Below are 57671 nucleotides of genomic sequence, written 5' to 3'. Positions count from 1 at the left end.
GGAAAACGTCGACCACACCAGCCGACTCTGGCGCAACGAAGCCTTCGCGCCTGTGGTGGTGTTGCAGCCGTTCGAGACGTTTGATGAAGCCATCGCGTTGGCGAACGAACCGGAATACGCGCTTCACGCTGGGATTTTCACCAACGACCTCAACACCGCCATGAGCGCTGCACGACGGATCGAGGCGGGGGGCGTGATGATCAATGATTCGTCGGATTTCCGTTTTGATGCGATGCCGTTTGGCGGGTCGAAGTACGGGAGTTTGGGCAGGGAAGGGGTGCGGTTTGCATACGAGGAAATGACCCAGCCGAAGGTGGTTTGTTTGAATACGTTGGGGTGAGGGTGGCGAATCAGTCCTCGGACCATGATTCAAGGCGCAGGAACCGCTTACCTGTCATGTCGCTAAAACACCCTTTCGGCAACACGTTTCGTCCTCATGTCGTCACCAGCGACATGAGGACGAAGCGTGTCGCTGCTCAGGGCGATCTGCGCAACACCAGCCACACCAAAACAACTGACCCTCCGCCCTAACAGACATTCCACACCCCCCACTGTGGGAGCGAGCTTGCTCGCGATAGCGCCCCACCAGTCACCACCAGAACCGCTGACTCCCCACCTCGCATCGGCCTTTGCGCAAAACGCAAAGGCAGTTAACCCATCCCTCTATGCACTGCCTCCCCCCGTTGCCCAGTTACGTGCGCCTCCCACCGAATAACATTCAAAGCACCAAGCGTGCAGGCAACGTCGTCGATCTCTCCATGAACTAACTTCTTCAAACGTTCAAGGCTGAAACGTATCAGCGCTGCAAAAAATGCAAACTATGCACAAATGCATTTTTCCGCTTGACCTGCATGCATGACCCTCTATAAGGTGGTTTCACTGTATGCACATACAGTATTTCTAAAGCATCATTTATTTGAATCCATTCATGGACGAGGTATTACCTTATGAAAACCACCACTGAAAAATTCGGTGCAACCCCCCATCAACCCAGCCTCTGGACCCGCGCCGACGCGCTGAAAGTCCGGGCCGACGACCCCACCACCACCCAACCACTGGTCAGCCCGGATTTCCCGGTACTGAACAACGACGTGTTCATCTGGGACACCATGCCCCTGCGCGACCTGGACGGTAACGTGACGTCCGTCGATGGCTGGTCGGTGATCTTCACCCTGACCGCCGACCGTCATCCAAACGACCCGCAGTACCTCGACGAGGACGGCAACTACGACATCCTCCGCGATTGGAACGACCGCCACGGTCGGGCAAAGATGTACTACTGGTTTTCTCGTACCGGCAAGAACTGGGAATTCGGTGGCCGCGTGATGGCCGAAGGCGTTTCGCCCACCGCTCGCGAATGGGCCGGCACACCGATCCTGCTGAACGACCGAGGTGAAGTGGACCTGTATTACACCGCCGTCACCCCAGGCGCGACCATCGTCAAGGTGCGCGGCCGGGTAGTGACCACTGAACACGGTGTCAGCATGGTCGGCTTCGAGAAGGTCAAGCCGCTGTTCGAGGCCGACGGCAACCTGTACCAGACCGAAGCCCAAAACGCCTTCTGGGGTTTCCGCGACCCATGGCCTTTCCGCGACCCGAACGATGGCAAGCTGTACATGCTGTTCGAGGGCAACGTGGCCGGTGAGCGCGGCTCCCACAAAGTAGGCGAAGCAGAAATTGGCGACGTGCCGCCGGGTTATGAAGATGTCGGCAACTCGCGCTTCCAGACCGCCTGTGTCGGCATCGCCGTAGCCCGCGACGCCGACGGCGACGACTGGGAAATGTTGCCGCCACTGCTGACCGCCGTCGGGGTAAACGACCAGACCGAGCGCCCGCACTTCGTGTTCCAGGATGGCAAGTACTACCTGTTCACGATCAGCCATACCTTCACCTACGCCGACGGTGTCACCGGCCCGGACGGCGTGTACGGTTTCGTCGCGGACTCGCTGTTCGGCCCTTACGTGCCACTGAACGGCTCCGGCCTGGTGCTGGGCAACCCGTCCTCCCAGCCATTCCAGACCTACTCGCACTATGTCATGCCAAACGGCCTGGTGACCTCCTTCATCGACAGCGTACCGACCGACGAAACCGGCACGCAGATTCGTGTCGGTGGCACCGAGGCACCCACGGTGGGCATGAAGATAAAAGGGCAGCAGACGTTCGTGGTGGCCGAGTACGACTACGGTTACATCCCGCCGATGCTCGACGTCACGCTCAAGTAACAACGACACCGGGGTTTCAGGCAGCGGGTTTGCGGTCGATGGCAAAACCGTTGTGGATAGGATCGAGATATCCCGCCTGATTCATTGCGACGTTGCTCGCAAGCCCCATTGAACAACGCGTCGTAACCCTCTTCGTGACTGGCTGCAAGGATGCAGCCAGTCGCGTATGCATTCCCCTGCGATGTAGGTACACAAGCCCCTCTGTGGGCGCGAGCTTGCTCGCGATAGCGGTGTGTCAGCCAACATTCCAGCCAGCTGTTTATCGTGACGCCACGAGACCAGCCAGGACCGACATCGCCTTGCGCCATTGCCTACAACTACGCCAGAATCCGCCGGCTTGTGCGTCCTTGGCTTCGTCGGTAGTTTTGATCCTGTCACTGCCCATCAGTGATCGGGTTTAGCAGCCCGTCGAGTTGAGTCGCATCAAGCTTCATCAGTCAGGTATCCCCATCCCTGCATTTGATGGTGGCTGTGCGTGGGGCGCCCCCGGGCGCGCCGATTTCTTAACTCGTCGGTCTGCTAACCCGCGTACAGCTGCCACCCACTCGTTTAGCAGCGAGAGGGTTGTGGCCTCACCAAAGAGAGTTAAGGCTATGGTCAAAATTACACCGAACCCTCCGACCACAGATGAGCATGTGTCTCGCGCTCAGTCTGCTCGTAACAATAAGCTTGATGACGCTGCCACCCGGGCGTTGGATTACTACCTGAAGCCTAAGCCGAAGGAAGAAACGTCTGACAAGCCCAACACTATTTTCCGTATCGCACCTGATGTTGATTCGGAATGTCTGCTTGCCAATCTCAGTGAAAACCTGGCTTCTGCGAATGCCATGATCAGTGATTTGGCGTTTGGTCTTGAAGGATCACGACGGCATTTTGCGTTGGGGATTTTGCAGGTGATTGAGGTGAGTGAACTGTTGGCGAATCGGGCTTTGGATATTGTTGAGGTGAGGTAGCAAGGGGTCGCGCTTACCCCGGAAATGAAAAAAGGTCTTGCATGGCAAGACCTTTTTTGTAGGCGAGAGATTGGAATAAAAAGGCTGTCAGGTTTAGTGGCATCCAGAAATTCGTCGCTCCATTTGTGCAACAAGGTGCTGCACTAATCACGAATCAAAAGCACGTGGTGTTGTGTCCCCAGGGCTACAGCAATCAGAAAAATACAGATGTTTGATGCTCGAGGGCTACAAGTGACCACCCTGTTTGATGTGGCCGAAATGCTGAAACAGGCTCGAGGTGAGGCCCATTTGAGCCAGGAAGCCTTGGCCAGCCGCGCAGGCGTATCACGTTCCACGGTGGCGCGTATGGAAACAATGGCTAAAGGGGATATGAGCGTCTCGGCCCTTGTCCGGTTATTGGAAGCGGCCGGATACGACTTGAAACTGGTGAAGGCAGGTCATGAACGCACGGTTGAGGACATCCTGGCCGAGCAGCGTTCCGGGGCGATCGAGTCGTAGTCACGGACGGAGCGCTGACAGGGGAATTGTGCAAGTACCTCTTGCACAATTTTCCCAGCTGTAAAGTCGCGCCCTGCGAGCGTCCCTCCTCCATGTAGACGCCGTCTCAGGCCACTCCCTTGAATACCCTGTCATTTTTAAGCTGCTGCGCTGCGTTTAATTGCAGCGATCACCGAAATGATCGCGTTGGCGTCCGCGTCGCCAAACGCGCCGTCTAATCCCTCGTGGTGCAGCGCGGTAAAAGGCGGTTCATATAATTGACCCGCTTCCATTACCCCTTGGCGAGTTAGCCGTTCGATGATCATTTCCACGAAACGAATCTGCTGACTGCTGTAGCGGTTCTCGTCGAGGAATTGACCGAAAGCTTCTTTTGCTGCAATTCGATCCAAACCTATCAATGATCGGATCAACAGCGTCAGCGGTTGGTCAGTTCCGTAGCATTGTTCGAACTGCTCGCGACTTTGAACCGGTTCTGACTCGTAGACAAAATGCTCCAGCTCGCTCAGATCGCTCGGCGTCAGTGGTCGGTTAAACTTGAGCTTAGCGATGGCCACGTGGTTCTCATTGCCACGGATGTAAGCTTCGACCTTTTTCTTGTACTGCTCCAGGTTGATGCCGGTATTAAAATCTTTCAGATTGACTACAGTCGCTTCGCCAATCTCGTCGCTTAGCACGCTATAAACGGGGTTACTCGGGCGGCGTTCGATAAATTTGATCAACTCTCGCATCTTGCGCCGCATTTGCTCAAGCATCGGCAAGCGGATGTCCTGCCAGTACTCTTCGGTTTGCACGTCTTGAAGCAACACAAGTTCAGCATGCACTGCCGGAATGCTATCCATCACTTCTAACTGGCTGGCCAGCTCGACCACCTTGTCACGAAATGTCACGAAGTCGCTAGTCGAGCGAAGTAACGCTAGCTGCAAATTCAGGCATAGCAGATCAAACAACTTGGCAGTGATGTGCTCAGGAGCGCGCTCACTCGGCAAGCCGGCGACGTGACTGCGCAGATCACTCAGTGCAGCATCATCCAGCGCATTCCAAACTTCACGCTTGGCAAATCGGGTCACATGCTCCAGCTCGGTACGCACAATGAAGTTGTCTTTATTCATCGTCGCGACTTCATCGTGTAGCTCGTTGGTCAAATCTGTGCGCAGTTCGACAAAGGCATCGTACTGGCCTCTGCTTTCCGCCAGATCATAAGGCCTGCGAACGTCCTTCGGGGCTAACAACGACAGCAGATCTAGCCGCGCTTTGAATAACCGCTTACCCAATGGCTCGGCCATGCCGCCCAGTGCGCCCTTGGGGTTTTCGTTGAAGTATTCGAAGTTTGCGCAGAAATCGAAGATGGCGAACTCGCGTTTGTGCACGCCTGGCGCAAACAGGTCCGGACACAGACGCGTGCCGCGACCAATCATTTGCAAGAACTTAACCTTTGAGCGGACGGCCTTGAAGAACACCAAATTCAAAACCTGTGGCACATCGATGCCGGTATCGAGCATATCCACCGAAATGGCGATCTGCGGCAGCTTGTTGAGCTTGCTGCTGAACTCATCGATCAAAGTCTGCGCATAACTCACCGAATGGGTTATAACTCGTGCGAACTCGCCGTTGAAGTGCGGGTAATGGTGATTGAAGCGCCGGGCAATAAATTCGGCGTGTTTCTGATTTACCGCAAAAATAATGGTCTTGCCAAGCCTGTCGCCGCCCTCCACCGTCAGACCGTTTTGCATCAAGTGCTTAAGCATCAGGTCAACGGTTGGCTCGTTGAACAGCTGCTTGTTGACCTCAGATGCCAACACCTCGGTAGGTGCATCGCCTTCGGCACTGTAGTCCCCCCAATCCAGCGACTCCCAGTGCTCTTTCTCAACATCGCTGAGTTGGTCATAACGGATGCCCTCTCGGACAAACTTGATCGGCACCGAATATGCTTTGGGTGGCACCAGATAACCGTCATCCACAGCCTCATTCAGACCGTATGCATCGGTCGGTACGCCAGTTTCCAGGCCGAATAGGTGATAGGTATCGCGATCCACTTCGTCACGCGGGGTGGCGGTCAGACCCACCAAATAACTGTCGAAGTAACGGAAGATCGCGCCGTACTTCTGGTACACACTGCGATGCGCCTCGTCGATCACGATCAAGTCAAAGTGGCCGACGCCGTACTTGCGACGGTCACCCTCCATCTGCTCGATCAAACCCATCATGCTCGGATAGGTACACAGATACACCCGGCCCTGGCCGTTCTTGTCGGTGACCAGATTGACCGGGCTGGAGTCTGGCAGGAACTCCTTAAAGGCATTTGTGGCTTGTTTTACCAGGGCTACCCGGTCAGCTAGAAACAGCACGCGTTTGACCCAGTTGCCCCGCATCAACAACTCGATCAGGGCAATCGACATTCGCGTCTTGCCAGTGCCAGTGGCCATGGTTAGCAAACCGGCGCGACGGCCGAGATTCAGTGATTCACTCATCGCTCGAATCGCGCGGTGCTGATACGCCCGCTCAACAATCTCGCTATTGATCGGTAGTTCGCGTAAGTCGGTTTGCAGGCTGCGCCGCTGAATCGCTAATTCGAGTTCATCGCGGGTGTAAAAGCCCTGTACTTCGCGTGGCGGCGCACGTCGGTCGTCCCACAGCCAGGTGTGATTACCGTTGCTATAGAAAATCAGCGGCCGCTGGCCCTTCTCGGCCTCAAGACAATCGGCGTACAACTTAGCTTGCTGCTGCCCTACGTCCGGGTCTTTCAGGCTGCGCTTGGCTTCCACCACAGCCAACGGTTTGCCGTTGGCCCCCCACAGCACATAATCGACAAAGCCTTCACCGTGCCCATTGGGCATGCTGCTGACTGGCACTTCGGCGTCAGCGTTTTTGCCCAATTCCCAACCGGCCTCGCGCAGCAGCACATCGATAAACAGACGACGGGTGTCGGCCTCGTCGTAATCATGGTTATCTGGCACGGCGATATTCGTCGCCTTGGCCTGGGCCAGCGCCGCACGGGTGGCAACCAGTTCGGCATCCAGTCTCGCTAGCAGCGCCTCGCGCTCACTAAGGCTTGCGGCTTGCTCGGCAATCGCCGCCTCGCGGGCTTCAAGGGTGCCGTGTTGGGCTGCTATCTGTTCTTGGAATTTGGCTTCCTGCTTTTTCAGTTCCGCACGGGTAAAGGCAACTGCCTCATTCATGCTAACGAGCTGAGGCACACGTTTTTCGTTAAACGCAGCGTCGATACTTTTTGGGTCACTGGCGCGGGTATAAGTGCGTGCCAGCCAGAACAACACGTGAAACAGTTCGCGTACCAGCCTCATCGCATCGCTGTAGCCAATCGCTTGATTGGAATGCACCGCCTGATTGCCGAACCTCTGAATCAAGCGCGTCTTCTGATGAATTTGCGGGGGCAGCAGGCGAACGAACTCCACCTGCGTAAGCAGCAGATTGAGGCCGTTGTCGTAAGGCATGCGCAGGTCGCGATCATGCTCGTAAAGCCAATGCACCGTTTGCTCCAGCGCATGTCGAGTACGCATGCAACAGGCACGCGGGTCGGAGTACACCAGTTGTTCCGCGCCTTTGGCCGGCTCAAACAGCGCTTTAAATTCGGGGATGAGAAATTCAAAGTTGCTCATATCAACCGGCTACCTTCTGTGAGTCCATCTCGTCCAGTTGTTGGCGTACGCTGTCGATTGAGTCCTGAATTTTGCGGGTAAAGCGGGAAGGTTTGCGGTAGGTCATTACCAGCCGGTCGATCGCACGGGTCATAGCCACATACAGCAGGCGCGCCTCGTCGGCCTCGTCATCACCCTTTTTCGGCATGTCACCCAGACGGGGAGTCAGAACGAGGCCCTCGAACTGCTTGCGGGTAATCGCCGTCATTACCCTGCCCCAGCCGAAGGGGATGATCAAGTTGCCAGTATGGGGCGACCCGAGGGGCTGTTTTGGCGCAGGATCCTTTCGCAATATCATCACCACTTCCATCGTGTAGGCTCGCGCCTGCAGCATAAGGTTCTTTTGGGTTTTCAGCAGGCCGCCGGCAAAAATTTTTGCATGGCCGCGATCCATACTCTAGATGGTGTCGAGCTTCCAGCCCCTGACCTCCAGCAAAGGTAGTCGTCTGCGAGCTCCCTCCAAGCGCTCCGCTAAGCGGCGTTCGCCCCGCGTATCGAAGCGGCAAGTGGTGCAGGAGGGGAGGAATTGAGCCATATGGGTTGCCTGTCACTTGGCGTGCTGGGGGCACTTGTTTTGGGAGCTGGATAGAACTGTTACTGCGCCCGTCTCGCTGTAAATGCTCGATATATTCATGGTCCGGCAGAAAATGCACTTTTTTGAACTGAGAAAAACAAATCCTTCAATCTATTGGAGTGCGCCAGTGCCTGCTGACGAAGACTCCAGTTCATCGCGACTATTCCAGTGAATTTTTTTTGCAGCTCAACAGGAGGCAACATTAGATCCCAAGACCGGCAGTCTGGCACTGAAAGATGCTTTACCGTGCTGCCGGAGCTCTGCTTCTTGAACTGCTGCTGCATTCCTTCCCCCATGAAGGAGTAAAGAAGATACTCAGGCGTTGCACGCTGCTGATTCACCCGATAAAGCATTAACCGCTGACCGAGAAAAACCTGATCGTCTGAGTCTAAAACTCCGGCCTCGCCGGCAGGAGCTTCTCGGGTAAGAATAACGTCTCCTTTTTGCGGCAAAAGTCTCCGATTCCAGTCATCAAATATGACCTTCTCAACATATCTGACGCTATCCAAACTCACCTTAAAGTTTCGGACGTTAGTCGTTCGAATCATTTTGTAGTCAGTTACGTAATCCACCGTTGGAGCCGTTCGATTCACACAATCCACGATGGACTCACATGCCTCTTGGATACTTAATACTGGCCATCCCTTTGGATTCGTCACGGGGTCACCGAACATTTCCAGAAACACGGATTGCAGCAGCTGGTCGAGCTTGGCGACGGCTTCGCGACGCTTGGCGCGCAGCGCGTCGACCTTGTCCAGAATCGCCGCGATACGGCGTTGTTCGGAGAGCGGCGGAAGGGGTATCTCGATCTTTTTAAGGTTACCAGCAGCAATGCTGGCCTGATTCACGGACTTATTGGCTATTCGCAATAGTTTGCCCTTCGTTACCGGCGCTCGTAGGGCGCGCAGTAGGTAGTCGCAATCAACCTTGGATTTATCCGGGCGGAGGTTAAGCAGGTTCATGCCATGAACTAATTTCTCTGGGTAACCTTTATAAATTGCGGCCTTGCCTAGATGCTCAAGGCTGTTGATATGGCTAAACAAAATGTCGCCGACCTCAAGCAAGAAGTCTCCAGCGCTTTCAACTGACACCCCGGCATATCCGACCCGTGACGTATCAATTGACTGATTTGCAATAGTCTCAATACGAGTGATCGGAAGTCCGTTGATCTCTTTGGATTGCTGGATTGACTTGCCGTTTTTAATGAAATGGCAGAGGTCTTCTAGCTTAGATACGGGCCAGCTCATGCCAACATCCCCTCCAGCTCAACCATCCCCTGCATTATTTCCGCCTCCAGCTCCTTTAACTCAGCCAGAATTTTTTGCGGCGCTTCGTGCTGAGCTTCTTCGTACAGCACTTGCTTGTAGCGGTTGATCGACAGGTCGTAGCCGTTGCCGACAATTTCCGCCCTGGGTACCAGAAAGCTCTGCTCCGTGCGTGCGCGGCTGGTTTCGTCGACGCGGTTATGCCAGCGGGTGATGATGTCGGGTAGGTTGTTGGTCCCGTGTTTGCTCGCGTCCAGCTCGTTGCGTTTATCGTCCAGCGAGAAGCCATCGGCTTGCATATCGTAAAACCAGACGTGGTCAGTCCCGCCAGAGTTGGTTTTGGTAAACAGCAAAATAGCGGTGGACACCCCAGCATAGGGGCGGAATACGCCCGACGGCATGGAGACGATGCCGTCCAGCTTGTGCTCTTCCACCAGCATCTGCCGCAACGCTTTGTGCGCCTTGCTGGAACCGAATAGCACGCCATCCGGCACGACCACGGCGGCACGGCCACCGGCCTTGAGCAGGCGCAGAAACAAAGCGAGGAACAGCAGCTCGGTCTTTTTGGTTTTGACAATTTGCTGCAAGTCTTTGGCGCAGCTCTCGTAATCCAGGCTGCCAGCAAACGGCGGGTTGGCCAGGATCAGGCTGAACTGCCCTTCGACGCCGGCGTGGCCTTCGCTGAGGGAGTCGCGATTTTCAATCGCCGGGTTTTCCACGCCGTGCAGCAGCATGTTCATCGAGCCGACACGGAGCATGGTGCTGTCGAAGTCGAAGCCGTGGAAGGTGTCGTGATTGAAGCGTTTGGCGCTGGCCGCGTCCTGGTACAACTCGTGGCTGTGTTTGGCGTTGAGGTATTCGGCAGCCGTCACCAGAAAACCAGCGGTACCGCAGGCCGGATCACAAATGGTGTCCGACGGCTTAGGTGCCATCATCTCGACCATTAACTTGATGATGTGCCGGGGCGTGCGGAACTGACCGTTCTGTCCAGCACTGGCGATTTTGCCAAGCATATATTCGTAGAGGTCGCCCTTGGTGTCGCGGTCCTCCATGGGGATAGCGTCGAGCATGTCCACCACCTTGGCCAGCAAAGCGGGGTTGGGTATAGTAAAGCGCGCATCCTTCATATGCGCGGCGTAGGTGGACTCGCCATCTTCACCGCCCAGCGACTTGATAAAAGGGAACACCTTATCGGCAATCAGTGCGTACAAGCTGGCCGGATCACCCAGCGCCTTGAACGCCGCCCAACGCAAATGCGCTTGGTAGGGGCTGAAAATCGGCTTATCAATTGGTTGCCCGGTGCGCGCGGCCTTACGCTCTTTAACCGTCTGCAACTCGTCGAGGCGTTTGATAAACAGCAGATAGGTCATCTGCTCGATAACTTCCATGGGGTTGGAAATACCGCCGCTCCAGAATGCATTCCATATCTGGTCAACTTGAGATTTGATAGCGCCTGTGATCACTACGAATTACCTTGATTTGGGTTTACTGCCCGGCGCAGCAATGCTGCGGGCAACAGGCCAAACTGGGAAACTCCCGCTTGGCAAAGTGCGCGCAGTCTAACGATTCTCGAGTAAGGCTGTCAGGTGCAACCGCGCGGACCATGGCTGCCACCGGCGCCATCCGGTAAATGCTTAGCGTATCGCTACGGTGTCACGGTCTCGCGCTTCATTGCAGGCAGATTTAAGAGGCTGGCAGGAGCAGCCTACTGAATATGCTCAATTTTCCTGGCTTCGTCGGGTGGCATTTGATTATTAGCTGCGGCTAACCCAGCGTTTTGGTGTGGGTTAGGTCTGGATCAAAGAAGGTGTTCTGCATCAGCCCGCATTCTGTGTGGCTTCAGACGTTAAAAAGCCGGCTTATGGCCGGCTTCTCGTTGACTGATTCAGCTCGTTTTTGACAAACCTTACCAGCCTTCAAAACGTACATCCGGCTCTTGCGGCCGGCTGTGGGACTTGGTCAGAAAGTGATCTGCCTTGTCGGTGCGAGGCGTGGGCTCGCAAATGTGGGGCGGAGGATACGCGGGTTTGCTTTGGAATCCCAGTGCTAAGTGGTGTGGAATCATTGGGTTAGGGGGATTTAGGGGGAAAGCAGGGGGCTGCTGCGCAGCCCAGCGGGAGCAAGCTCCCTCGCCACAAAAGCTCCCTGCCACAAAAGCTCCTGCCACAGCTTCTACTGCAGTTCTTGCCACGGTTTCTGGTCTTGGGTGGGTTAGTCGAACACCGGCGGTCTCTGTTTGTTGAGGGTTGACCACCAGAACACCCAGCCGATCACGTGGATGTGTTGCTTGTCGATCTGTTCTGCGCTGAAGACCTCATCGGGATACGCAGCACTGTTATGACTACGCAGCCGCAGTCGGTTACCTGGGATTCTGTGGAGATATTTGATACGCAACATGCCGTCATGTTCGAGGGCATAGATTTGACCATCAACAATCTGCGTCAGGCCGCGGTCAATGGCGAGGGTGGAGCCGTCTTCGATGCGTTCGGCCATGCTGTCGCCGACCATGGTGATGCAGATGGCGTCGCTGGGGTCGATTTCCAGGGATTCGAGGTGGCTGCGGGGCAGGCGGATGGATTGGTCGGGGATTTCGACGATGTGGGTCTTGGTTTCGCCGGGGGCGATGGGGACTTCCTTGTAAAAGGGCAGTTCGATGTCCGTGGGTTCGGCCACGCTGTAGACGCCGTCGTTTTCGGCGGCTTCATAGGTGGTGCCGGGGCCGAGGCCCAATGGGGTTTGCGGGCCTTCGCCGCGGGCGAGCCATTGCGGGCTGACGGTCAGCAGGCTGGCGATGGAATGGATGCGCCCGGGCGGGATGCCACGGTTGAACCAGTTGTTCACGTGTTGGGATTTCACGCCATATAACTTCGCAAAGTCGGCGGAACGGATGTTCGCTTCTTTTAGAAGGGCTCGGAAGCGGTCGCCACTGGACTGTATTTTCATAAACGGGAAGTTTAGGGGCGACGGTGTTTTCGGCAATAAACAGGTTGTTCAAATATATAAGATGATCTTTCCGTTTGCAGGATTTGAAAGGCGCGGGCTAAACGGGTTTAAACGATGTTAATACGATGCTGTATTAAGCTCCATTAAGGCATAAAAAAACCCCGGTGCAAACCGGGGTTCTTTATTCAAGTACGGCTTAGCCTTTGTAGGCGGCAACCGACTGGGTGATCGCTTCGCGGGCGGCGTCTGCGCCGGCCCAGCCTTCGATCTTGACCCACTTGCCTTTTTCGAGGTCTTTGTAGTTCGCGAAGAAGTGCTCGATCTGCTGGATCAGCAGCGGTGGCAGGTCGGTGTATTCCTTCACGTCGACGTACAATTGCGACAGTTTGTCGTGTGGCACTGCGATGACTTTGGCATCGCCGCCGCCGTCGTCGGTCATGTTCAGGATGCCGACTGGACGGGCGCGGATGACCGAGCCTGGGGCCACTGGGTAAGGGGTCACGACCAGCACGTCGAGGGGGTCGCCGTCGTCGGCCAGGGTGTTGGGGATGTAACCGTAGTTGGCCGGGTAGAACATCGGGGTGGCCATGAAACGGTCAACGAACAGGCAATCGCTGTCTTTGTCGATTTCGTATTTGATCGGGGCGTGGTTGGCCGGGATTTCGATTGCGACGTAGATGTCGTTCGGCAGGTCTTTGCCAGCCGGAATCTTGCTGTAGCTCATTGGGCGGTGCCCCCGTTAGTTGACCAAATGACTGGTCGGATTGACCAAAAAGTGGCGGCGATTATAGGCATATTCGGCCGCTGTTGCCACGTTACCAGGGTCTTAGAGACCTTAGTATGACGCCTGATAGACCGGATCTTCGGCCTGAAGTTGCCGCAGCCGGGCCAATGGATCCTGGCGGTAGAACGCCTTGAGCTGTTCATACACCCTTGGATAGGCCTGGTGCAGGAGGTCTGGGGCGCTGAAGAAGTATTCGCTGGTGACGGCGAAGAACTCCGCTGGGTTTTCGGCGGCGTAGGGGTCGATGACGGTTTCTGCGTCTGGGTTGTGGTCGAGTTGGCGGTCGAGGTCGTCGAAGGCTTGTTGCATGGCCTTGGCCCAGTCGCTGACGCGCATGTCGGCGTGCAGCGGTGGCAGGCCGTTGGCGTCGCCGTTGAGCATGTCGAGTTTGTGCGCCAGTTCGTGGATCACCAGGTTGTAGCCGTCCCAGCCGCCGCTGGCCATGACGCCGTCCCAGGCCAGGATGATCGGGCCTTGGGGCCAGGCTTCGCCGCTGTGTTCGCCGTCCCATTCGTGCTCGATGCCGCTGGCGTCGCGGTAGCGCTGGGGGCTGAGGAAGTCGTCGGGGTAGAGGACGATTTCGTGGAAGCCCTGGTACCAGTTCAGGTCGCCGAGGTGCATCAGCGGCAATTGGGCTTGGGCGGCGAGCAGCAGGCGTTGTTCCTGGTGCAGTTCGACACCGGGCAGGGCGGTGAGGTGTTTGTCGTGGAGGAACAGCACGCAGGCTTCCCGCAGCCATTGGTCCTCGGCGGCGCTGATGCCGTCGAGGAAGCTCAATTGTTGGCGCACCCGCTGCCAGGTGTCCTCGGCCACGGGGTGTTTGGCGAGGGTGCGGCGGCGGCGCCAGTTGCTCAGGGACCACATGGCGATCAGCGCGGTTGGGCTTTCGAGGCGCGCTGGCTCAGTTTGCTGCGCACCAGGCTGATGATCATCGGCAGCAGCGACAGCAGGATGATGCCGACCACCAGCAGCGACAGGTTCTGCTTGATGAAGGGCACGTTGCCGAAGAAGTAGCCGAGGGTCACCAGGCCGCCGACCCAGAGGACGGTGCCGAGGACGCTGAAGCCGAAGAAGCGCAGGTAGTTCATTTTGCCGACGCCGGCGACGAAGGGGGCGAAGGTGCGGATGATCGGCAGGAAGCGCGCCAGGGTCACGGTTTTGCCGCCGTGTTTGGCGTAGAAGTCGTGGGTTTGTTGCAGGTAGTCGCGGCGGAAGATTTTCGAGTTGGGGTTGCTGAAGAGTTTTTCGCCGGCGGTGCGGCCGATGAGGTAGTTGGTGCTGTCGCCGAGGATGGCCGCGAGCATCAGCAGGCCGCCCAGCAGGACGGGGTCCATGGCGCCACCGGCGGCGACGGCGCCGGCGATGAACAGCAGGGAATCGCCGGGCAGGAATGGCATGACCACCAGGCCGGTTTCACAGAAGATCACCAGGAACAGGATGGCGTAGACCCAAGTCCCGTAGTTGGTCACCAGCATGTCGAGGTAGACGTCGAGATGCAGGATGAGGTCGAGGGGGTTGAAATCCATGTATGGCACCTGTGGTGGCGGCCCGACTCGGCAGGCGGGTGGGTCTGGCTTTGAGTATGGCTACAGGGTGTGTAGCTTTTTCTTACAAGCTGGGAAGAGCGGCATTATACGGTGGGGCGGGGGGAGTGCGGGGGGAGTTTGTAGCTGGGGATTTCTGAGGGATTGCCTGGATGAGGCGTGGCTCGGACCGCTTTTGTGGCGAGGGAGCTTGCTCCCGCTGGAGCGCGAAGCGGTCCTAACAGCTGCCACCGCGGTCATCCTGATATACCGCGTGCTCAGGGATTGGGGCTGCTGCGCAGCCCAGCGGGAGCAAGCTCCCTCGCCACAAGGGGGTTACTCGGCCACGAAGTTTCATTCCGTCACAAGGACGGTGGTGCTAAGGGAGGGCTTTGGTTGTTGGGTCTGTAATGGGTGCTGGCGCAGGCTGTCTTGTGTGGCGAGGGAGCTTGCTCCCGCTGGAGCGCGAAGCGGTCCCAACAGCAGCCATCGCGGTCATCCTGATGTACCGCGTGCTCAGGGATTGGGGCTGCTGCGCAGCCCAGCGGGAGCAAGCTCCCTCGCCACAAGGGTTTCACTCGGCCACAGAGGTTTGATCGCTCCCACGCGGAGCGTGGGGACAATCAGTCCGCGGTCATCAGGTCAAATCTTCGCTGATCGGCAGCACGTAGTTCTTGAACTCGGTGTCTTCCTTGAAGCCGATCGACTCGTAGGTTTTCTGCGCGACTTCGTTGTTGCTGCTGGTGGAGACGCGCATGCGGACGGCGTTGGTTTCCTTGGCCATTTTTTTTGCGGTGCGGATCAGGTTGTCGGCCACCAGTTGGCGGCGGGCGTCTTCGGCGACGTAGATGTCGTTGAGGATCCACACGCGCTTGAGGGATAGCGATGAGTAGCTTGGGTAGAGCTGGCAGAAGCCCAGTAAACGGTTGTCATCGTCATCGGGCAGGGCCAGGTAGATCACCGACTCCTTGCGGCGCAGGCGCTTTTCGAGGAAGGCTCGGGACGAATCCGGGTAGGGCAGTGAGCCGTAGAATTCCCGGTATTTGACGAACAATGGGGTCAGCAGGTCCAGGTGTTCCAGGGTTGCTTGGATAATCCGCATGGTAGGTCTCGTCTGCAAGGGTCGACAGATATTCTGACAACACTGTCGCGCTGCCGTGCTTTTGATGCTGCCTGAAAGCGGATCAAAAACGCAATCGGATAAACGGATCAGTCGCGGGGCGGCGCCAGTAGGAAATTACCTTTCATATCGGCAGCGTTTTCCGACTCTAGAGTGTTTACCTGGGCTTCGTCCTTCAGATTGACCCCAGAGAGCTGCCGGCGACAGGCCTCGCGCATCAGGTAGATCAGGCGATGGGCCGCCATGCCGTAGCTCAGGCCTTCGAGGCGCACATTGGAGATGCAGTTGCGATAGGCATCGTTCAGGCCGACCTTGGGGGCGTAGGTGAAATACAGCCCCAGGCTGTCGGGGGAGCTGAGGCCGGGGCGTTCGCCGATCAGGATCACCGACATCTTGGCACCGAGCCGTTCGGCGACTTCATCGGCCACGGCGACGCGGCCTTGTTCCACCAAGACGATGGGCGACACCGACCAGCCTTCAGCAGTGATCTGTTCTTCCAGTCGCGCCAGGAACGGCAAGGTATGCCGATGCACGGCCAGCGCCGACAGCCCATCGGCGACGACGATGGCCAGGTCCACGCCGCCCGGATGGGCCGCCGCGTACGCGTCCAGGATTTGCGCGGATGCTTCATCGAGCCGGCGGCCCAGGTCCGGGCGTTGTAGATAACTGTTGCGGTCGCTGGCCGCGCTATGGAGCAACAGGCTCTCACGGCCGCGTTCATCCAGTTGTGCGCGAATGCCCGGGTGGTCAAACGCCAGGTGCACGGCATCACGGGCCTGGGCGTGGGCGAATTGGAAGTCCAGTTGCGCCGAGGTCGGCAGGCTGGTGCCAGTGCGGCCCAGGGCGATGCGCGCCGGGGTGAGGTTGCGCAGGTTCAGCCAAGGGTTTTGTGGATCGACAGGTGATTTATCCATGGCAGGTCTCTTATCCCAAGTGCGCTAAGGCATGACGAAACGCCGGTGGCAGGTTGTCGCCGAACCGCACCCGGCCATCGGCCTGGGTGAAGATGCCCATGTTCGCCAGCCAGGTTTCGAATTCCGGCGCCGGTTTCAGGCCCAGGGTCTGGCGGGCGTAGAGGGCGTCGTGGAACGAGGTGGTCTGGTAGTTGAGCATGATGTCGTCGGAGCCGGGGATGCCCATGATGAAGTTGATCCCGGCCACGCCCAGCAGGGTCAGCAGGGTGTCCATGTCGTCCTGGTCGGCTTCGGCGTGGTTGGTGTAGCAGATGTCGCAGCCCATCGGCACGCCGAGCAATTTGCCGCAGAAGTGGTCTTCGAGGCCGGCGCGGATGATTTGTTTGCCGTTGTAGAGGTATTCCGGGCCGATGAAGCCTACAACCGTGTTCACCAAAAACGGGTTGAAATGTCGCGCCACGGCGTAGGCCCGGGTCTCGCAGGTCTGTTGATCGACGCCGTGGTGGGCGTTGGCCGACAGCGCGCTGCCCTGGCCGGTTTCGAAATACATCAGGTTGTTGCCTAAGGTGCCGCGATTCAGGCTGAGCCCGGCGTCGTAGCCTTCCTTCAAGATGTTCAGGCTGATGCCGAAACTGGCGTTGGCCGCTTCGGTGCCGGCGATGGACTGGAACACCAAGTCCAGGGGCACGCCACGGTTCGCCGCCTCGATGGAGGTGGTGACGTGGGTCAGTACGCAGCCCTGGGTGGGGATGTCGTAGCGCTGGATGATGGCGTCGAGCATTTCCAGCATGGCGCAGATCGAGGCCGTGCTGTCGGTGGCCGGGTTGATGCCGATCATGGCGTCGCCGTTGCCGAAGAGCAGGCCGTCGAGGATGCTCGCGGCGATCCCGGCGGGTTCGTCGGTGGGGTGGTTGGGTTGCAGGCGGGTGGACAGGCGTCCGCGCAGGCCGAGGGTGCCGCGGAACTTTGTGACGACGCGGATTTTCTGCGCCACCAGCACCAGGTCTTGCACGCGCATGATCTTCGAGACGGCGGCGACCATTTCCGGGGTCAGGCCCGGGGCCAAGGCGCGCAGGCTCTGTTCATCGGCGGCGTCGCTGAGCAGCCAGTCGCGAAAACCGCCGACGGTGAGGTGGCTGACGGCGGCAAAAGCTTGTTTGTCGTGAGTGTCGACGATCAATCGGGTGACTTCGTCGGCCTCGTAAGGAATCAGCATTTCTTGCAGGAAATGGCTCAGGGGCAAGTCAGCCAAAGCCATTTGCGCGGCCACGCGTTCGCCATCGTTGAGGGCGGCGATCTCGGCGAGGAAGTCCCCGGAACGGGCCGGGCTGGCCTTGGCCATCAGGTCTTTGAGGCTGTCGAAGCGGTAGGTCTGGGCGCCGACCGTGTGTGCAAAGCTGGCCATACAGGTTCTCCGTGACGGCGCCGCTGGGCGGCGCCGTGGTTTTCGGCACGTTACGGCTTAGTGCAAGGCTTCTTCGGCTTTTTGAATGGCCGCGAATTCCTCTTCGGGCGTGCCTGCGACCAAGTGATGCCGACTGTAGAAAGCAAAGTAAGCAATTAACACTCCATAGATGATCGCGGCGCCGATCACTACCCGTGGGTCGACCAGGAAGCCCGCCACCACGGCGATGCACGCCAACACCAGGGCCACGCCCGAGGTGAAGATGCCGCCCGGCGTACGGTATGGCCGGTCCATTTTGGGGCGACGGATGCGCAGGGTGATGTGCGCGGCCATCATCAGCACGTAGGAAATGGTCGCGCCGAACACGGCTACCAGAATCAGCAAGTCGCCCTGGCCGGTCAAGGACAGGCCGAAACCGATGATGCCGGGGATCACCAAGGCCAGGACCGGTGCCTTGCTTTTATTGGTTTCCGAGAGTTTGCGTGGCAGGTAGCCGGCGCGGGACAAGGCGAAGATCTGCCGCGAGTAGGCATAGATGATCGAGAAGAAACTCGCGATCAAACCGGCCAGGCCGACGAGGTTGACGAAGCTGCCCATCCAGGTCGAACCGCCGTAGGCCTTGGCCAAGGCTTCCACCAGCGGGTTGCCCGAGGTCATCAGCGCGTTGGAGCCGGCGCCGCCCGGGCCGATCACCAGGATCAGCAGGGCGAAGGCCACCAGCACCAGCATGGCGCCGATCAGGCCGCGTGGCAGGTCGCGCTTGGGGTTCTTGGTTTCTTCAGCGGCCAGGGGCACGCCTTCCACGGCGAGGAAAAACCAGATGGCATAAGGGATCGCCGCCCAGACGCCGACGTAGCCGAACGGCAGGAACGGACTGGCGCCCACCGCTTCCTTGACTGGAATGTCCAACAGGTTGGCGACGTTGAAGTGCGGCACCATCGCCACCAGGAAAACTCCCAGCGCCAGGGCGGCGACGGCGGTGATGATAAACATCAGCTTAAGCGCTTCGCCAACGCCAAATATGTGGATGGCGATGAAGATGATGTAGAACGCCAGGTAGATCATCCAGCCGCCAATGCCGAACAGCGACTGGCAATAGGCGCCGATGAACACGGCAATCGCCGCCGGGGCGATGGCGTATTCGATCAAAATTGCCGTGCCCGTGAGAAACCCGCCCCAGGGCCCGAAGGCGCTGCGGGCAAAACCGTAGCCGCCGCCGGCGGTGGGGATCATCGAGGACAGCTCGGCGAGGGAAAAGCACATGCACAGGTACATCGCGGCCATCAGCAGCGTGGCGAGGAACATCCCGCCCCAGCCGCCCTGGGCCAGGCCGAAGTTCCAGCCGGCGTAGTCACCGGAAATGACATAGGCCACGCCCAAGCCCACCAGCAGGACCCAGCCCGCCGCGCCTTTTTTCAGTTCGCGTTGTTGGAAATATTCGGAACCGACTTTTTCGAAGTCGACCGAGGACGTTGCCGGTTGCGGGTTTGCATGATCGCTTGGCATAAGGGTTTACCTGTTTTTTATTGTTGTTTTATCCAACCTGATCGCCGGAGTGGCGCATTACCCCTGTGGGAGCGGGCTTGCTCGCGAAAGCGGTGTGTCAGTCACTTAGATGTTGAAGGTACGGCCGCCTTCGCGAGCAAGCTCGCTCCCACAGTGGATTTATGCCAACCCTGGAGGCGAGTTATCCACAAATCCCTGTGGGAGCGAGCTTGCTCGCGATAGCGATCTAAAGGGCCAGGCAGAATGACCTGCCTGACCCAAGGGCTTAGAAGAACCCCAACGGATTGATGTCGTAGCTCACCAGCAAATTCTTGGTCTGCTGGTAATGATCGAGCATCATCTTGTGCGTCTCACGCCCGACGCCGGACTTCTTGTAGCCACCGAACGCGGCATGCGCCGGGTACAGGTGGTAGCAGTTGGTCCAGACGCGACCGGCCTTGATCGCCCGGCCCATGCGGTAGGCGCGGTTGATGTCGCGGGTCCAGAGGCCGGCGCCGAGGCCGAACTCGGTGTCGTTGGCGATCGCCAGGGCTTCGGCTTCGTCCTTGAAGGTGGTGATGCTCACCACTGGGCCGAAGATTTCTTCCTGGAACACACGCATCTTGTTGGTGCCCTTGAGCAGGGTCGGCTGGATGTAATACCCAGTCGCCAGGTTGCCTTCGAGTTTTTCCACCTTGCCGCCGGTCAACAGCTCGGCGCCTTCGCCCTTGGCGATTTCCAGGTACGAAAGAATCTTGTCGAATTGCTGCTCGGACGCCTGGGCGCCGACCATGGTGTCGGTGTCCAGCGGGTCGCCGCGTTTGATCTGCAGGACTTTCTTCATCACCACTTGCATGAATTCGTCGTAGATCGACTCCTGCACCAGGGCGCGGGAGGGGCAGGTGCAGACTTCGCCCTGGTTGAAGAACGCCAGCACCAGGCCTTCGGCGGCTTTCTCGATGAAGCTTGGCTCGGCCTGCATGATGTCTTCGAAGAAGATGTTCGGCGACTTGCCGCCCAGTTCCACGGTGGACGGGATGATGTTCTCGGCGGCGCATTTCATGATGTGCGAGCCCACCGGGGTCGAGCCGGTGAAGGCAATCTTGGCGATGCGCTTGCTGGTGGCGAGGGCTTCGCCGGCTTCTTTGCCGAAACCTTGCACCACGTTCAGCACGCCGGGTGGCAGCAGGTCGCCGATCAGCTCCATGAGCACGCAGATGCCCAGCGGGGTCTGCTCGGCCGGCTTGAGCACCACGCAGTTACCGGCGGCCAGGGCCGGGGCGAGTTTCCAGGCGGCCATCAGCAGCGGGAAGTTCCACGGGATGATCTGCCCGACCACGCCCAGTGGTTCATGGATGTGGTAGGCCACGGTGTTGCCGTCGATCTCGGCGGCGCTGCCTTCCTGGGCCCGCAGGCAACCGGCGAAGTAGCGGAAATGGTCGGCGGCCAGGGGGATGTCGGCGTTGAGGGTTTCGCGCACGGCCTTGCCGTTGTCCCAGGATTCGGTGATCGCCAGCACTTCAAGGTTGGCTTCGATGCGGTCGGCGATTTTCAGCAGGATCAGCGAACGGGCCTGGACCGAGGTGGCGCCCCAGGCATCGGCGGCGGCATGGGCGGCGTCCAGGGCTTTGTCGATGTCTTCGGCCGTGGAGCGCGGGAATTCGGCAATGGGCTGGCCATTGACCGGGGATGTGTTGGTGAAGTACTGACCTTTGACAGGCGCGACGAACTCGCCGCCGATGTAGTTACCGTATTTAGCCTTGAACGAAACGATAGCGCCTTCAGTACCGGGGTGAGCGTAACGCATGATGAGTTCTCCTTGGCTTTTGTGCTTATTAGGGAGCCGCGCAAATTCGCGCTGGTACTTAAGCCTAGAGCAAAGGTTGGGCCATTGCCTTGCAGGGCCCGGAAATCAAGACTTTAGGAGGAGTTGGCCGGACAAACGGAGGGGCTGTGTGACGCTTGCGATACAGCCAGTGTGACAGTTTGTGCCAGATGCGAGACAGTCTGTGACCGGCAGGTCGCGCCAGCATTGCAAAGGTCGATGGGCTGGAGGATGCTGGCTCCGACGGCGAGGCCATGGACGGAGCGCTTTTGTGGCAAGACTGCTTTTCTTGCAGGACTGTTTGGGTGACAAGACCGCTTTTGTGGCGAGGGAGCTTGCTCCCGCTGGACCGCGAAGCGGTCCCAAGGCAGCCAACTCGGTCAGCCTGATGCACCGCAAACTCAGGTTTTTGGGGCTGCTGCGCAGCCCAGCGGGAGCAAGCTCCCTCGCCACAGGGTTGGGTGTTTACAGTTGGATATTCACCAGTTGCTCCAGTGAGGCAGATCCTTCGGGGAGAATAATAAGAACATGCACAGCAACCATTTGAGTCGCCATGCCCAGCAAGTCCTGACGGTCACCCAGGGCAAGGCCCATTTGCAGGGCCCTGGCAGCGATCCGTCGATTGCCCGTTCCTGGCTGCGCTGCCTCGAGGACTATCACCTCGACCCGGCCCAGAACCTGGCGCCGACGGTGCTCAAGCATGGCCGGGTGCTGGAAAGTCGCGAGCGCTTGCAGCAAGTGCTGCACATCGCCGGCAATGAAATGACCAGCCTGCACCAGCAACTCTCCGGCGCCGGCCACGCGGTGCTGCTGACCGACGCCCGCGGCGTAATCCTCAACTGCGTCACCGCCCCCAGCGAACGGAAGATTTTCGAACGGGCCGGCCTCTGGCTCGGCGCCGACTGGAGCGAAGCCTGCGAAGGCACCAACGGCATCGGCACCTGCCTGGTGGAACGCCAGGCCCTGACCATTCACCAGGAAGAACACTTTCGTGGCCGCCACACCGGCCTGACCTGCTCGGCCAGCCCGGTGTTCGATCCCCACGGCGAATTGCTGGCGGTGCTCGACGTGTCGTCGGCCCGGCCGGACGTGTCGCGCCAGAGCCAGTTCCACACCATGGCTTTGGTCAATCTCTCGGCGAAGATGATCGAGAGCTGCTACTTCCTGCGTTGCTTCGACAATCAATGGCTGCTGCGCTTCCACTTGCAGGCCGAGTCCGTAGGACTGTTCAGCGAAGGCTTGATGGCCTTCGACGGCGAAGGGCGGATCTGCGCGGTCAACCAGAGCGCGCTCAATCTCTTGGGACATATTCGCGGTGGCTTGCTCGGTCAGCGGGTCGAGGACTTTTTCGACTGTTCACTGGACGAGTTGCTGGGCCGGGCCAGCGCCCAAGCCAGCGCCAGTTGGCCACTGCGTACCCGTGACGGCCGGCATTTGTTCGCCGTGTTGCGTGGCCAGCCCCGCAGCGTGCCGGCGCCGGTCGCGCCGTTGCTCAAGGCCATCGAGCCCGCGCGGTTGCCAGGTATCTGCCTGGGGGACGCGGCGCTGCAGGAGCATTTTCGCAAGGCGCTGCGGGTCTACGAGCGTGATGTGCCGCTGCTGATCCAAGGTGAAACCGGCTCCGGCAAGGAGGCGTTCGCCAAGGCCGTGCACCATGCCAGCCAGCGCGCCGGGAAAAATTTTGTCGCCCTCAACTGCGCGGCCATCCCGGAAAGCCTGATCGAGAGCGAGCTGTTCGGTTATCGCGGCGGCAGTTTCACTGGCGCGCGCAAGGAAGGCATGCGCGGCAAGCTGCAACAGGCCGACGGCGGCACGCTGTTCCTCGATGAAATCGGCGACATGCCCCTGGCCTTGCAGACCCGCTTGCTGCGGGTGTTGGAAGACCGCCAGGTGGTGCCCATCGGCGGCGAGCCCGAGCCGGTGAACGTGCGCATCATCAGCGCCACCCACCGGCAGTTGCTCGACCGGGTGCGGGATGGCAGTTTCCGCGAGGATTTGTACTACCGCCTCAATGGCTTGGAAATCCCGCTCCCGGCGTTGCGCGAACGCAGTGACAAGTCGCAGTTGCTGGATTTCCTGTTGGCTGAAGAGAGCGGCGCCGAGGCGGTGTTCATCGACGAATCGGCGCGCCAGGCATTGCTGGGCTTCGACTGGCCGGGCAACGTGCGACAACTGCGCAACGTGCTGCGCACCCTCGCCGCGTTGTGCGATGGCGGGCGGATTGGGCTGGAGGATTTGCCAGCGATGATCCGCCAGCGTTCGGTTGTGGTGGTTGAGGCGGTGGCGGAACGACCACTGGAAGACGCCGAGCGCCTGGCATTGCTCGATGCCTTGGAACGCCAGCGCTGGCACATGACCCACACCGCCGAACAATTGGGCATCAGCCGCAATACCCTTTACCGAAAGCTGCGTAAGCACGCCATCGCCCGCTGTGCCGCTGACAATTGAACTGCTGACTGCTGACTGCTGACTGCTGACTGCTGACTGCTTGGCAACTGACTGCTTTTGTGGCGAGGGAGCTTGCTCCCGCTGGGCTGCGAAGCAGCCCCAAGCTTTTTTCCATCTTGAAACCGAAGGCGACTGCTGCGCAGTCGAGCGGGAGCAAGCTCCCTCGCCACAAAAGCAGCCAGTAGCAAGCCGGGGTTGTGCGGGCAACTGTGGGAGCGAGCTTGCTCGCGATGACATTGGCCCATTCAGCATCGTCGCAAGCTGACCCACCGCTATCGCGAGCAAGCTCGCTCCCACACTGGATCTCGGTGTGGGGCTCAAACACAAGGTGCGATTTTCCCCTCCCTACGCTAACCTGCGGCCATGTTTACGAGGTCGACTATGCACATCCATATTCTCGGTATTTGCGGCACTTTCATGGGTTCGATGGCGGTCCTGGCCAAGGAGCTGGGCCACCATGTGACCGGTTCCGACGCCAACGTCTATCCGCCGATGAGCACGCAGCTGGAAGCCCAGGGCATCGAGCTGACCCAAGGTTATGACCCGGCGCAACTGGACCCCGCGCCAGATCTGGTGGTCATCGGCAACGCCATGTCCCGTGGCAACCCGGCGGTGGAGTACGTGCTCAACAAAGGCCTGCCGTACGTGTCCGGGCCGCAGTGGCTGGCCGATCACGTGTTGCAGGGCCGTTGGGTCCTGGCCGTGGCCGGCACCCATGGCAAGACCACCACCAGCAGCATGCTCGCCTGGGTGTTGGAGCACGCGGGCATGAGCCCGGGGTTCCTGATCGGTGGCGTGCCGCAGAATTTCTCGGTGTCGGCGCGCCTGGGTGGCACGCCGTTCTTCGTGATCGAAGCCGATGAGTACGACAGCGCGTTTTTCGATAAGCGTTCGAAATTCGTCCACTACCGTCCACGCACGGCGATCCTCAACAACCTTGAGTTCGATCATGCCGATATCTTCCCCGATCTACCGGCGATCGAGCGGCAGTTCCACCACTTGGTACGCATCATTCCCAGCGAAGGCCTGGTGATTCACCCGACCACCGAGCCGGCGTTGCAGCGCGTCATCGAGATGGGCTGCTGGACCCCGGTGCAGACCACCGGCGCGGGCGGTCAGTGGCAGGTGAAGTTGCTCAAGGATGACGGTTCGCAGTTCGAAGTCATGTTTGAAGGCCAGTCCCAAGGCGTGGTGGAGTGGGACATGACCGGCCAGCACAACGTTGCCAACGCCTTGGCAACCTTGGCGGCAGCCCGTCATGTCGGCGTGGTGCCGTCCATGGGCATTGCTGCGTTGAGCGCGTTTAAAAGCGTGAAGCGGCGGATGGAGAAAGTCGCCGAGGTCAATGGCATCACCATTTATGACGACTTCGCCCACCACCCGACGGCCATCGCCACCACCCTCGACGGCCTGCGCAAGCGCATCGGTGACGCGCCGTTGGTGGCGATCATCGAGCCGCGTTCCAACTCCATGAAGCTCGGCGCCCACCGCGACGGCCTGCCGGAAAGCGTGGTCGATGCCGACCAGGTGATCTGGTACGCACCGGCCAACCTCGGCTGGGACCTCGGTGCCACCGCTGCGCTGTGCACGGTGCCGTCGATTGTCAGCGATTCCCTGGATGGCATTATCGAGCGCGTGAAGAGCCAGGCCCAGCCCGGCACCCACGTGGTGATCATGAGCAACGGCGGCTTCGGCGGCCTGCACGGCAAACTCGCCGAGGCGCTGAAATGAGCAACGGCCCGGAACGCATCACGCTGGCGATGACCGGTGCGTCCGGCGCCCAGTACGGCTTGCGCCTGCTCGATTGCCTGGTGCGCGAAGACCGCGAGGTGCACTTCCTGATCTCCAAGGCCGCGCAACTGGTGATGGCCACCGAGACCGACGTGACCCTGCCGTCCAAGACCCAGATGATGCAGGCCTTCCTCACCGAATACACCGGTGCGGCGGCGGGGCAGATTCGTGTGTACGGCAAGGAAGACTGGATGTCGCCGGTGGCCTCGGGCTCCGGCGCGCCAGCAGCGATGGTGGTGGTGCCGTGTTCCACCGGGACGCTGTCGGCGATTGCCACCGGGGCCTGCAACAACCTCATCGAGCGGGCGGCGGACGTCACGCTCAAGGAGCGCCGCCAGTTGATCCTGGTGCCGCGGGAAGCGCCGTATTCGAGCATTCACCTGGAGCACATGCTCAAGCTGTCGAACATGGGCGTGACCATCCTGCCGGCGTCGCCGGGGTTCTATCACCAGCCGCAGACCATCGACGACTTGATCGATTTCGTGGTCGCACGGATCCTCAATCTGCTGAACATTCCCCAGGACATGTTGCCGCGCTGGGGCGAGCATCATTTGAGCAGTGATGAGTAAGCTGCTGATCGTGCTGCTGGCGCTGCAACTGACCGGCTGTGCCACCGCCCGCACCCTCGACGCGGCCAAGCCGGGCGCGCCGGTGGTATATGCGGGCACGCGCCTGGACTTGTATGCCCTGAAGGGTGGCTGCTGCGCCAAGGACCGCTTTGGGGCCGAGGCGCCGAGTTATCCGGGCGTGGACCTGCCGGGTAGCGCGCTGTTGGATACCTTGTTGTTGCCGTTGTCGTTGTTCACGGCATTAGGCGTAGGGTTCCGGGCGACAGGCGGGTTGTAGCAAACACCACAGTGCTTGATCTGCCTGGAACCTGTGGCGAGGGAGCTTGCTCCCGCTGGGCTGCGAAGCGGCCCCAAGCTTTTTCCCCCTGAAATCCAAGGCGACTGCTGCGCAGTCGAGCGGGAGCAAGCTCCCTCGCCACAATGAGTGCTTGGCTTTGGATTGGCGGTGCTTCCCATCGCGAGCAAGCTCGCTCCCACAGAGATTGCGTTCCAACTTGGTCCACTGTGGGAGCGAGCTTGCTCGCGATGGCTTCTGTCCAGGCACCACAGGGCTATTTGCCAAGCCTGCGCAACTCATCCGACTCCACCACCCGCACCCCATCCTGTTCTTCCAGCGCCAGACGCCACATGGCCCGGGCCAGTTGGCAGGCTTCGATGCCGTGGTACTTGCCTGGGATCAGCTTCGACAACGGCCCGGCCAGTTGCTCGGCCAGGCGCGGTTCGACGCGGTCGCCCAGCAGCAGGGAAGGGCGGCAAATGGTCAGTTGCGGCCAGCCCAGGGCCTTGAGGGCCGCCTCCATCTCACCCTTGACCCGGTTGTAGAAGAGCGATGACTTGGCATCGGCCCCCAACGCGCTGATCACCACCAGATGCCGTGCGCCCAGTTCCCGGGCGCGCTTGGCAAACGCCACGACCAAGTCCAGGTCCACCGCGCGGAAGGCTTGCTCGGAGCCGGCTTTCTTGAGGGTGGTGCCAAGGCAGCAAAAGGCAATGTCGACCGGGCCACTGAGTTGTGGCAGCACCTGGGCCGGCTCCCCTACCGGGTTTTCCAAGTGTGGATGCTCGGCCAGTGGCCGGCGTGAAGGCGCCAATACACGGGTGATGGTCGGCTCGTTGAGCAGCCGGTCCAGTAGGTGTTCCCCGGTCAATCCGGTGGCACCGGCGAGCAAAACATGCTGAGGCGTCAAGTACATAGTGTTTCCCCCTTGATACGGTTCAGCTTAGTTGCTCTTTGTCGCCTCGTCGTTCAATGCCGCACTTTGCAATGCTTTTCGCGCCTGCTGCTTGCGCAGCAATTGCCAGTGGGACAGGACCGTCCTTGGCGCCCAGATTTGTGGTTCCGAGGCTTCGAAATTGTCTGCCTGCTCGCGCTCGGCAACGATGCCCTTGGCCCGTTTGAAGGCCTGCTCCAGGTCGTCGGTCTGGTTCAGCGCCTGGGCGAACAGCGCGTCGCCGAAATAGGTGAAGTTGGCTTCCTCGGAGCAGCCGAAGGACACCCGGTCGGCCCGGGAGGCGGTCATGATCAGCGTGCGTTCGTCCTTGAGCGCCGGGATGAAACCGCCGGAATAACAGGCCGAGATCACCACGATCTTGTCGCGATGCTTCAGCGGTGCGAGGACCACCGCCAGTTCATCGGCGGGCAGGTCGGCCAGCTCCATGCGCGGCTGGTCGAGCACCAGTTCGTGCTCGCTGGTGCCGTGGCTGGTGAGGTAGATGAAAATCAGGTCTTCCGGGCCGCTGCGTTCGGCCAGGGTGGCGGCGGCGCGGCGCAGGCTTTCACGGCTGGCCATGGGCCGGTCGCCGAGGTGGTCGCGGTGGTTCACCAGGCGGATCTGCCCGAACGCGCCGAAGCGGCTGGTGAGCATGTTGGCGACATAGTCGGATTCGCGCAGGAACACGCTTTGCTTGCCGTCGCCGCCCAGGGTCAGGCTGTACAGTTCCACCGCCGGGGTCGAGGCCGGGATGTTCGCCAGGGCATCCTCCAGCAGGCGGCCCTGGGCCAGCAGGCCGAGTTCGAGCACATCCGGCAGCAGCCTGCCGTCGGCGTCGCGCACCCGTTGGCCGTTGGCCCAGGTGCCGCTTTGCACCGTGCCATCGGTGAGCACCAGGGTGCCGCGCCCGTGATAGCTGTCGGCCTCGAATTGGCCGATGTAGAAACTGCCGTCGGGCAGGTTCAGGCGGCCCTCGCCGGTAAAGCGCCAATCATTGAATTGACCGAGGTAGTGGCTGCCGTCGGCGCCGATCAGTTCGCCCTTGCCGGTCAGCGCGCCGTCCTTGAACTGGCCGATCCAGACATCGCCGTCGGCATTTTCGTAGCGCCCGCGACCGTTGAGCTGGTTGTTCCGGAAACCGCCGATGTAGACATCGCCTTCGGCGCTGTTGAAGGTGCCCTTGCCCTGCAATTGCCCATCTACAAAGTGCCCGGTGAATTGGTTGCCGCTGGCGTCGAAGCGCTGGCCTTCACCGTTGGGCTTGCCGTTGACGAACGGGCCCTGGTACTGGCTGCCGTCGTCGAGCTCCAGGCGTCCGAGGCCGGAATAGCGGTCGGCCTTGAACTCGCCCCGGTAGGTCATGCCGTTTTCCTTGAGCGTCCCTTCACCGTCCCGGCGCCCCAGCTTGAAGCCGCCGGTGTAGCTGCTGGTGGGTGTGGTCAGGCTGCCCTGGCCGTGGAACAGGCCCTGGTGGAACTGGCCGCGATAGACCTCGCCGGTGCTGCCATGCCATTCCCCGGTGCCATGCCATTGACCCTTGTCGAACTGCCCGGCGTACCAGCTGCCGTTGGGGTAGTCGATGCGCCCTTGGCCCTGCAGCAGCCCGTCCACCAGGTCGCCACGGTAGCGGCCGCCGTCGGGCAGGCGCGCGTCGGGAGGCAGCGGCGATTCGCCGGCGCCGCAGGCGGTGAGCAACAGGGTCAGGGTCAGTGGGACGAGTAAGCGCATAACGGGATCCAGGTCATCAGACCACGAGTATGCCGCAGCTTTGGCTCCCGGATATAGAGAAGCGATGCGAAACTGCCTGGACGGTTTCGCATGTGCGCAGGTTTACACGAAGCAGAGCGACAGCGGCTCGGCGATGTAGGCCGGTTTTTCCGAGCCTTCGATTTCCAGGGTGGCGGTGGCCTTGAGCAGCCATTGACCGGGTTTTTTCTCGGTGGCGTCCACCAGGTCGACCTTGAGCCGGACCTTGGAATCGACCTTCACCGGTTGGATGAAGCGCACGCTGTCCAGCCCGTAGTTGACGACCATCTTCACGCCCTCGGGCAGGATCAGGATGTCTTCCATCAACTTGGGCATCAGCGACAGCGACAGGAAACCGTGGGCGATGGTGCTGCCGAACGGGGTCTGCGCGGCCTTGACCGGATCGACGTGGATGAACTGAAAGTCGCCAGTGGCTTCGGCGAACAGGTTGATGCGGTCCTGGTCGATGGTAAGCCAATCGGAACGTCCAAGTTCCTTGCCGACATAATCTTTGAGCGCTGCAACGGGGACGTAGGGCATTGAGACTCTCCTTGGGTTCATCGTTTTTACTTTTTCTGGAGCGGGGATTTTGCGTCCCCGGAAAACCACTGTAGATCAACATGGCGGGCCGGGAAGGTCATCGACCATGCTTTTTACGAATGCCGAACCATAGCGCGGGCATGCTTATAATGCCGGCGCATTCTTTGCAATTCGGTTCATTCAACGTGCGTGTTCGATTGTGGCGAGGGAGCTTGCTCCCGCTGGGCTGCGCAGCGGCCCCATTTTATGAGCGCTTCGCACTCAAGCGGGAGCAAGCTCCCTCGCCACAGAATCATGCCGTGAACCGAATTGGCGCGTTCATTGGGGCTGTTGCGGGGGGATAGAGCGGATGTTGCTACGGGGCCTGACCTGGCTGGTGCTGTTTCAATTGCTGGGCACTGCGATCAATCATTTGTTCCTGCCGGTACTGCCGGGGCCGATCATTGGCCTGCTGTTGCTGCTGGGGTATCTGGTGGTGCGCGGCGAAGTCAGCGAGCCGTTGAGCCTGGCCGCCGGCAGTCTGCTGCGTTACCTGCCGTTGCTGCTGGTGCCGCCTGCGGTAGGGGTGATGGTCTACGCCGGGGCGATTGCCGCCGATTTCTGGGCCATCGTTGGCGCGTTGACCTTGTCGCTGGTGCTGTCCGTGGCGCTGACGGGTGTGCTGATGCAGCGACTGGCCCGCCGCCACGTCGCCGCTCCGGAGGACAGCCAATGATGCTCGACTGGCAGGGCGCCTGGACCTCGGTCATCCACCATCCGCTGTTCGGCATCGGCATTACCCTGGGCGCCTACCAACTGGTGCTGGCGGCGTACGAAAAGACCCGCTGGGTGTTCCTGCAACCGGTGCTGATGTCGATGGTGCTGTTGATCGGCGTGCTGGTGGGCTGCGGCATTGGTTATGCCGAGTACCGCAAGAGCACCGAGATCCTCAGCATCCTGCTGGGCCCGGCCACGGTCGCCCTGGCGGTGCCGCTGTATTTGAACCTGCGACGGATCCGGCAGTTGTTCTGGCCGATTTTTACTACGCTGGTGATAGCCGGGGTGTTTGCCACGGGCTCTGCGGTGGTGTTGGGCTGGGCCTTTGGTGCCGAGCACATGATTTTGATGACCATGGCGCCCAAGTCCGTGACCTCGCCGATCGCCATGCTGGTGGCCGAGCAGATCGGCGGCGTGGCGGCCATGGCGGCGGTGTTCGTGTTGATCACCGGGGTGCTCGGGGCGATTCTCGGCCCGAGTATTCTGACCCGGTTGGGTGTCCATAGCCCTGAGGCCCGAGGCATGGCCCTGGGGTTGGCGGCCCATGCGGTGGGCACGTCGGTGGCGTTGCAGGAAAGCGAGGAGTCGGGTGCCTTCGCGGCGCTGGCAATGAGTCTGATGGGCGTGGCCACGGCGGTGTTGCTGCCGTTGGTGGTGTCGATGACGGTCTAAGGAATTGGTTATGAGCTTGCCGCTTTTCCCGTTGAACACCGTGCTGTTCCCCGGTTGCATCCTCGACTTGCAGATTTTCGAGGCGCGTTACCTCGACATGATCGGGCGCTGCATGAAAAAGGGCGAAGGCTTTGGTGTGGTGTGCATCCTCGATGGCGAGGAAGTCGGCGTCGCGCCTGAAGGTTATGCGCGGGTCGGTTGTGAGGCGCTGATTACCGATTTTTCCCAGCAGGACAACGGCCTGCTGGGGATTCGCGTGCAGGGCGGACGGCGTTTTCTGGTGCACAGCAGCAGCGTCCAGGCCGATCAACTCACGGTGGCCGAGGTCGAGTGGCTGGAAGACGAGCCGGAACAACCGCTGCAAGACGAAGATGCCGACCTGGTGGCGCTGCTCAAGGCCCTGGCCGAGCACCCGATGGTCGAGGCGCTGAACATGGGCACCGAAGCCAGCGGCCAGCAATCGCTGGCCAATCAACTGGCCTACCTGTTGCCGTTCAATGAGCTGGACAAGATCGACCTGCTGCAACTCGATGATCCCCAGCAGCGGCTGGATGCGATCCAGGCATTGCTCGATGAGTTGCAGGGCGAACTCTTCGCCTGATCCCTCACTGATAGGGCTGGCCCCTGTGGGAGCGAGCTTGCTCGCGATAGCGGTGGATCAGCTTGCATCAATGGTGACTGCGCCGCCGTCATCGCGAGCAAGCTCGCTCCCACAGTGGTTTTATGTTGGCCGTGGGATTGATGTTCGCCACCAATCCCCTTTGTGGGAGCGAGCCTGCTCGCGATAGCGGTGGATCAGCTTGCATCAATGGTGACTGCGCCGCCGTCATCGCGAGCAAGCTCGCTCCCACAGTGGTTTTATGTTGGCCGTGGGACTGATGTTCGCCACCAATCCCCTTTGTGGGAGCGAGCTTGCTCGCGAAAGCGGTGGGTCAGCTTGCATCAATGGTGACTGTGCCGCCGTCTTCGCGAGCAGGCTCGCTCCCACAGTGGTTTTATGTTGGCTGTGGGATTGATGTTCGCCACCAATCCCCTTTGTGGGAGCGAGCCTGCTCGCGAAAGCGGTGGGTCAGCTTGCATCAAGGGTGACTGTGCCGCCGTCTTCGCGAGCAGGCTCGCTCCCACAGGGGATCTTCAGTGCCCATAGATAGTGTGTTCAATAGGCATACCGCAACATTGCATGGGGCAGGTGCCGCAGGGCGAAGAAGCTGAACGCCGCCGTCAGCGCCGGCAGGACCAGCCACCAGACTTTCGGCGGCATGGCCGGCAGCAGGGTCTGGCGCTGGCTCAGCCATAGGGCGGCCGCACAGATGCTGGCGGCGAGCATCGCCCCGGCGACGATGTCGCTCGGCCAATGCGCCCCCAGGTAGACCCGCGACAGGGCGATGGCCAAGGCCGGCAAGCAGCCCAGCAACAGCCAGGTCAGGCGCAGGCGTGGCGGTTGGCCGCGGCCGGCCAGCACGGCGAGGGACAGGAACAGCGCGAATGCCCCGGAAGAGTGGCCGCTGGGCATGCTGTAGCTGGTCAGCGGGTCGGTGAGGATTTCCGGGCGCACCCGGGCAAAGAAGTGTTTGCAGCCGGTATTGGCCAGGGCGGTGAACAGCATCGTGCCGCCGGCAAAGATCGCCTGGCGCCATTGCCGTGCCAACAGCAGCAGCGCGGTCACCAGGCTGCAGACAATCAACATGTAGCGGAATTCGCCGATCAGCGTGAAGGTCACGGCGATTTCATCCAGCGTCGCGCTGCGATGCTCCTGGACCAGGGCCATCAAGCCTTGGTCGAACGCCGTCAGGTAGCGAAAGCCGATGAACAGGCCGATCAGGATCACCAGGCCGATGCCGGCGATCAGTGCCGTGGCATGGCGATGGCGACGCAGGGTGCTGTTGACGCTCAGCCCGATCATCACCGCGATGCTGCCGATGACCACGCCGGCCTGGGGCCAGAAACCCTCGGGCAGCGGCAGGCGAAACGCCGCCCCGGTGGCCCAGCCCGGCAACAGGTACGCCACGGTCCAGCCGGCGGCGGCCAACACGCTGACGGCGGCGAAGCGCGGGAACGGCATGTCGCACATGCCGGCCACCATCGGCAGCATGGGCCGCAGCGGGCCGATAAAGCGGCCCACCAGCAGGCTGGCGATGCCGTAGCGCTGGAAATAGCTTTCCGCCGCGCTCATCCATTCCGGGTGATGCCGCAGCCCCGGCAGGCGCCGGATGTTCTGGTGGAAATGCCGGCCGAGTAAATACGACACCAAGTCCCCCAGCAATCCCCCGAGCAGCCCCAGCAGCAGCGTCTCGCCCAAGGACAACGCGCCGCTGCCGGCCAGTACCGCAATCGCAAACAACAGCACCGTGCCCGGCACGATCAACCCGGCGATGGCCAGGCATTCCACGCAAGCAACGACAAAAACCGCCACCGCCAGCCATTGCGGGTTGACGGTCAGCCAGGCGGTGATGCTATCGAGCCATGGGCCCATAAGAACAACTCCATTGAATAGTGATGGGCATGCACCGCCCCTCCTGTGGGAGCGAGCTTGCTCGCGATTGCGGTGTGTCAGTCAGCCCCCATTCTGCTGACCCGACGCTATCGCGAGCAAGCTCGCTTCCACATGGGGTTCTGTTGCGAACACAAAACCTGTGACCACTGAAGCTCAACTGTGGGAGCGAGCTTGCTCGCGATAGCGGTGTGTCAGTCAACACCTATTCTGCTGACCCGACGCCATCGCGAGCAGGCTCGCTCCCACAGTAGGGTGGTGTTGTGTTCATGAAAGCAAGAAATAATCCCGCCCTTCGACCTGTCCGCGCCGCAACGGGTTGCGGGTGCACCAAGGGGCGTAGGCAGCGTCGACGAAGCGGTAGGGCAAATGCTCGTCCCGTCCCAGGGGAATGCCCAGGCGGGTGGTCTGGATCGCATTGACCGTTGGCACACCGACGTCTTCCACCAACAAGCGCTCGGGGTCGAAGCGCTTGGCGTCCCAGTCCGGCACTTTCAGCCCCAAAGCTTTGCACAACAGGGTCTGGCCGGCACAGAGTTTTTGCGGTGTGCGTGGCCGGCCTTGGGCGTCGGGGTTGTTCAACAGCATCTGCGCCAGGCTCGCAGGCCCCGAAACGGCATCGACCCACGGGTAGGCCGACTTGATCAACACCGCGTTGCCCGGGCCCTGGGCACTGAAGTTCAGCGAATCGCCGCCCCGGGCGTAGTACATATAGATGTGCCCGCCATCCAGAAACAAAGCCTTACGTTTTTCCGTGTAGCCCAGGGAGGCGTGGCTGCCTTTTTCGGCGAAGTAATACGCCTCGGTCTCGATGATCCGCGCGCTGAGCCACAGGTCGCCGACCTTGTGGCGGATGACTTTGCCCAGCAGGTCCTTGGCAAGCACCTGGGCGTCGCGATCGAAAAAGGCGTGGGGCAGGGCGATGGGCGATGGCAAATCGGTCATGGCGATAGACGAAGTGAGGCCAAAGGAAGCGCGATGATAGCAGCGCAAAGCTTAATCACCGCTGAACGCTCGCTTCAACCGTAATGCCGTTCACTTAGGAAAAATGATGACCCTGTGGCGAGGGAGCTTGCTCCCGCTCGGCTGCGAAGCAGTCGTAAACCGGCGGGTGCGGTGTGTCTGATACGCCGCAATTGGCAGCTTTTGGGGCCGCTTCGCGGCCCAGCGGGAGCAAGCTCCCTCGCCACGGGTTTGTCGATTGCCTTAAGTGAACAGCATTGCGCTTCAACCGGCTGTTTACGGCTGTTTTGCTTCTCCGCCGGTCACCACTGCGAGTCCATGCTGTTAGTCGAGGGTTACGACAGCTATAATCTGCCGCTTTCCCCATCGCCAAGACCACACAGACCATGACTGAGTCCGTTCTTGACTACATGACCCGCCTGGGTCGCGCCGCTCGCGAAGCGTCGCGCATCATCGGCCGGGCCAGCACCGCGCAGAAAAACCGCGCCCTGCAGGCCGCCGCCAATGCGCTGGACGCTGCGCGCGCCGAGTTGTCCGCCGCCAACGAGCTGGACCTGGCCGCCGGCCGGGCCAACGGTCTGGAGCCGGCCATGCTCGAGCGCCTGGCGCTGACTCCGGCCCGCATCGACGGCATGATCGTCGGTCTGCGCCAGGTCGCGGCCCTGCCGGACCCGGTCGGGGCGATCCGCGACATGAGCTACCGCCCGTCGGGCATCCAGGTCGGCAAGATGCGCGTGCCCCTGGGCGTGGTCGGGATCATCTACGAGTCGCGGCCGAACGTGACCATCGACGCCGCGAGCCTGTGCCTGAAGTCCGGTAACGCAACCATCCTGCGGGGCGGCTCCGAGGCCATCCATTCCAACCGTGCCATTGCCGCCTGCATCCAGCGCGGCCTGGCCGAGGCCGATCTGCCGGCGGCCGTGGTGCAAGTGGTGGAAACCACCGACCGCGCCGCGGTTGGCGCGCTGATCACCATGCCCGAATTCGTCGATGTCATCGTGCCGCGCGGCGGCAAGGGCCTGATCGAACGGGTCAGCCGTGACGCCCGGGTGCCGGTGATCAAGCACCTGGATGGCATCTGCCACGTCTACGTCAGTGCCCACGCCGAATTGCCGAAGGCCCAGCGCATCGCCTTCAACGCCAAGACCTACCGCTACGGTATCTGCGGCGCGATGGAAACCCTGCTGGTGGACCAGGCCGTTGCCCAGGACTTCCTGCCGTCGATGGCCGCCCAGTTCCGCGAAAAAGGCGTCGAACTGCGCGGTTGCGAGCGCACCCGGGCAATCATCGAGGCCGTCGTGGCCACGGCAGAAGACTGGGACACCGAATACCTGGCGCCGATCCTGTCGATCCGCGTGGTCGACGGGTTGGACCAGGCCATCGAACACATCAACCGCCACGGCTCGCACCACACCGATTCCATCGTCAGTGAGCACCAGGGCGAAACCCGGCGTTTCGTGGCCGAAGTGGATTCGGCGTCGGTGATGATCAACACCCCGACCTGCTTCGCCGATGGCTTTGAATACGGATTGGGTGCCGAGATCGGCATTTCTACTGATAAGCTGCACGCCCGCGGCCCGGTGGGCCTGGAAGGCCTGACCTGCGAGAAATACATTGTGGTCGGTGACGGCCAGTTGCGCGGACAGGAGTCGGTCTGACTTGGGCGACCTCGAACCGCCGGCCCCTGTGACGACGACAACCCCGGCCCGGCGCATCGGTATCCTGGGCGGCACGTTCGACCCGGTGCACATCGGCCATTTGCGCGGTGCGCTGGAAGTCGCCGACGCCCTGGCCCTCGATGAGCTACGGCTGACGCCTAGCGCCCGGCCGCCTCACCGGGATACGCCGCAAGTGTCGGCCCGGGATCGCCTGGCGATGGTCGAGTGCGCGGTGGCCGGTGTGGCACCGCTGGTGGTGGACGCCCGCGAATTGCAGCGGGACAAACCGTCCTACACCATTGATACCCTGGAGCTGATGCGTGCCGAACTGGCCGTTGATGCCCAGGTTTTCCTGCTTCTGGGCTGGGACGCATTTTGCGGCCTGCCCACTTGGCATCGCTGGGAAGAGTTGCTCCAGCATTGCCACATCCTGGTGTTGCAACGCCCGGATGCCGACAGCGAGCCGCCGGATGCCTTGCGCAACCTGCTGGCGGCCCGCTCGGTGAGCGACCCGCTGGCCCTGAAAGGGCCGAGCGGACAGATTGCATTCGTCTGGCAGACGCCGCTCGCGGTATCCGCCACCCAGATCCGTCAACTGCTGGCCAGCGGTAAGTCGGTACGTTTCCTGGTGCCCGACGCGGTCCTGGCCTACATCGATGCGCACGGGCTCTACCGTGCGTCGAACTGAAAAAGGCGCGCTTCAAGGCACGTGAATGCGTGTAGCGAAGCGCCCGAACATACGAGCAAAACGAGTTTTATATGACTGACAAAGACGTAAGCAAAGTAAAGCGCAAGGGCACGTTCAAGAGCGCCCCGCTGCCTGTAGAAGTCCACACCGGCGTGGCGCTGGTTGGCGAAGAACTGGTCAAGGTGGCCGTGGCAGCCCTGGAAGACGTCAAGGCCCAGGACATCCAGGTGATCGACGTTCGTGACAAGCAGAGCATCACGGACTACATGATCATCGCCACCGGTACCTCCAACCGCCAGATCGGCGCGATGCTGGACAAGGTCCGCGAAGCGGTCAAGGCCCAGGGCGTCAAGCCATTGGGTGAAGAAGGCAAGGGCGACAGCGACTGGGTCCTGTTGGACATGGACGATGTCATCGTGCACATGATGACCGCCTCGGCGCGCCAGTTCTATGACCTGGAACGCCTGTGGGCCGGTGCCGAGCAGAGCCGTTCGGCCAGCGCTGCGCACCACAGCCCGGAAAACCCCCATGAGCACTTCACCAAGCTCAACAAAGACCAGCAATAAGGGACCGCTGTGCGACTGCGCCTGATCGCCGTCGGTTCTCGCATGCCCAAGTGGGTGGAAGAAGGCTGGCATGAATATGCCAAGCGTCTTCCGTCCGAGCTGGCCCTGGAACTGGTGGAAATTCCGCTCAACACCCGTGGCAAGAACGCCGACGTGGCGCGCTTCATCCGCCAGGAAGGCGAAGCCATGCTGGCCAAGGTCGGGCCGAACGAGCGCATCGTCACCCTCGAAGTCCACGGCAAGCCCTGGAGCACCGAGCAACTGGCGGTGGAGCTCGATCGCTGGCGGCTGGACGCGCGCACGGTCAACTTCATGGTCGGTGGCCCGGAAGGGCTGGCGCCGGAAGTCTGTGCCCGGGCGGACCAGCGCTGGTCGTTGTCGCCGTTGACGTTGCCGCACCCGCTGGTGCGGATCCTGATCGGCGAACAGCTGTATCGTGCCTGGACAGTCCTGTCCGGGCACCCTTACCACAAGTAATCCTGCCCTCATGCCCCAGCCGATCCGCATCAAGGACCACGAAAAAGACGCCCGCCTGGTGCGTGGTCGCGTCGTGTTCGGCGCTATTGCGGTGGTGACGCTGATTGGCGTGCTGATCGCGCGGTTGTATTTCCTCCAGGTGATCCAGTACGAGTATCACTCGACCTTGTCGGAGAGTAACCGCGTACACGTACAGCCGATTCCGCCGACCCGCGGGCTGATTTTCGACCGCAATGGCGTGGTGGTGGCGGATAACCGGCCCAGCTTCAGCCTGAGCATGACCCGCGAGCGTTCCGGCGACTGGCAGAAAGTCCTCGACGTGATCGTCGAAGTGCTGCAGTTGACGCCCGAGGACCGGGCGATCTTCGAGAAGCGCATGCGCCAGGGCCGGCGTCCCTTCGAGCCGGTGCCGATCATGTTCGAGCTGACCGAAGAACAGATCGCCCTGATCGCGGTGAACCAGTTCCGCCTGCCGGGCGTCGAGGTGGTGGCGCAGCTGGTACGGCATTATCCCCAAGGGCCGCACTTTGCCCACTCGGTCGGCTACATGGGGCGGATCAACGAGAAAGAGCTCAAGACCCTCGATCCGGTCAACTACAGCGGCACCCACCACATCGGCAAGACCGGTATCGAGCGTTTCTACGAGGCCGAGCTGCACGGCCAGGTGGGTTACGAGGAAGTCGAGACCAATGCCCGCGGCCGCGTATTGCGCGTGCTCAAGCGCACCGACCCGATTCCCGGCAAGGACATCGTCCTGAGCCTGGACATCAAGTTGCAGGAAGCCGCCGAAGCGGCGTTGGGCGGCCGGCGCGGCGCGGTGGTGGCGCTGGACCCGAACACCGGCGAAGTGCTGGCGATGGTCAGCCAGCCAAGTTTCGACCCGAACCTGTTCGTCACCGGCATCAGCTTCAAGGCCTATGCCGAGCTGCGGGATTCCATCGACCGGCCGCTGTTCAACCGTGTGTTGCGCGGCCTCTACCCGCCGGGCTCGACCATCAAGCCGGCCGTGGCGATCGCCGGGTTGGATGCGGGCGTGGTCACCGCGTCGAGCAGGGTCTACGACCCGGGGTATTACCAACTGCCGAACTACGACCACAAGTACCGCAACTGGAACCGCACCGGTGACGGCTACGTGGACCTGGAAACGGCGATCATGCGTTCCAACGACACCTACTTCTACGACCTGGCCCACAAGCTGGGGATCGATCGGTTGTCGTCCTACATGAACAAGTTCGGCCTCGGTCAGAAAGTCTCCCTGGACATGTTCGAGGAGTCGCCCGGCCTGATGCCGTCCCGGGAATGGAAACGGGCGACCCGCCGCCAGGCCTGGTTCCCGGGCGAAACCCTGATCCTGGGGATCGGCCAGGGCTACATGCAGGCAACGCCCTTGCAACTGGCCCAGGCCACGGCGCTGGTGGCGAGCAAGGGCAAGTGGTATCGCCCGCACCTGGCCAAGACCATCGAAGGCCAGAAACCAGTGGACCCGGACCCGATGCCGGACATCATCCTGCGCAATCCGGCGGACTGGCAGAGGGTCAACAACGGTATGCAGGCGGTGATGCACGGCGCCCGAGGCACCGCGCGCAAGGCGGCCCTCGGCGCGCAATACCGCATTGCCGGCAAGAGCGGCACGGCCCAGGTCGTCGCCATCAAGCAGGGCGAGAAGTACGACCGCTCCAAGGTCCAGGAACGCCACCGCGACCACGCCTTGTTCGTCGGTTTTGCGCCAGCCGAGAACCCGAAGATCGTCGTGTCGGTGATGGTCGAGAACGGTGAATCCGGTTCCGGCGTCGCCGCGCCGGTGGTGCGCCAGATCATGGACGCCTGGTTGCTGGATGAGCACGGCCAGCTCAAGCCTGAATACGCAAGCCCCATCACTGCGGAGGCTACGGCCCGTGAAGAATAATTTCGACCGGATCCTGTCCAGCGAAGACGTGATGCGCCGCCGTGCCACCTTGCTGCAGCGCATGCACATCGACGGTCCGTTGTTGATCCTGCTGCTGACCCTGGCCGCCGGCAGCCTGTTCGTGCTGTATTCGGCCAGCGGCAAGAGCTGGGACTTGCTGGCCAAGCAGGCCACCTCGTTCGGCATCGGCCTGGTGTCGATGATCGTCATCGCCCAGCTCGAGCCGCGGTTCATGGCGCGCTGGGTGCCGGTGGCCTACATCGTCGGCGTCGGTTTGCTGGTGGTGGTGGACATCATGGGCCACAACGCCATGGGCGCCACCCGCTGGATCAATATTCCCGGGGTCATCCGCTTCCAGCCTTCGGAGTTCCTCAAGATCATCATGCCGGCGACCATTGCCTGGTACCTGTCCAAGCGCTCCTTGCCGCCACAGCTCAAGCATGTATGTGTCAGCCTGTTGCTGATCGGCATCCCGTTCATCCTCATCGTGCGCCAGCCGGACCTCGGCACCTCGCTGTTGATCCTGGCCGGCGGCGCCTTCGTGCTGTTCATGGGCGGGTTGCGCTGGCGCTGGATCCTCAGCGTGATCGCCGCCGCCGTGCCGGTGTCGGTGGCCATGTGGTATTTCGTGATGCACGACTACCAGAAGCAGCGCGTCCTGACCTTCCTCGACCCGGAAAGCGATCCGCTGGGCACCGGCTGGAACATCATCCAGTCCAAGGCCGCCATCGGTTCCGGCGGCGTATTCGGCAAGGGCTGGCTGATGGGCACCCAGTCGCACCTGGACTTTTTGCCGGAAAGCCACACCGACTTCATCATCGCCGTGATGGGCGAGGAGTTCGGCCTGGTGGGTATCTGCGTGCTGCTGCTGATCTATTTATTGCTGATCGGCCGGGGGCTGGTGATCACCGCCCAGGCCCAGACATTGTTCGGCAAGTTGCTCGCGGGCAGCCTGACCATGACGTTTTTTGTTTATGTTTTCGTCAACATCGGTATGGTCAGTGGCCTGTTGCCGGTCGTGGGGGTGCCGTTGCCTTTCATTAGCTACGGAGGAACTTCGCTGGTGACACTACTGTCAGCGTTTGGGGTTTTGATGTCGATTCATACGCATCGCAAGTGGATCGCGCAGGTTTGAATAAGGTGAAGAGTTCAATGCAAGCAATGCGTGGCTGGTCGACGCGATGTGCGCCGTGGATCGGCCTGGTCGGCCTCCTGGGCAGTGCGTCGCAGGCCTTGGCCGGTGAATACGAAGGCTCGCCACAGGTGGCCGAATTCGTCGGCGAGATGACCCGCGACTACGGTTTCGCCGGTGAACAACTGATGGGGGTGTTTCGCGAGGCCGAGCGCAAGCAGTCGATCCTCGACGCGATCTCCCGGCCCGCCGAGCGGGTCAAGCAGTGGAGCGAGTACCGGCCGATGTTCATCACCGAGGCGCGTGTCGCCCGGGGCGTGGACTTCTGGCGCCAGCACGAGGCGGCCCTGGCCCGTGCCGAGCAGGAATACGGCGTGCCGGCCCAGTTCATTGTGTCGATCATTGGCGTCGAGACCTTCTTTGGCCGCAACACCGGGAATTTCCGGGTGATCGACGCGCTGTCGACCCTGGGCTTCGACTACCCGCCGCGTGCCGAGTTCTTCCGCAAGGAGCTGCGCGAATTCCTGCTGCTGGCCCGTGAAGAACAGGTCGATCCGCTGACCCTCAAGGGTTCCTACGCCGGGGCCATGGGCCTGCCACAATTCATGCCCAGCAGTTTCCGCGCCTACGCGGTGGACTTCGACGGCGACGGCCACATCAATATCTGGACCAACCCGACCGATGCCATTGGCAGTGTCGCCAGCTATTTCAAGCGGCACGGCTGGGAACCCGGCCAGCCGGTGGTCAGCCGGGCCGATGTGCGCGGCGAGCAAGTGGACCAGGGCCTGACCGAGGGCATCGAGCCGACGAAAACCGTCGGGGAGTTGCGGGCGTTGGGCTGGTCGAGTCATGATGCGCTGCGTGACGACATGCCGGTCACCGCGATGCGCCTGGAAGGCGAACAGGGCCCCGAATACTGGATGGGCCTGAAGAATTTCTACGCGATTACGCGTTATAACCGCAGCGTGATGTACGCCATGGCCGTATATCAACTGTCTGAAGAGCTGGTCAAAGCACGGGGCGTCAAATAATGCGGGCATTGCCTACCTATCAACCCCTGAAAACCAAGCCTTTCAAGCTGGTGGCGCTGGCCGCGCTGTCGCTGCTGGTCGTCAGTTGTTCGACCAGCCGCGCGCCGGTCCAGAAAAACACCACCGCCGTGCGCGCCACGCCCGGCCTGGACATCAACCGGGCCCACAAGGACGGCGCGCCGTGGTGGGACGTGGACGTCTCGCGCATTCCTGACGCCACGCCGACCCTGCACACCGGCCCCTACAAGGCCAACCCCTATACGGTGCTGGGCAAGACCTATTTCCCGATGGCCGAGTCCAAGCGCTACGTGGCCTCGGGCACGGCATCCTGGTACGGCACCAAGTTCCACGGCCAGAACACCGCCAACGGCGAAGTGTACGACCTGTACGGCATGAGCGCGGCCCACAAGACCTTGCCGCTGCCCAGCTATGTGCGGGTGACCAACCTGGACAACAACAAGACGGTGATACTGCGGGTCAACGACCGTGGGCCGTTCTATTCCGACCGCATCATCGACCTGTCGTATGCGGCGGCGAAAAAACTCGGTTACGCTGAAACCGGCACTGCCCGGGTGAAAGTCGAAGGCATCGACCCGCAGGAATGGTGGGCCCAACGTGGCCGTCCGGCGCCTTTGATGCTCAACGAGCCGAAAGTGGCGCAAAATGCCGCGCCCACCGTGACGGCGTCCTCCGGCACGGTCGAGCAGTGGACACCGCCGCCGCAGCAACACGCCGCGGCCGTGCTGCCAGTGCAGATCGATGCAAAAAAAAACGCTTCTGCAACAGCGTCTGGCCAGTTTCTGCAAGTGGGCGCGTTCGCCAACCCGGACGCTGCCGAGCTGCTGAGGTCGAAGCTCAGCTCGATGGTGAGCGCCCCGGTGTTCATCAGCTCGATCGTGCGCAACCAGCAGACACTGCATCGGGTGCGCCTGGGGCCGATCGGTTCTCCGGGTGAAGTCCAGAAGGTGCAGGACAGTGTGCGCCTGGCCAATCTCGGTTCGCCGAGCCTGGTCACTGCTGAGTAATTGATTGAGGCCCGCTTGCGGTTGGAGCGGGTCAGGTTGTTGGCTCCATGAATAATAAAAGCCCGGCAAGGGTGTGAGTGAGCAACTTAAATACGCGGCAGCCCGAGGGTTTGTATGAAAAGTCGCCGAGCGGCGATCAGGCAAGGCGAAAACAGGCGAGGAAGCGGAGTTGACTGGTTGTCAATGAGCATTCCGAGCCTGTTTTCAACGCAGCATGATCGTCGCGCAGGCACTTTTCATACAAAGCCTGAGGTTGCCTGTTTTAGTTCTGCCTTCGGGCAGTCCCATTAGCGATTTCGAGAGACGGATGAACATCACCACCTTTGCCAAACGCCTTTGCCTGCTAGTCCCGCTGCTTCTCTCACCGGCCGCGTTCGCGGTCGAGATGATGCCAGCGCCCCCTCAATTGGCTGCTAAATCCTTTGTGCTGATGGATGCCAGCAGCGGCGAGGTGCTGGTGGAGAACAACGGTGACCAGCGTCTGCCACCGGCCAGCCTGACCAAGCTGATGACCGCCTACATCGCGACCCTGGAAATCCGTCGTGGCCAGATCGGTGAAAACGATCCGGTGACCGTCAGCGAAAACGCCTGGCGCACCGGCGGCTCGCGGATGTTCATCAAGGTCGGTTCGCAAGTGACCGTCAGCGACCTGCTGCACGGCATCATCATCCAATCCGGCAACGACGCCAGCGTCGCCCTGGCCGAGCACATCGCCGGCAGCGAAGATGCGTTCGCCGACATGATGAACAAAACCGTGGCCGACCTGGGCATGACCAACAGCCACTTCATGAACCCCACCGGCCTGCCGAACCCTGAGCACTATTCGTCGGCCCACGACATGGCGATCCTGGCCCGGGCAATCATTCATGAAGACCCGGCGCACTACGCCATCTACTCCCAGAAGGAATTCTTCTGGAACGGCATCAAGCAGCCTAACCGCAACCTGCTGCTGTGGCGCGACAAGACCGTCGATGGCCTGAAGACCGGCCACACCGACGAAGCCGGCTACTGCATGGTGTCCTCGGCTGTGCGTGACGGCATGCGCCTGATCGCCGTGGTCTTTGGCACCAGCAGCGAAGTGGCCCGTGCCGCCGAGACCCAGAAGCTGTTGACCTACGGCTTCCGTTTCTTCGAAACCCAGACCTTCTACCAGAAGGGCACCGAACTGGCCCAGGCCCAGGTCTGGAAAGGCTCGACCAACCAGGTCAAGGCTGGCCTGGCCCAAGACCTGACTATGACCCTGCCTAAAGGCCAGCTCAAGAAGCTCGCTGCCAGCATGACCATGAACCCGCAACTGACCGCTCCTATCGCCAAGGGCGACGTGATCGGTAAAGTCGAAGTCAAACTGGACGACAAAGTGGTGCACAGCGCTGACCTGATCGCTCTGGACGCGGTCGAGGAAGGTGGTATCTTCCGCCGCATCTGGGATAGCATCCGTCTATTCTTCTACGGCTTGTTCAACTGATTGAAGTGTTGACGTGCATGGCCTCGTTCCCCTCCGGAGCGGGGCCATGTGCGTTACCACGGCTTACGAGGCCGTTACGCCATGACAGACTCCGAAGTAAAGGCGCCAAAAATCGAATTCCCCTGCGCGGATTACCCGATCAAGGTAATCGGCGACACCGGCGTGGGTTTCAAGGACAAGATCATCGCGATCCTTGAAAAACATGCCACCGTTGACCACAAGACCCTGGCCGAGCGCCAGAGTACCAACGGCAAGTACACGACGATCCAGTTGCACATCATTGCCACCGGTCAGGAACAGCTCTACGACATCAACAGCGAGCTGCGCGCCACCGGTTTCGTGCACATGGTGTTGTGATGCCGGGCACGCTGGGCTTTCGCGAGCTGGGCACGATGGCTTACGAGCCGGTCTGGCATGCCATGCAACGCTTCACCAACGAACGCGGCACCCGCGCCGACGATGAAGTCTGGCTGGTGGAACATCCGCCGGTGTTCACCCAGGGCCAGGCCGGCAAGGCCGAGCACCTGTTGCTGCCGGGGGAAATCCCGGTGGTGAAGGTCGACCGCGGCGGGCAGGTGACCTACCATGGGCCTGGCCAACTGGTCGCCTACCTGTTGCTGGATGTGCGCAAGCTGGGGTTTGGCGTGCGCGAGCTGGTCACCCGCATGGAGACGTGCTTGATCGAGCTGTTGGCCAGCTATGGAGTGACGGCGGCGGCCAAGCCGGATGCGCCGGGTGTCTACGTCGATGGGGCGAAGATCGCGTCCCTGGGTTTGCGGATCCGCCACGGCTGTTCGTTCCATGGCCTGGCGTTGAACGTGGACATGGACCTGGCGCCATTCCGACGGATTAATCCCTGTGGCTACGCGGGACTGGCGATGACCCAGTTGAGCGAGCACGCAGGATCGATTGAATTTGCCGAGGTAAGTGCCCGGCTGCGCGCGCAGCTCGTCAAACACCTCGACTATGCTGAGCAGACGACCCTCACGGGCGGAATCGACTGATATGACTACTGATGCAGTGCAAACCATGATCCCGACGCTGGACGTCACCGAGCGTCCGGCCCCGCGTGCCAAGGTAGAGGCCGGCGTCAAGCTGCGCGGCGCCGAGAAGGTTGCACGCATCCCGGTCAAGATCATCCCCACCACCGAATTGCCGAAGAAACCCGACTGGATCCGCGTGCGCATCCCGGTTTCCCCGGAAGTCGACCGTATCAAGGCCCTGCTGCGCAAGCACAAGCTGCACAGCGTCTGCGAAGAAGCTTCCTGCCCGAACCTGGGCGAATGCTTCTCCGGCGGCACCGCCACGTTCATGATCATGGGCGACATCTGCACCCGTCGCTGCCCGTTCTGCGACGTCGGTCACGGCCGTCCGAAGCCATTGGACACCAACGAGCCGGAAAGCCTGGCCATCGCCATCGCCGACCTGAAGCTCAAGTACGTGGTCATCACCTCGGTGGACCGCGACGACCTGCGTGACGGCGGTGCCCAGCACTTTGCCGATTGCATCCGCGAGATTCGCAAACTGTCGCCAAACGTCCAGCTGGAAACCCTGGTGCCCGATTACCGTGGCCGCATGGACATCGCCCTGGAAATCACCGCCGCCGAGCCGCCGGATGTGTTCAACCACAACCTGGAAACCGTGCCGCGCCTGTACAAGGCCGCGCGTCCGGGTTCGGATTACCAGTGGTCGCTGACCTTGCTGCAGCGCTTCAAGCAGATGATGCCGCACATTCCGACCAAGTCTGGCTTGATGCTGGGCTTGGGTGAGACGGATGAAGAAGTTATCGAGGTCATGAAGCGCATGCGTGAGCATGACATTGACATGCTGACCTTGGGCCAATATCTGCAGCCTTCCCGTAGCCACTTGCCGGTGCAGCGTTTTGTGCATCCGGATACCTTTGCCTGGTTTGCCGAGGAAGGGTACAAGATGGGGTTCAAGAACGTGGCTTCGGGGCCGTTGGTGCGGTCTTCGTATCATGCGGATGAGCAGGCTAAGTTGGTCAAGGCTGAGTTGCTCGGGTCCTGATTTTTTGGAGGGGCGCGGGGTGTATATCCGTTTTTTGCGTAACGGCGGCTTATGGTTCCGCTCTTACAGCGGGTCACTTTTGAAGAGCGCAAAAGTAACCAAAACGCTCCTGCCCCACCACTCGGTGCCTCGCTTAGGCTCGGCATGCCCTCACTCCGGCATTGCTCCGTGGGCCCGCCGCGAAGGGCCATCCATGGCCCAGCGCGGCTATCCCGGCATCCATGCCGGGATACCCACTCCACAATGCCTGCGTTCGGCCATCGTGGTTAACGGGGCGCCCCAGATCAAGATCAAGATCAAGATCAAGATCAAAAGCCAAAGCGAGGCGGCCTGATAGCCGACCTGGCTCTGGCAGTCGTACTTCGATCCAATTGTGGGAGCGAGCCTGCTCGCGAAGGCGGTGGGTCAGTTTGCGGTGATGTTGGATGTGCTGGCCTCTTCGCGAGCAAGCTCGCTCCCACAGGTTTTTGCGGTGTATATGGGTTTTGTGTCTGCTGAAGATCTAATGTGGGAGCGAGCTTGCTCGCGAAGGCGGTAGGTCAGTTTGCGGTGATGTTGGATGTGCCGGCCTCTTCGCGAGCAAGCTCGCTCCCACAGGTTTTTGCGGTGTATATGGGTTTTGTGTCTGGTACAGCTCCAATGTGGGAGCGAGCTTGCTCGCGATAGCTGTGGTGCAGCCACATAAATGCCAGCCCCGACCGCTTTTGATCTTGATCTTGATCTTGATCTTGATCTTGATCTTGATCTTGATCTTGATCTTGATCTTGATCTTGATCTGAGACGCCCCGTTAAACCACGCTGGCCGAACGCAGGCATTGCGCAGTGGGCACCTCGGCATGGATGCCGAGGTAGCCGCGCTGGGCCATGGATGGCCCTTCGCGGCGGCCCACGGAGCAATGCCGGAGTGAGGGCACACCGAGCCTAGGCGAGGTGCCGAGTGGTGGGGCAAGAGCGTTTTGGTTACTTTTGCGCTCTTCAAAAGTGACCCGCTGTAAGAGCGGAACCCTAAGTGGCCGTTACACAAAAAACGGATATACACACAAAGCACGCCAAAAAAACCGGGAACCCCATGGCCCTAACCCCACACCACCCAGTCCCAGCTCTCCCTATAGAAGGCCTGATCGGAGTGATAGCCCCAGCCGGCCCCGCCCCCCTGGACACCGAAAAAGCCACCCAATGGATGCGCGCAAGGGGCCACGAACTGCGAATCTTCCCAGGCGTCTACGAAAAAGACGGCTACCTCGCCGGCAGCGACGACACACGCCTCAACGACCTGCACACAGCCTTCGCCGACCCAGAAATCAAAGCCATCATCTGCCTGCGCGGCGGCTACGGCACCCCCCGGCTGCTGGATCGCATCGACTTCGACCTCATACGCCGCAACCCCAAGCCATTCGTAGGCTACAGCGACATCACCGCCCTACATCTAGCCATCAACCGCTACGCCGGCTTCGTAACCTTCCACGGCCCACTGCTCAACGCCGACCTCCTCGGCGACAAGGAACCTCCAACCGTCACCTCGTTTTTCAGCCTGCTACGTGGACAGGTGAAAGCCGGCAGCCTGCTGAGCCATCCCGCGGCCTACCCATTGACCACCGTCGAGCCAGGCATCGCCCACGGCCGCCTGCTGGGCGGCAATCTCTCGATGATCGCCGCGACCATGGGCACGGCCTATCAGATCGACGCCGAAGGGGTGATCCTGTTCATCGAAGATGTCAACGAACCGCTGTATCGCATCGATCGCCTGCTGACTCAATTGCGACTGGCGGGCACCCTGGCGAAATTGCGCGGGGTCCTGGTAGGGGATATAGCGGGGGTAGACCTTGAGGCGTTGAACCGGTTGCTCAAGCAGACCTTCGCGCCGTTGCGCATCCCGGTGTTGTCCGGCTGGCGCAGCGGGCATTGCGATCCGAACCTGACCTTGCCCATGGGGGCGTTGGTGACGCTGGATGCTGGGGAGAAGCGGTTGGTGTTGGAGCAGGATGTGGTGATCAGCCGCTAGTCATGTAGCGCCTGCAAGCAGTCTTCGCGAGCAAGCTCGCTCCCACAGGGTGACCGGAAACCCTGTGGGAGCGAGCTTGCTCGCGATGGCGTCAGCGGCCATACGTCCATTCAGCGCTTGCGCAACGCCTCAAGCAGTTGGTGCGTCGGATACCCATCCGCCGGCCAGCCGAACGACTGCTGGGCGCTGCGGATCGCTTTGCGGGTGTTGGCACCGATGATGCCGTCGGGGTTGCCCGCGTCGTAGTTGTGCTTGCCCAGCAGGGTTTGCAGTTCCACGCGTTCGCTGCGGCTCAGGGGCAGGTCTTCCTTTGGCCATTGGCCGTAGACCAATCCCGCACCGCTGAAGCGCTTCGACAACAGCCCGACCGCCAAGGCATAGGACGATGAATTGTTGTACTTGAGGATGGCGCGGAAGTTATCGAAGATCAGGAACGCCGGACCGCGATGGCCAGCCGGCAGGAGTAAGGACGCGGAGAGCTGCTTGTCCTCGGGGGCGATCGGCAAGCCGCCATATTCTGCAACGCCTAGCCGCATCCATTCGGAGACAGGCTTGCGGATCGTGCCATCGGCCAGCGTGTAGTCGAAGCCCTCGTTGAGCGAGACCTCGAACCCCCACGGCTGGCCGCGCTGCCAGCCGGAGCTTTGCAGGTAGTGCGCGGTCGAGGCCAGGGCGTCGGTGGAGCTGCCCCAGATGTCGCGGCGCCCGTCGCCGTCGAAATCCACTGCATGGGTGTTATACGTGGTGGGGATGAACTGGGTCTGGCCCATGGCACCGGCCCAGGAGCCGAGCATTTTTTCCGGTGTGATATCGCCCTGTTGCAGGATCTGCAACGCGGCGATCAATTGCGCATGGGCAAAGCCCGGGCGCCGTCCTTCGTAGGCCAGGGTCGCCAGGGAGTTGATGACCGACTTGCTGCCCTGGAACTGGCCGAAGTTGCTCTCCATGCCCCATACCGCCACCAGCGCCTCGCGATCGACGCCATAACGCTGCTCGATGCTTTGCAGGATCTGGGCGTGCTGTTGGATCAGGCTCTTGCCCTTGTTGACTCGCAGTGGCGACAGCGCACCGTCTAGGTATTCCCACACGGGACGGGTAAATTCCGGCTGGCTGCGGTCGGCCTTGATCACGCTCATGTCCGGGCTGACGCCGACAAACGCACGGTCGAACAAATCGGCACGGATCCCGGCGGCCAGCGCTTCCTTGCGAAACCCGGCCTGCCATTCAGCAAAGGTCTGGGTGGGCGCAATCACCAAGTCGTCACCGGTGGGCACCACGGGCGGCACGATGGCAGGCGCGGTCACGACGGGAGCTGTCGGGAGTGGTTGGGCGTCGGCGGCGGTAGGTTTTTCGGCGCAGGCGACAAGCAGGACAACGCTTGCGGCAACAATCATTTGGCGCAGTGGCCAACGATGGGAAAGACAGAAGGGCATGCACGGGTCCAGAAATACAAATCAGGTGCTGACCTTATCATGCGAAAGGGGCGTAGGGCTTGTCCGAGTGTTTCAAGCGGCCAGAAAGCAAGAAGCCTCCCAGTTGTCAGACTGGAAGGCTTCGCGGCGGTAGCTGCCCTTGCCCTTGGCGGGTCGTTCCTGGCGGCTGCGGAACAGGGGCTGGGCGACGATGGACTTGGCCTTGTTGGGGCCATGCCTGGATGGCTTTTTGCTCATGATGGGATCTCTCGTGGGGTGGTTTTTGCGGGGCAAATCATGGGACAGAGTTGGGGGGTTGTCCAGTCCCTGCATTGCGTAGGAAATCAAGGAAGGCCAGGGGCATTGTGGCTGGGGCGCTGTTGTGGCGAGGGAGCTTGCTCCCGCTGGGCCGGGCTGGCGTTCCAGCGCGCAGCGGCCCTGTTTTTTGGGTCTGCTGCGCAGCCCAGCGGGAGCAAGCTCCCACGCCACAAAAGCATCCTTGTCACAAAAAATCTGTTGTCTGGAAACGAGGGTTATTCAGCGGGCAAGGGCAGCCGCTGTCCGGCCATCAACAGCGACAACCGACTGAGGCTCATCCACGGCGAGCCCGCGGCCTGGCCCTTGATCTGCGCGTCGATGCGTTGGGCCTCGAGCAGCAATTGCGCCCAGCGCGACGCGGAATAGCGCTGCAGGGCCTTGCTCATCAGCGGTTTGCGCTTGTCCCAGACGGGCGGGCGGGCCTGGCTGAAGGCTTTGTCCAGCGGTACGCCCTGGCTGTATTGCAGGGACAGGTTGGCCAGCAGGCGCAGCTCCCGAGCCAGGGCCCAGAGGATGACCGGCGGCTCGACGCCTTCGCCCCGCAGGCCTTCGAGCATGCGCAAGGCATGGGCGGCTTCGCCGTTGAGGATCGCATCGGTCAGCCCGAAGACATCGAAGCGCGCACTGTCGGCCACGGCGGCCTGCACCGTTTCCACGGTGATCTGCCCGCCCTCGGCCATCAGCTTGAGCTTTTCGATTTCCTGGGCAGCGGCCAGCAGGTTGCCCTCGACCCGGGCGGCAATCAGCTCCACTGCGTCCTGGCTGGCCGAGAGACCCGCCTGGGACAGGCGCTGACGAATCCAACTGGGCAACTGGCTGACGTCCACCGGCCAGATCTGCACGAACTGGGTCTGCGGGCCTTCCACCAGGGCCTTGCCCCATTTGGTCTTCTGCGCGCTGCCGTCAAGTTTCGGCAAACTGACGAGCAGCACCGTGTCTTCGGCCGGGCGTGAGCAATATTCGATCAGCGCGGCGGCGCCCTTGTCACCGGGCTTGCCAGACGGCAAGCGCAGTTCCAGCAGGCGTTTTTCGGCGAACAACGACATGCTCGCCCCGGCCTGCAGCAGCGTGCCCCAGTCGAAACTGGCATCGGCGGCGAAGACCTGGCGTTCGTCGAAGCCTTGTTGGCGAGCGGCGCTGCGGATGGCGTCGGCGGCTTCCTGGCACAGCAGCGGGTCATCGCCGCTGATGATGTAGACGGGCGCAAGCGCGCCTTGCAGGTGTTTGCCGAGTTGGGCGGGAGCGAGCTTCATAAGAGAAGACGAGCGGGGCGCCGGAGCGCCCCGCAAGGCTTATTCAGCCGGGATCTGCATCGGCGACTGCTGCGGGGTTTCCGCTTCAGCCTTGCGTGCCGCTTCCAGCGCTTCGGCTTCGGCCTTGGCCTTGGCGTCGGCGGTCTGTTGCAGCTGCTCCAGTTGGGCCGGGCTCAGCTGTTGCAGACGCAGCATCATGCGTTGCACGAGGTCACGACGCATTTCGTCGCGCACTTCGCTCGACTCCTGGTCGGAACCGGTGATGTTGTTGCCGTCGTGCAGGTAGACCTTCTGTACCTCCAGCTTGTCGTCCAGCAGCACCAGATCGTTCTGGCCGCGGATTTCATAGCTCAGCACGTTGTTCAGTTCGTATTCGGCCGAACGACCGGCGCCGGCATAGCTCAGGCTGCGCTGGCTTTGCTGTTCACGGGTCAATACCAGCTTGTACGGCGCTCCGCCGTAGACTTTCACGCCGCTGTTTTCCAGGTTGTCGCGCAGCATCTTGACGGTTTCGCCATAGGCGTCCCGTGCGCTGAGGTCCAGCTCATTGATCGCCAGCTCGGTGGTGCCGGTGCCACGCAGTTGGAAGCCGCAGGCGCTCAACAGGACCGCCAGGCCCACTACCAGCAGATTACGTTTGATCATCTTGTTGCTCCCCTTGAACCCTATGGGGGTCGACCAGGCGACCCCGCAGGTTGTATTCGGCGCCAGGCTCGAGCCTGGCGCCCGATCCAATTAGCTTGCGACGATGTTGACCAGCTTGCCGGGCACGACGATCACTTTGCGAATCGTCAGGCCATCGACGAAGCGCAGCACGTTTTCGTTGGCCCGTGCAGCGGCTTCGACTTCTTCGCGAGTGGCGGCGGCCGGCATTTCGATCTGGCCGCGCAACTTGCCGTTGACCTGGATGACCAGGGTCAGGCTGTCCTGCACCAGCGCGGTTTCGTCCACCAGCGGCCAGCGTGCATCGATCACCGGGTCGGCGTGACCCAGTTGATTCCACAGCTCGTGGCTGATGTGCGGCGTGATCGGCGCCAGCAGCAGCGTCACGGCTTCCAGGCCTTCGTGAATCAGTGCGCGATCCTGCTCGGTGCCTTGGGCGGCTTTTTCCAGCACGTTCATCAGCGTCATCACCTGGGCGATGGCGGTGTTGAACTTGTGGTTCTGGCCGACGTCATGGCTGGCCTGCTTGATGGCCAGGTGGATCGAGCGGCGAACGGCTTTCTGCTCGTCGTTCAGGCCGGCGACGTCCAGTTTGCCCGGCAGGCCCTGGGTGACATGGGCTTGGGCCAGGCGCCAGACGCGCTTGAGGAAACGGTGCGAGCCTTCGACGCCCGAGTCGGACCATTCGGCGCTCATGTCAGGTGGCGAGGCGAACATCATGAACAGGCGGCAGGTGTCCGCGCCGAACTGGTCGATCATCGACTGTGGGTCGACGCCGTTGTTCTTCGACTTGGCCATCTTCTCGGTGCCGCCGATTTCCACCGGCAGGCCGTCGGCGATCAGCTTGGCGCTGATGACCTTGGCCTTGCTGTCGCGTTCGAGTTCGACGTCGCTCGGGTTGAACCAGGTGTAGGCACCGTTGGCTTCGCGACGATAGTAAGTCTCGGCGATCACCATGCCTTGGGTCAGCAGGTTCTTGAACGGCTCGTTGGAGCTCACCAGGCCTTCGTCGCGCATCAGCTTGTGGAAGAAGCGCGCATAGAGCAGGTGGAGAATGGCGTGTTCGATGCCGCCGATGTACTGGTCCACTGGCAGCCAATGGTCAGCCGCGGATTTTTCCACCAAGCCACCTTCATAGTGCGGCGAGGCGTAGCGGGCGTAATACCAGGAGGACTCGACGAAGGTGTCCATGGTGTCGGTTTCACGCTTGGCTGGCGCGCCGCATTTCGGGCAGCTGCACTCATAGAACTCAGGCATGCGTGCCAGGGGCGAGCCGGCGCCGTCGGGTACGACGTCTTCCGGCAGGACCACAGGCAACTGGTCTTCCGGCACCGGTACGTCACCGCAGGTGTCGCAATGCACGATCGGGATCGGGCAGCCCCAGTAGCGCTGGCGGCTGATGCCCCAGTCACGCAGGCGGAACTGGGTGCGCGAGGCACCGAGGTTCTTCTTGATCAGGGCGACTTCGATGGCGTCGAACGCACCGGCGAAATCCAGGCCGTTGAACTCGCCGGAGTTGATCAGCTCGCCGTGTTCGCCGTAGGCGTCCTGCCAAGGTGCCGGGGTCTGGTCGCCGGCGCTGGTGCGCACCACCGCTTTGATCGGCAGGTTGTACTTGTGGGCGAATTCGAAATCACGCTCGTCGTGGGCCGGCACGGCCATGACCGCGCCATCGCCGTAGTGCATCAGCACGTAGTTGGCGACCCACACCGGCAGTTTCTCGCCGGTGAGCGGGTGCTCGACGAACAGCGACGTCGGCAGGCCTTTCTTCTCCTGGGTGGCGACGTCGGCTTCGGCGACGCTGCCGCCCTTGCATTCGGCGATGAACGCCTGCAGCTCAGGGTTGTTGCGGGCGGCCAGGGTCGCCAGCGGATGCTCGGCGGCCACGGCCACATAGGTGGCGCCCATCAGCGTGTCGGGGCGGGTGGTGAAGACTTTCAGGGTGCCGGCTTCGCCGATGGAGGCGACGTCGTACGGGAACTGCACTTCCATGCCCCGGGACTTGCCGATCCAGTTGCGCTGCATGGTCTTGACCTGCTCGGGCCAGCCGGTCAGCTCGTCGAGACTCTCCAGGAGTTCATCCGCATAGGCGGTGATCTTGAAGTAGTACATCGGGATCTCGCGCTTTTCGATCAGCGCGCCGGAGCGCCAGCCGCGCCCGTCGATCACTTGCTCGTTGGCCAGTACGGTCTGGTCCACCGGGTCCCAGTTCACGGTGCCGTTCTTGCGGTAGATCACGCCTTTTTCGAACAGGCGGGTGAACAACCATTGTTCCCAGCGGTAGTAGTCGGGCTTGCAGGTGGTCACTTCGCGGGACCAGTCCACCGCCAGGCCCAGGCTGCGCAGCTGGGATTTCATGTAGGCGATGTTTTCGTAGGTCCACTTGGCGGGCGCCACGTTGTTCTTCATCGCGGCGTTTTCCGCCGGCATGCCGAAGGCGTCCCAACCCATGGGTTGCAGGACGTTCTTGCCTTGCATGCGCTGGTAGCGGGAGATCACGTCGCCGATGGTGTAGTTGCGCACGTGCCCCATGTGTAGCTTGCCGCTGGGGTAAGGGAACATCGACAGGCAGTAGTAAGTCTCCTTGCCTGGCTGTTCACTGACTTCAAAGGACTTTTGCTCGTCCCAGAACGACTGGGCGGCGGCTTCGATTTCACGGGGCTGGTAGTGTTCGTGCATGGCTACTTTTGTACTGAATGGGGTGGCCCAATCCTCTTCGTGGCGATGCTGGGCGCAGACGACGCCGAATGCGGCGTTTTCGATGCCCAGCCAAGCTGGAAGTGGAGTTACAGGAAGCGCCGTAGCATACATGACCGCGCTCTACCGAGGGAAACCTTAGATTGCGTGTCGACCATCGACGACCCCAGGCGATGACCCGTGTTCAGGGCCGTTGGTCGCGGCGCCCTGCCGGTTTGCCCAGCGAAGCTAAGCTTCTCAATGGGGAGTGAGTCTTATCTTCAATGAGGTGAGGGATGGTTGAATCACAACGAAAAGTCGCTACACCTGAGTTGTATGAAAAATTGATCGATCGTCTCGGGGTGGCCCTGGACGCTGCAAGAACCGCCGGTCGCTTGCGTGATGAGCGTCCGGCAGAGCTGGAACTGCGTGGCTTGAGCCCCGCAGAGTTCGAACTGGTCAAGGCCTACCTTGAGCAGGTCGGGCACCAGGCCCCTGCAATCGGGGCCCAGGCAAACAAGCGTCTCGATGCGCCCCGTTCGGCCAAAGTCGTGTGGCTCAAGGACCGGACGCCTGACAAGGATGCTGTAAAGGTCCGGTCACTGCAGTTCAAGTAACGCCGGATTCACGCGTGTCGCTTTTTTTGATTCAAGGTTTTTTCGAATCTGTTGTCGCTTTGCGTCAACCCACCTAGGCTTCGGGCATCTATGGAGATGCCCGATGCCGTTTCGCTATTTCATCAAACAACTTTTATTGCCGCCCGGCATTCTTTTGCTGCTGCTGGCGCTTGCCTGGTGGTGGCGCCATTCACGACCGCGCCTGGCCCGCCTATGTTTCGTCGTGGGCTTGGGCGGCTTCTGGCTGATGAGCCTGCCGGTGGTGGTGCAGTGGAGCGCCAAGGCCTTGGAGCGTGATCCACCGCTGCTGCGCAGTGACTGGGCGACCCTGGCCCAGCGTGCCGACGCCATCGTGGTGCTGGGCTCCGGTCGCGAGCGCGGTGACCCGGCCTGGGGAGCCGACCAGCCCACCGGCGTGGGTCTTGAGCGCCAGCGTTATGCGGCGCGGCTGGCCAAGGCTTCGGGCTTGCCCGTGTTGACAACCGGGGGCTTGCACTACGGCACCCCGCCTAGCGAGGCCAGGCTGATGGCTGACTCGATGCGCGATGATTTCGGCGTGACCGTGCGCTGGCAGGAAGAGCGCAGCCGCACGACTTGGGAAAATGCCCAAATGAGCGCCGAAATCCTGCTGCCCGCCGGCATCAAGCGAGTCGTGGTGGTCACCCAGGCCTGGCACATGCCGCGGGCGGCCTGGAGTTTCGAGCGCTCGGGATTTGAAGTGGTGCCGGCGCCTGTCGGGTTCCTGGGCCAGGACAACGCTCGGCCACTGGGTGGCTGGATGCCGGAGTTCAAGGCGATCTGGCAGTCCGGGCAGTTGATGAACGAAGCGGTGGGGTTGGTGGGGTATTGGTTGTTTTACCGATGAAACACCGTGTGGAGTGAGGTGATCGCTGTTGTGGCGAGGGAGCTTGCTCCCGCTGGGGCGCGAAGCGGCCCCAAAAAAAGGGCCTGCTGCGCAGGCCAGCGGGAGCAAGCTCCCTCGCCACAGGGTTTTTCATTCACATGGGGGACCGAGTTAAACCGTCCTGGCCATCCGGCTCGCCATCAGCGCCCAGCCCAGTAACAACACGCACAAAACGATCAGCGGCCACGAGCGCCATTGCAGGTACGGGGTCAAGCCGTGCATCGGCACTACTTCGCCATACAGGATGCCGCGTTCGAATTGCGGGATCTGTGCGGTGATCTGGCCGAAGGGGTTGATCAGGCCGGTCACGCCGTTGTTGGTGGCGCGGATCATCCAGCGGCCGGCCTCCAAGGCACGCATCTGGGCCATTTGCAGGTGTTGCAACGGGCCGATCGAGGTGCCGAACCAGGTGTCGTTGCTGATGGTCAGCAGCAGGTCGCTGCGCGCCGACAGGCTGGCGGCAAACTCCGGGTAGACCACTTCATAGCAGATGAACGGCGCGATCTGGTAGCCCTTGGCTTGCAGCAACGGCTGGTCGGCCGGGCCCCGGGCGAAGTCCGACATGGGCAGGTCGAAGAAAGCGATCAGGCCGCGCAGGATGTCCTGCAGGGGCACGTATTCGCCGAACGGCACGAGCTTTTGCTTCAAATAAGTACCGTCACCTTCGCCGGTCACGGTGATGCCGTTGTAGTAACGCTTTTCGTGGCGCACCAGTTGCCGGATCGGCACGCCGGTGATCAACGCCGACTGCCGTTCGGCGGCGAAGTTGCCCATCATGTCCAGGTAGCCCTGGGCGGATTCCTTGAGCACCGGCACCGCGGTTTCCGGCCAGATCAGCAGGTCGACGCGCTTGGAGGCGAAGCTCATGTCGCGGTACAGCGCCAGCTGCGCGTTGAGCTGGTCGGGGTCCCACTTCATGCTTTGTTCGATGTTGCCCTGGATCGCCGCGACACTCAGCGGCTCGCCCGAAGGGCTGGTCCAGGTATGGCCCTTGAGCGCCATGCCGGCCATCCATGGGCCGATCAGCAGCAACACGCCCGCGGCAATAAAGCCTTTGCGGGCGCCGCGGATCAACCGGGGCGCGTTGTACAGCAGCGCGGCGGTCAGGGCGAGGGTGAAGGAGATCAGCCACATCCCGCCCAATGGCGCGAGACCGGCCAGGGGGCCGTCGAGTTGGCTGTAGCCGGAATACAGCCACGGGAACCCGGTGAGGAACCAGCCACGAAACGCTTCCTGGCCCAACCACAGCGCGGCGAATGCCAGGGCATCGGCCAGTGGCGCCTCGTTGCGACGCAACCAGCGCGCCCACAACCAGGCGGGCAGGGCGAAGAACCAGGCGATGGCGGCGATGAACAGCAGCATCAGAAAGCCGGCGAGCAGCACCGAGGCGCCACCGAAGTTGTGGATGCTGACGTAGATCCAACTGGTGCCGGCACCAAACAAACCGAAACCGAAACACCAGCCACGGCCCAGGGCCTGGCGCGGCGAAAGCTCGCGCA

The 57671-nt window shown here is 61.3% G+C and carries 51 protein-coding genes (2 of these 51 only partly in view); 27 read left to right on the top strand and 24 right to left on the bottom strand.

Translation table 11 applies throughout. The annotated features are described in order from the left end of the window. From J3P85_RS26055 to J3P85_RS26040, 4 genes are all read left to right on the top strand, one after another. Positions 1-340, top strand: the end of a protein-coding gene (locus tag J3P85_RS26055; RefSeq protein WP_434704043.1) for an aldehyde dehydrogenase family protein. The gene continues 1073 nt to the left of window position 1, outside the view; the window shows 340 of its 1413 coding nt (coding positions 1074-1413); its start codon lies off the left edge, out of view; the stop codon is at positions 338-340. Between the two features lie 607 nt (positions 341-947). Next, positions 948-2222, top strand: coding sequence for a glycoside hydrolase family 68 protein (locus J3P85_RS26050; RefSeq protein WP_434704042.1), 1275 nt, complete (start codon positions 948-950; stop codon positions 2220-2222). 593 nt (positions 2223-2815) lie between these two features. Beyond that, a complete protein-coding gene (locus tag J3P85_RS26045; RefSeq protein WP_434704041.1) occupies positions 2816-3175 on the top strand; it encodes a DUF6124 family protein in 360 nt (119 codons plus the stop codon). A 231-nt stretch (positions 3176-3406) separates the two neighbouring features. Further along, a complete protein-coding gene (locus J3P85_RS26040; RefSeq protein ID WP_434704040.1) occupies positions 3407-3673 on the top strand; it encodes a helix-turn-helix transcriptional regulator in 267 nt (88 codons plus the stop codon). Positions 3674-3810: 137 nt separating this feature from the next. Here the strand turns inward: J3P85_RS26040 and J3P85_RS26035 are convergent, their stop codons facing one another. The 13 genes from J3P85_RS26035 to exaC form a co-directional block, all read right to left on the bottom strand. After that, complete coding sequence (locus J3P85_RS26035; RefSeq protein WP_434704039.1) at positions 3811-7287, bottom strand: DEAD/DEAH box helicase family protein; 3477 nt, start codon at positions 7285-7287, stop codon at positions 3811-3813. A gap of 1 nt (position 7288) precedes the next feature. Further along, the gene (locus J3P85_RS26030; protein ID WP_433860882.1) at positions 7289-7720 is read right to left on the bottom strand and encodes a hypothetical protein; all 432 of its coding nucleotides are present in this window, start codon (positions 7718-7720) and stop codon (positions 7289-7291) included. Positions 7721-7956: 236 nt separating this feature from the next. Continuing rightward, positions 7957-9147, bottom strand: coding sequence for a restriction endonuclease subunit S (locus J3P85_RS26025; RefSeq protein ID WP_433860881.1), 1191 nt, complete (start codon positions 9145-9147; stop codon positions 7957-7959). Then, the gene (locus J3P85_RS26020) at positions 9144-10628 is read right to left on the bottom strand and encodes a type I restriction-modification system subunit M (protein WP_433860880.1); all 1485 of its coding nucleotides are present in this window, start codon (positions 10626-10628) and stop codon (positions 9144-9146) included. Before J3P85_RS26020 ends, J3P85_RS26025 begins: the two co-directional genes overlap by 4 nt. Before the next feature lie 748 nt (positions 10629-11376). After that, a complete protein-coding gene (locus J3P85_RS26015) occupies positions 11377-12108 on the bottom strand; it encodes a LexA family transcriptional regulator (RefSeq protein WP_434704038.1) in 732 nt (243 codons plus the stop codon). A gap of 196 nt (positions 12109-12304) precedes the next feature. Next, complete coding sequence (gene ppa, locus J3P85_RS26010) at positions 12305-12832, bottom strand: inorganic diphosphatase (protein WP_186613746.1); 528 nt, start codon at positions 12830-12832, stop codon at positions 12305-12307. 111 nt (positions 12833-12943) lie between these two features. Continuing rightward, a complete protein-coding gene (locus J3P85_RS26005; RefSeq protein ID WP_434704037.1) occupies positions 12944-13756 on the bottom strand; it encodes a zinc-dependent peptidase in 813 nt (270 codons plus the stop codon). Positions 13757-13761: 5 nt separating this feature from the next. Next, positions 13762-14418: a DedA family protein gene (locus J3P85_RS26000; protein ID WP_186730282.1), complete on the bottom strand. Its 657-nt coding sequence runs from the start codon at positions 14416-14418 to the stop codon at positions 13762-13764. Positions 14419-15052: 634 nt separating this feature from the next. Then, on the bottom strand, positions 15053-15517 hold the full coding sequence (locus J3P85_RS25995) for a GNAT family N-acetyltransferase (RefSeq protein ID WP_186706590.1): 465 nt from the start codon (positions 15515-15517) through the stop codon (positions 15053-15055). 107 nt (positions 15518-15624) lie between these two features. Further along, positions 15625-16449, bottom strand: coding sequence for an ethanolamine ammonia-lyase subunit EutC (gene eutC, locus J3P85_RS25990; protein ID WP_434704036.1), 825 nt, complete (start codon positions 16447-16449; stop codon positions 15625-15627). A 10-nt stretch (positions 16450-16459) separates the two neighbouring features. Next, positions 16460-17854 (bottom strand): ethanolamine ammonia-lyase subunit EutB, encoded by a 1395-nt coding sequence (locus tag J3P85_RS25985; RefSeq protein WP_434704035.1) that lies wholly within the window; start codon positions 17852-17854, stop codon positions 16460-16462. A 57-nt stretch (positions 17855-17911) separates the two neighbouring features. Further along, positions 17912-19360, bottom strand: a complete 1449-nt coding sequence (gene eat / locus J3P85_RS25980; RefSeq protein WP_053125697.1) for an ethanolamine permease — start codon at positions 19358-19360, stop codon at positions 17912-17914. Positions 19361-19625: 265 nt separating this feature from the next. Beyond that, positions 19626-21146 carry an acetaldehyde dehydrogenase ExaC gene (exaC, locus tag J3P85_RS25975; RefSeq protein ID WP_186706587.1) on the bottom strand — a complete coding sequence of 507 codons (1521 nt, stop codon included), beginning with the start codon at positions 21144-21146 and terminating at the stop codon, positions 19626-19628. Between the two features lie 546 nt (positions 21147-21692). Here exaC and J3P85_RS25970 point away from each other — a divergent pair. From J3P85_RS25970 to J3P85_RS25955, 4 genes are all read left to right on the top strand, one after another. Next, complete coding sequence (locus J3P85_RS25970) at positions 21693-23612, top strand: sigma-54-dependent Fis family transcriptional regulator (RefSeq protein WP_434704034.1); 1920 nt, start codon at positions 21693-21695, stop codon at positions 23610-23612. A gap of 381 nt (positions 23613-23993) precedes the next feature. Next, the gene (gene mpl, locus J3P85_RS25965; RefSeq protein WP_434704033.1) at positions 23994-25343 is read left to right on the top strand and encodes a UDP-N-acetylmuramate:L-alanyl-gamma-D-glutamyl-meso-diaminopimelate ligase; all 1350 of its coding nucleotides are present in this window, start codon (positions 23994-23996) and stop codon (positions 25341-25343) included. Continuing rightward, the gene (gene ubiX / locus J3P85_RS25960) at positions 25340-25972 is read left to right on the top strand and encodes a flavin prenyltransferase UbiX (RefSeq protein ID WP_053189919.1); all 633 of its coding nucleotides are present in this window, start codon (positions 25340-25342) and stop codon (positions 25970-25972) included. The genes mpl and ubiX overlap by 4 nt, the downstream gene beginning before the upstream one ends. Beyond that, on the top strand, positions 25965-26249 hold the full coding sequence (locus J3P85_RS25955; protein ID WP_186706584.1) for a YceK/YidQ family lipoprotein: 285 nt from the start codon (positions 25965-25967) through the stop codon (positions 26247-26249). The genes ubiX and J3P85_RS25955 overlap by 8 nt, the downstream gene beginning before the upstream one ends. Before the next feature lie 274 nt (positions 26250-26523). Here the strand turns inward: J3P85_RS25955 and J3P85_RS25950 are convergent, their stop codons facing one another. From J3P85_RS25950 to J3P85_RS25940, 3 genes are all read right to left on the bottom strand, one after another. Then, positions 26524-27165, bottom strand: a complete 642-nt coding sequence (locus tag J3P85_RS25950) for an oxidoreductase (RefSeq protein ID WP_434704032.1) — start codon at positions 27163-27165, stop codon at positions 26524-26526. Between the two features lie 27 nt (positions 27166-27192). Then, complete coding sequence (locus J3P85_RS25945) at positions 27193-28911, bottom strand: C13 family peptidase (protein ID WP_434704031.1); 1719 nt, start codon at positions 28909-28911, stop codon at positions 27193-27195. Between the two features lie 102 nt (positions 28912-29013). Beyond that, complete coding sequence (locus J3P85_RS25940) at positions 29014-29469, bottom strand: MaoC family dehydratase (protein ID WP_186706581.1); 456 nt, start codon at positions 29467-29469, stop codon at positions 29014-29016. A gap of 349 nt (positions 29470-29818) precedes the next feature. On the opposite strand from J3P85_RS25940, the gene J3P85_RS25935 reads away from it, so the two are divergent. The 3 genes from J3P85_RS25935 to J3P85_RS25925 are packed head-to-tail and all read left to right on the top strand — an operon-like array spanning position 29819 to position 31498. Then, positions 29819-30184 (top strand): CidA/LrgA family protein, encoded by a 366-nt coding sequence (locus J3P85_RS25935; protein ID WP_434704030.1) that lies wholly within the window; start codon positions 29819-29821, stop codon positions 30182-30184. Then, positions 30181-30897: an LrgB family protein gene (locus tag J3P85_RS25930; protein ID WP_053125679.1), complete on the top strand. Its 717-nt coding sequence runs from the start codon at positions 30181-30183 to the stop codon at positions 30895-30897. Before J3P85_RS25935 ends, J3P85_RS25930 begins: the two co-directional genes overlap by 4 nt. Before the next feature lie 10 nt (positions 30898-30907). Then, positions 30908-31498 carry an LON peptidase substrate-binding domain-containing protein gene (locus tag J3P85_RS25925; protein ID WP_434704029.1) on the top strand — a complete coding sequence of 197 codons (591 nt, stop codon included), beginning with the start codon at positions 30908-30910 and terminating at the stop codon, positions 31496-31498. A gap of 555 nt (positions 31499-32053) precedes the next feature. Here J3P85_RS25925 and J3P85_RS25920 read toward each other — a convergent pair. Together J3P85_RS25920 and J3P85_RS25915 are read right to left on the bottom strand one after the other, a co-directional pair. Continuing rightward, positions 32054-33370 carry a bifunctional DedA family/phosphatase PAP2 family protein gene (locus J3P85_RS25920; RefSeq protein ID WP_411385719.1) on the bottom strand — a complete coding sequence of 439 codons (1317 nt, stop codon included), beginning with the start codon at positions 33368-33370 and terminating at the stop codon, positions 32054-32056. A 285-nt stretch (positions 33371-33655) separates the two neighbouring features. Beyond that, entirely contained in the window at positions 33656-34333 is a 678-nt protein-coding gene (locus J3P85_RS25915) for a DNA-3-methyladenine glycosylase (protein WP_434704028.1), read from the bottom strand. A 404-nt stretch (positions 34334-34737) separates the two neighbouring features. On the opposite strand from J3P85_RS25915, the gene J3P85_RS25910 reads away from it, so the two are divergent. The 14 genes from J3P85_RS25910 (at position 34738) to J3P85_RS25845 (ending at position 48329) form a co-directional block, all read left to right on the top strand. Next, positions 34738-36009, top strand: a complete 1272-nt coding sequence (locus J3P85_RS25910; RefSeq protein WP_434704027.1) for a glutamate-5-semialdehyde dehydrogenase — start codon at positions 34738-34740, stop codon at positions 36007-36009. Position 36010: 1 nt separating this feature from the next. Further along, entirely contained in the window at positions 36011-36697 is a 687-nt protein-coding gene (nadD, locus tag J3P85_RS25905) for a nicotinate-nucleotide adenylyltransferase (protein ID WP_411385718.1), read from the top strand. Positions 36698-36768: 71 nt separating this feature from the next. Then, on the top strand, positions 36769-37263 hold the full coding sequence (gene rsfS, locus J3P85_RS25900) for a ribosome silencing factor (protein ID WP_434704026.1): 495 nt from the start codon (positions 36769-36771) through the stop codon (positions 37261-37263). A gap of 9 nt (positions 37264-37272) precedes the next feature. Next, on the top strand, positions 37273-37740 hold the full coding sequence (rlmH, locus tag J3P85_RS25895) for a 23S rRNA (pseudouridine(1915)-N(3))-methyltransferase RlmH (RefSeq protein ID WP_047229490.1): 468 nt from the start codon (positions 37273-37275) through the stop codon (positions 37738-37740). Positions 37741-37750: 10 nt separating this feature from the next. Further along, positions 37751-39646, top strand: a complete 1896-nt coding sequence (mrdA, locus tag J3P85_RS25890; protein ID WP_186730294.1) for a penicillin-binding protein 2 — start codon at positions 37751-37753, stop codon at positions 39644-39646. A gap of 31 nt (positions 39647-39677) precedes the next feature. After that, positions 39678-40781 (top strand): rod shape-determining protein RodA, encoded by a 1104-nt coding sequence (gene rodA, locus J3P85_RS25885; RefSeq protein WP_186706612.1) that lies wholly within the window; start codon positions 39678-39680, stop codon positions 40779-40781. 17 nt (positions 40782-40798) lie between these two features. Continuing rightward, positions 40799-41809: a lytic murein transglycosylase B gene (gene mltB / locus J3P85_RS25880; RefSeq protein ID WP_411385716.1), complete on the top strand. Its 1011-nt coding sequence runs from the start codon at positions 40799-40801 to the stop codon at positions 41807-41809. Continuing rightward, a complete protein-coding gene (locus J3P85_RS25875; protein WP_434704025.1) occupies positions 41809-42834 on the top strand; it encodes a septal ring lytic transglycosylase RlpA family protein in 1026 nt (341 codons plus the stop codon). The genes mltB and J3P85_RS25875 overlap by 1 nt, the downstream gene beginning before the upstream one ends. A gap of 307 nt (positions 42835-43141) precedes the next feature. Further along, on the top strand, positions 43142-44299 hold the full coding sequence (locus J3P85_RS25870; RefSeq protein ID WP_186706569.1) for a D-alanyl-D-alanine carboxypeptidase family protein: 1158 nt from the start codon (positions 43142-43144) through the stop codon (positions 44297-44299). An 81-nt stretch (positions 44300-44380) separates the two neighbouring features. Then, positions 44381-44656 carry a DUF493 domain-containing protein gene (locus tag J3P85_RS25865; protein WP_053125656.1) on the top strand — a complete coding sequence of 92 codons (276 nt, stop codon included), beginning with the start codon at positions 44381-44383 and terminating at the stop codon, positions 44654-44656. Beyond that, positions 44656-45303: a lipoyl(octanoyl) transferase LipB gene (lipB, locus tag J3P85_RS25860; protein WP_434704024.1), complete on the top strand. Its 648-nt coding sequence runs from the start codon at positions 44656-44658 to the stop codon at positions 45301-45303. Before J3P85_RS25865 ends, lipB begins: the two co-directional genes overlap by 1 nt. 1 nt (position 45304) lies before the next feature. Beyond that, entirely contained in the window at positions 45305-46327 is a 1023-nt protein-coding gene (gene lipA / locus J3P85_RS25855) for a lipoyl synthase (protein WP_014340371.1), read from the top strand. 193 nt (positions 46328-46520) lie between these two features. Continuing rightward, positions 46521-46661, top strand: a complete 141-nt coding sequence (locus tag J3P85_RS25850; RefSeq protein ID WP_250965065.1) for a hypothetical protein — start codon at positions 46521-46523, stop codon at positions 46659-46661. Positions 46662-47396: 735 nt separating this feature from the next. Next, positions 47397-48329 (top strand): S66 peptidase family protein, encoded by a 933-nt coding sequence (locus J3P85_RS25845; protein WP_434704023.1) that lies wholly within the window; start codon positions 47397-47399, stop codon positions 48327-48329. A 110-nt stretch (positions 48330-48439) separates the two neighbouring features. Here the strand turns inward: J3P85_RS25845 and J3P85_RS25840 are convergent, their stop codons facing one another. The 5 genes from J3P85_RS25840 to leuS form a co-directional block, all read right to left on the bottom strand. After that, positions 48440-49762 (bottom strand): lytic murein transglycosylase, encoded by a 1323-nt coding sequence (locus J3P85_RS25840; protein WP_186706566.1) that lies wholly within the window; start codon positions 49760-49762, stop codon positions 48440-48442. Between the two features lie 72 nt (positions 49763-49834). Then, positions 49835-49999 carry an alternative ribosome rescue factor ArfA gene (arfA, locus tag J3P85_RS25835; RefSeq protein ID WP_030140368.1) on the bottom strand — a complete coding sequence of 55 codons (165 nt, stop codon included), beginning with the start codon at positions 49997-49999 and terminating at the stop codon, positions 49835-49837. A gap of 275 nt (positions 50000-50274) precedes the next feature. Continuing rightward, complete coding sequence (holA, locus tag J3P85_RS25830; protein WP_434704022.1) at positions 50275-51312, bottom strand: DNA polymerase III subunit delta; 1038 nt, start codon at positions 51310-51312, stop codon at positions 50275-50277. A gap of 39 nt (positions 51313-51351) precedes the next feature. Next, positions 51352-51957, bottom strand: coding sequence for an LPS assembly lipoprotein LptE (gene lptE / locus J3P85_RS25825; protein WP_434704021.1), 606 nt, complete (start codon positions 51955-51957; stop codon positions 51352-51354). Positions 51958-52047: 90 nt separating this feature from the next. Further along, on the bottom strand, positions 52048-54654 hold the full coding sequence (gene leuS / locus J3P85_RS25820; protein WP_434704020.1) for a leucine--tRNA ligase: 2607 nt from the start codon (positions 54652-54654) through the stop codon (positions 52048-52050). A 293-nt stretch (positions 54655-54947) separates the two neighbouring features. Between leuS and J3P85_RS25815 the strand changes: the two genes are divergently transcribed. Then, positions 54948-55268: a hypothetical protein gene (locus J3P85_RS25815; protein ID WP_181289424.1), complete on the top strand. Its 321-nt coding sequence runs from the start codon at positions 54948-54950 to the stop codon at positions 55266-55268. A 103-nt stretch (positions 55269-55371) separates the two neighbouring features. Continuing rightward, complete coding sequence (locus J3P85_RS25810) at positions 55372-56133, top strand: YdcF family protein (protein ID WP_250965943.1); 762 nt, start codon at positions 55372-55374, stop codon at positions 56131-56133. Between the two features lie 150 nt (positions 56134-56283). Here the strand turns inward: J3P85_RS25810 and lnt are convergent, their stop codons facing one another. Continuing rightward, positions 56284-57671, bottom strand: partial view of an apolipoprotein N-acyltransferase gene (gene lnt / locus J3P85_RS25805; protein ID WP_434704019.1) — the 3' portion only. 136 nt of this gene lie beyond the right edge of the window; only the last 1388 of its 1524 coding nucleotides appear in the window; its start codon lies off the right edge, out of view — the gene reads right to left on this strand; the stop codon is at positions 56284-56286.

The sequence above is a fragment of the Pseudomonas sp. Z1-12 genome, from assembly GCF_051132015.1.
In the GTDB taxonomy this organism is placed as follows: Bacteria; Pseudomonadota; Gammaproteobacteria; order Pseudomonadales; family Pseudomonadaceae; genus Aquipseudomonas; species Aquipseudomonas zanjanensis.
Note: the sequence above shows the minus strand (reverse complement) of the source record. Positions and strands in the feature narration are given on the sequence as shown.

Bases quoted from the DNA above. Each gene is read 5' to 3' on its own strand.
- holA (WP_434704022.1), bottom strand. From the start codon at position 51,312: ATGAAGCTCGCTCCCGCCCAACTCGGCAAACACCTGCAAGGCGCGCTT.
- J3P85_RS25970 (WP_434704034.1), top strand. From the start codon at position 21,693: ATGCACAGCAACCATTTGAGTCGCCATGCCCAGCAAGTCCTGACGGTC.
- mrdA (WP_186730294.1), top strand. From the start codon at position 37,751: ATGCCCCAGCCGATCCGCATCAAGGACCACGAAAAAGACGCCCGCCTG.
- J3P85_RS25850 (WP_250965065.1), top strand. From the start codon at position 46,521: ATGGCCCAGCGCGGCTATCCCGGCATCCATGCCGGGATACCCACTCCA.
- J3P85_RS26005 (WP_434704037.1), bottom strand. From the start codon at position 13,756: ATGTGGTCCCTGAGCAACTGGCGCCGCCGCCGCACCCTCGCCAAACAC.
- rsfS (WP_434704026.1), top strand. From the start codon at position 36,769: ATGACTGACAAAGACGTAAGCAAAGTAAAGCGCAAGGGCACGTTCAAG.
- exaC (WP_186706587.1), bottom strand. From the start codon at position 21,146: ATGCGTTACGCTCACCCCGGTACTGAAGGCGCTATCGTTTCGTTCAAG.
- J3P85_RS25870 (WP_186706569.1), top strand. From the start codon at position 43,142: ATGAACATCACCACCTTTGCCAAACGCCTTTGCCTGCTAGTCCCGCTG.
- mltB (WP_411385716.1), top strand. From the start codon at position 40,799: ATGCAAGCAATGCGTGGCTGGTCGACGCGATGTGCGCCGTGGATCGGC.
- J3P85_RS25920 (WP_411385719.1), bottom strand. From the start codon at position 33,370: ATGGGCCCATGGCTCGATAGCATCACCGCCTGGCTGACCGTCAACCCG.
- J3P85_RS25985 (WP_434704035.1), bottom strand. From the start codon at position 17,854: ATGGCCAGCTTTGCACACACGGTCGGCGCCCAGACCTACCGCTTCGAC.
- ubiX (WP_053189919.1), top strand. From the start codon at position 25,340: ATGAGCAACGGCCCGGAACGCATCACGCTGGCGATGACCGGTGCGTCC.
- J3P85_RS25955 (WP_186706584.1), top strand. From the start codon at position 25,965: ATGAGTAAGCTGCTGATCGTGCTGCTGGCGCTGCAACTGACCGGCTGT.
- arfA (WP_030140368.1), bottom strand. From the start codon at position 49,999: ATGAGCAAAAAGCCATCCAGGCATGGCCCCAACAAGGCCAAGTCCATC.
- mpl (WP_434704033.1), top strand. From the start codon at position 23,994: ATGCACATCCATATTCTCGGTATTTGCGGCACTTTCATGGGTTCGATG.
- lptE (WP_434704021.1), bottom strand. From the start codon at position 51,957: ATGATCAAACGTAATCTGCTGGTAGTGGGCCTGGCGGTCCTGTTGAGC.
- J3P85_RS25810 (WP_250965943.1), top strand. From the start codon at position 55,372: ATGCCGTTTCGCTATTTCATCAAACAACTTTTATTGCCGCCCGGCATT.
- J3P85_RS25930 (WP_053125679.1), top strand. From the start codon at position 30,181: ATGATGCTCGACTGGCAGGGCGCCTGGACCTCGGTCATCCACCATCCG.
- J3P85_RS25995 (WP_186706590.1), bottom strand. From the start codon at position 15,517: ATGCGGATTATCCAAGCAACCCTGGAACACCTGGACCTGCTGACCCCA.
- J3P85_RS25875 (WP_434704025.1), top strand. From the start codon at position 41,809: ATGCGGGCATTGCCTACCTATCAACCCCTGAAAACCAAGCCTTTCAAG.
- J3P85_RS26030 (WP_433860882.1), bottom strand. From the start codon at position 7,720: ATGGATCGCGGCCATGCAAAAATTTTTGCCGGCGGCCTGCTGAAAACC.
- lipB (WP_434704024.1), top strand. From the start codon at position 44,656: ATGCCGGGCACGCTGGGCTTTCGCGAGCTGGGCACGATGGCTTACGAG.
- J3P85_RS25815 (WP_181289424.1), top strand. From the start codon at position 54,948: ATGGTTGAATCACAACGAAAAGTCGCTACACCTGAGTTGTATGAAAAA.
- eat (WP_053125697.1), bottom strand. From the start codon at position 19,360: ATGCCAAGCGATCATGCAAACCCGCAACCGGCAACGTCCTCGGTCGAC.
- leuS (WP_434704020.1), bottom strand. From the start codon at position 54,654: ATGCACGAACACTACCAGCCCCGTGAAATCGAAGCCGCCGCCCAGTCG.
- J3P85_RS26035 (WP_434704039.1), bottom strand. From the start codon at position 7,287: ATGAGCAACTTTGAATTTCTCATCCCCGAATTTAAAGCGCTGTTTGAG.
- J3P85_RS26045 (WP_434704041.1), top strand. From the start codon at position 2,816: ATGGTCAAAATTACACCGAACCCTCCGACCACAGATGAGCATGTGTCT.
- J3P85_RS25950 (WP_434704032.1), bottom strand. From the start codon at position 27,165: ATGTACTTGACGCCTCAGCATGTTTTGCTCGCCGGTGCCACCGGATTG.
- J3P85_RS25925 (WP_434704029.1), top strand. From the start codon at position 30,908: ATGAGCTTGCCGCTTTTCCCGTTGAACACCGTGCTGTTCCCCGGTTGC.
- rodA (WP_186706612.1), top strand. From the start codon at position 39,678: ATGCGCCGCCGTGCCACCTTGCTGCAGCGCATGCACATCGACGGTCCG.
- J3P85_RS26015 (WP_434704038.1), bottom strand. From the start codon at position 12,108: ATGAAAATACAGTCCAGTGGCGACCGCTTCCGAGCCCTTCTAAAAGAA.
- J3P85_RS26025 (WP_433860881.1), bottom strand. From the start codon at position 9,147: ATGAGCTGGCCCGTATCTAAGCTAGAAGACCTCTGCCATTTCATTAAA.
- J3P85_RS25840 (WP_186706566.1), bottom strand. From the start codon at position 49,762: ATGCCCTTCTGTCTTTCCCATCGTTGGCCACTGCGCCAAATGATTGTT.
- J3P85_RS26050 (WP_434704042.1), top strand. From the start codon at position 948: ATGAAAACCACCACTGAAAAATTCGGTGCAACCCCCCATCAACCCAGC.
- J3P85_RS25940 (WP_186706581.1), bottom strand. From the start codon at position 29,469: ATGCCCTACGTCCCCGTTGCAGCGCTCAAAGATTATGTCGGCAAGGAA.
- lipA (WP_014340371.1), top strand. From the start codon at position 45,305: ATGACTACTGATGCAGTGCAAACCATGATCCCGACGCTGGACGTCACC.
- eutC (WP_434704036.1), bottom strand. From the start codon at position 16,449: ATGGATAAATCACCTGTCGATCCACAAAACCCTTGGCTGAACCTGCGC.
- J3P85_RS25945 (WP_434704031.1), bottom strand. From the start codon at position 28,911: ATGCGCTTACTCGTCCCACTGACCCTGACCCTGTTGCTCACCGCCTGC.
- J3P85_RS26000 (WP_186730282.1), bottom strand. From the start codon at position 14,418: ATGGATTTCAACCCCCTCGACCTCATCCTGCATCTCGACGTCTACCTC.
- J3P85_RS25935 (WP_434704030.1), top strand. From the start codon at position 29,819: ATGTTGCTACGGGGCCTGACCTGGCTGGTGCTGTTTCAATTGCTGGGC.
- J3P85_RS25865 (WP_053125656.1), top strand. From the start codon at position 44,381: ATGACAGACTCCGAAGTAAAGGCGCCAAAAATCGAATTCCCCTGCGCG.
- J3P85_RS25845 (WP_434704023.1), top strand. From the start codon at position 47,397: ATGGCCCTAACCCCACACCACCCAGTCCCAGCTCTCCCTATAGAAGGC.
- J3P85_RS25910 (WP_434704027.1), top strand. From the start codon at position 34,738: ATGACTGAGTCCGTTCTTGACTACATGACCCGCCTGGGTCGCGCCGCT.
- J3P85_RS25915 (WP_434704028.1), bottom strand. From the start codon at position 34,333: ATGACCGATTTGCCATCGCCCATCGCCCTGCCCCACGCCTTTTTCGAT.
- ppa (WP_186613746.1), bottom strand. From the start codon at position 12,832: ATGAGCTACAGCAAGATTCCGGCTGGCAAAGACCTGCCGAACGACATC.